Annotated in this window: 43 protein-coding genes; 17 read left to right on the plus strand and 26 right to left on the minus strand. The window is 65.4% G+C overall.

The window, feature by feature from the left end:
* The 5 genes from AB0L58_RS30085 to infC all read right to left on the minus strand — a co-directional run.
* On the minus strand, positions 1-1,632 hold a 1,632-nt coding region (locus AB0L58_RS30085; RefSeq protein ID WP_364391733.1), incomplete at its 3' end, for a hypothetical protein.
* A 1,081-nt stretch (positions 1,633-2,713) separates the two neighbouring features.
* The gene (locus tag AB0L58_RS30090; RefSeq protein WP_364391736.1) at positions 2,714-3,511 is read right to left on the minus strand and encodes an RNA methyltransferase; all 798 of its coding nucleotides are present in this window, start codon (positions 3,509-3,511) and stop codon (positions 2,714-2,716) included.
* Positions 3,512-3,548: 37 nt separating this feature from the next.
* Positions 3,549-3,929 carry a 50S ribosomal protein L20 gene (gene rplT / locus AB0L58_RS30095; RefSeq protein WP_040689024.1) on the minus strand — a complete coding sequence of 127 codons (381 nt, stop codon included), beginning with the start codon at positions 3,927-3,929 and terminating at the stop codon, positions 3,549-3,551.
* Positions 3,930-4,057: 128 nt separating this feature from the next.
* Positions 4,058-4,252 carry a 50S ribosomal protein L35 gene (gene rpmI, locus AB0L58_RS30100; protein WP_328411703.1) on the minus strand — a complete coding sequence of 65 codons (195 nt, stop codon included), beginning with the start codon at positions 4,250-4,252 and terminating at the stop codon, positions 4,058-4,060.
* Positions 4,253-4,312: 60 nt separating this feature from the next.
* Positions 4,313-4,999 carry a translation initiation factor IF-3 gene (infC, locus tag AB0L58_RS30105; RefSeq protein WP_364391936.1) on the minus strand — a complete coding sequence of 229 codons (687 nt, stop codon included), beginning with the start codon at positions 4,997-4,999 and terminating at the stop codon, positions 4,313-4,315.
* A 334-nt stretch (positions 5,000-5,333) separates the two neighbouring features.
* Between infC and AB0L58_RS30110 the strand changes: the two genes are divergently transcribed.
* From AB0L58_RS30110 to AB0L58_RS30125, 4 genes are all read left to right on the plus strand, one after another.
* A complete protein-coding gene (locus AB0L58_RS30110; RefSeq protein WP_364391740.1) occupies positions 5,334-5,687 on the plus strand; it encodes a DUF1844 domain-containing protein in 354 nt (117 codons plus the stop codon).
* A 66-nt stretch (positions 5,688-5,753) separates the two neighbouring features.
* Positions 5,754-6,374: a TetR family transcriptional regulator gene (locus tag AB0L58_RS30115; RefSeq protein WP_364391742.1), complete on the plus strand. Its 621-nt coding sequence runs from the start codon at positions 5,754-5,756 to the stop codon at positions 6,372-6,374.
* Positions 6,375-6,420: 46 nt separating this feature from the next.
* Positions 6,421-7,962, plus strand: coding sequence for an FAD-dependent monooxygenase (locus tag AB0L58_RS30120; protein ID WP_364391744.1), 1,542 nt, complete (start codon positions 6,421-6,423; stop codon positions 7,960-7,962).
* Between the two features lie 229 nt (positions 7,963-8,191).
* Entirely contained in the window at positions 8,192-8,899 is a 708-nt protein-coding gene (locus AB0L58_RS30125; RefSeq protein WP_364391746.1) for an alpha/beta hydrolase, read from the plus strand.
* Between the two features lie 35 nt (positions 8,900-8,934).
* Here the strand turns inward: AB0L58_RS30125 and AB0L58_RS30130 are convergent, their stop codons facing one another.
* The 4 genes from AB0L58_RS30130 to AB0L58_RS30145 form a co-directional block, all read right to left on the minus strand.
* Entirely contained in the window at positions 8,935-9,213 is a 279-nt protein-coding gene (locus tag AB0L58_RS30130) for a hypothetical protein (protein WP_364391748.1), read from the minus strand.
* 208 nt (positions 9,214-9,421) lie between these two features.
* On the minus strand, positions 9,422-12,457 hold the full coding sequence (gene uvrA / locus AB0L58_RS30135; protein WP_364391750.1) for an excinuclease ABC subunit UvrA: 3,036 nt from the start codon (positions 12,455-12,457) through the stop codon (positions 9,422-9,424).
* A gap of 116 nt (positions 12,458-12,573) precedes the next feature.
* Positions 12,574-14,673 carry a glycogen debranching N-terminal domain-containing protein gene (locus tag AB0L58_RS30140; RefSeq protein ID WP_364391752.1) on the minus strand — a complete coding sequence of 700 codons (2,100 nt, stop codon included), beginning with the start codon at positions 14,671-14,673 and terminating at the stop codon, positions 12,574-12,576.
* Positions 14,670-14,870, minus strand: a complete 201-nt coding sequence (locus AB0L58_RS30145; protein WP_364391754.1) for a hypothetical protein — start codon at positions 14,868-14,870, stop codon at positions 14,670-14,672. The genes AB0L58_RS30140 and AB0L58_RS30145 overlap by 4 nt, the downstream gene beginning before the upstream one ends.
* A gap of 689 nt (positions 14,871-15,559) precedes the next feature.
* Between AB0L58_RS30145 and AB0L58_RS30150 the strand changes: the two genes are divergently transcribed.
* The gene (locus tag AB0L58_RS30150) at positions 15,560-16,192 is read left to right on the plus strand and encodes a response regulator transcription factor (protein WP_364391756.1); all 633 of its coding nucleotides are present in this window, start codon (positions 15,560-15,562) and stop codon (positions 16,190-16,192) included.
* Here AB0L58_RS30150 and AB0L58_RS30155 read toward each other — a convergent pair.
* Entirely contained in the window at positions 16,189-16,977 is a 789-nt protein-coding gene (locus AB0L58_RS30155) for a sigma 54 modulation/S30EA ribosomal C-terminal domain-containing protein (RefSeq protein WP_364391758.1), read from the minus strand. The two genes, AB0L58_RS30150 and AB0L58_RS30155, sit on opposite strands and share 4 nt — an antisense overlap.
* Before the next feature lie 138 nt (positions 16,978-17,115).
* Between AB0L58_RS30155 and AB0L58_RS30160 the strand changes: the two genes are divergently transcribed.
* Positions 17,116-18,855, plus strand: coding sequence for a GAF domain-containing sensor histidine kinase (locus AB0L58_RS30160; RefSeq protein ID WP_364391760.1), 1,740 nt, complete (start codon positions 17,116-17,118; stop codon positions 18,853-18,855).
* 12 nt (positions 18,856-18,867) lie between these two features.
* Here the strand turns inward: AB0L58_RS30160 and AB0L58_RS30165 are convergent, their stop codons facing one another.
* A complete protein-coding gene (locus AB0L58_RS30165; RefSeq protein WP_364391763.1) occupies positions 18,868-20,058 on the minus strand; it encodes a beta-ketoacyl synthase N-terminal-like domain-containing protein in 1,191 nt (396 codons plus the stop codon).
* A gap of 214 nt (positions 20,059-20,272) precedes the next feature.
* Here AB0L58_RS30165 and AB0L58_RS30170 point away from each other — a divergent pair, with 214 nt between their 5' ends.
* From AB0L58_RS30170 to AB0L58_RS30180, 3 genes are all read left to right on the plus strand, one after another.
* On the plus strand, positions 20,273-21,604 hold the full coding sequence (locus AB0L58_RS30170) for a diguanylate cyclase (protein ID WP_364391765.1): 1,332 nt from the start codon (positions 20,273-20,275) through the stop codon (positions 21,602-21,604).
* A 9-nt stretch (positions 21,605-21,613) separates the two neighbouring features.
* Positions 21,614-21,952 (plus strand): antibiotic biosynthesis monooxygenase, encoded by a 339-nt coding sequence (locus tag AB0L58_RS30175; RefSeq protein WP_364391768.1) that lies wholly within the window; start codon positions 21,614-21,616, stop codon positions 21,950-21,952.
* A 147-nt stretch (positions 21,953-22,099) separates the two neighbouring features.
* Complete coding sequence (locus AB0L58_RS30180; RefSeq protein ID WP_364391938.1) at positions 22,100-24,469, plus strand: ATP-binding domain-containing protein; 2,370 nt, start codon at positions 22,100-22,102, stop codon at positions 24,467-24,469.
* Positions 24,470-24,529: 60 nt separating this feature from the next.
* Here the strand turns inward: AB0L58_RS30180 and AB0L58_RS30185 are convergent, their stop codons facing one another.
* The 3 genes from AB0L58_RS30185 to AB0L58_RS30195 form a co-directional block, all read right to left on the minus strand.
* The gene (locus AB0L58_RS30185) at positions 24,530-24,982 is read right to left on the minus strand and encodes a universal stress protein (protein WP_364391770.1); all 453 of its coding nucleotides are present in this window, start codon (positions 24,980-24,982) and stop codon (positions 24,530-24,532) included.
* A 466-nt stretch (positions 24,983-25,448) separates the two neighbouring features.
* On the minus strand, positions 25,449-25,865 hold the full coding sequence (locus AB0L58_RS30190) for a DoxX family protein (RefSeq protein ID WP_364391772.1): 417 nt from the start codon (positions 25,863-25,865) through the stop codon (positions 25,449-25,451).
* A gap of 118 nt (positions 25,866-25,983) precedes the next feature.
* Complete coding sequence (locus AB0L58_RS30195; protein WP_364391774.1) at positions 25,984-26,847, minus strand: AraC family transcriptional regulator; 864 nt, start codon at positions 26,845-26,847, stop codon at positions 25,984-25,986.
* Between the two features lie 53 nt (positions 26,848-26,900).
* On the opposite strand from AB0L58_RS30195, the gene AB0L58_RS30200 reads away from it, so the two are divergent.
* Positions 26,901-27,380, plus strand: coding sequence for a VOC family protein (locus AB0L58_RS30200; RefSeq protein ID WP_364391776.1), 480 nt, complete (start codon positions 26,901-26,903; stop codon positions 27,378-27,380).
* Between the two features lie 38 nt (positions 27,381-27,418).
* Here AB0L58_RS30200 and uvrB read toward each other — a convergent pair whose 3' ends face one another.
* A complete protein-coding gene (uvrB, locus tag AB0L58_RS30205; protein ID WP_364391778.1) occupies positions 27,419-29,602 on the minus strand; it encodes an excinuclease ABC subunit UvrB in 2,184 nt (727 codons plus the stop codon).
* A 435-nt stretch (positions 29,603-30,037) separates the two neighbouring features.
* On the opposite strand from uvrB, the gene AB0L58_RS30210 reads away from it, so the two are divergent.
* Positions 30,038-30,682: a hypothetical protein gene (locus AB0L58_RS30210; RefSeq protein ID WP_364391780.1), complete on the plus strand. Its 645-nt coding sequence runs from the start codon at positions 30,038-30,040 to the stop codon at positions 30,680-30,682.
* 76 nt (positions 30,683-30,758) lie between these two features.
* Positions 30,759-31,283, plus strand: a complete 525-nt coding sequence (locus tag AB0L58_RS30215) for a DUF402 domain-containing protein (RefSeq protein ID WP_364391783.1) — start codon at positions 30,759-30,761, stop codon at positions 31,281-31,283.
* Positions 31,284-31,292: 9 nt separating this feature from the next.
* Here AB0L58_RS30215 and coaE read toward each other — a convergent pair whose 3' ends face one another.
* Complete coding sequence (gene coaE / locus AB0L58_RS30220; protein ID WP_364391788.1) at positions 31,293-32,504, minus strand: dephospho-CoA kinase; 1,212 nt, start codon at positions 32,502-32,504, stop codon at positions 31,293-31,295.
* A 296-nt stretch (positions 32,505-32,800) separates the two neighbouring features.
* Between coaE and AB0L58_RS30225 the strand changes: the two genes are divergently transcribed.
* Positions 32,801-33,013, plus strand: coding sequence for a hypothetical protein (locus tag AB0L58_RS30225; RefSeq protein WP_364391953.1), 213 nt, complete (start codon positions 32,801-32,803; stop codon positions 33,011-33,013).
* 181 nt (positions 33,014-33,194) lie between these two features.
* Positions 33,195-35,435 (plus strand): MMPL family transporter, encoded by a 2,241-nt coding sequence (locus AB0L58_RS30230; protein WP_364391790.1) that lies wholly within the window; start codon positions 33,195-33,197, stop codon positions 35,433-35,435.
* Here the strand turns inward: AB0L58_RS30230 and AB0L58_RS30235 are convergent.
* The 4 genes from AB0L58_RS30235 to rpsA all read right to left on the minus strand — a co-directional run bounded on the left by AB0L58_RS30235 (position 35,422) and on the right by rpsA (position 40,888).
* A complete protein-coding gene (locus AB0L58_RS30235) occupies positions 35,422-36,054 on the minus strand; it encodes a TetR/AcrR family transcriptional regulator (protein ID WP_364391792.1) in 633 nt (210 codons plus the stop codon). The genes AB0L58_RS30230 and AB0L58_RS30235 overlap by 14 nt on opposite strands.
* A 91-nt stretch (positions 36,055-36,145) precedes the next feature.
* Complete coding sequence (locus tag AB0L58_RS30240) at positions 36,146-37,690, minus strand: alkaline phosphatase family protein (RefSeq protein ID WP_364391794.1); 1,545 nt, start codon at positions 37,688-37,690, stop codon at positions 36,146-36,148.
* Positions 37,691-37,852: 162 nt separating this feature from the next.
* On the minus strand, positions 37,853-39,283 hold the full coding sequence (locus AB0L58_RS30245; RefSeq protein ID WP_364391797.1) for an SPFH domain-containing protein: 1,431 nt from the start codon (positions 39,281-39,283) through the stop codon (positions 37,853-37,855).
* Positions 39,284-39,418: 135 nt separating this feature from the next.
* Positions 39,419-40,888 carry a 30S ribosomal protein S1 gene (gene rpsA, locus AB0L58_RS30250; protein ID WP_040689126.1) on the minus strand — a complete coding sequence of 490 codons (1,470 nt, stop codon included), beginning with the start codon at positions 40,886-40,888 and terminating at the stop codon, positions 39,419-39,421.
* A 289-nt stretch (positions 40,889-41,177) separates the two neighbouring features.
* On the opposite strand from rpsA, the gene AB0L58_RS30255 reads away from it, so the two are divergent.
* The gene (locus tag AB0L58_RS30255; RefSeq protein ID WP_364391800.1) at positions 41,178-42,026 is read left to right on the plus strand and encodes a class I SAM-dependent methyltransferase; all 849 of its coding nucleotides are present in this window, start codon (positions 41,178-41,180) and stop codon (positions 42,024-42,026) included.
* 5 nt (positions 42,027-42,031) lie between these two features.
* On the opposite strand, the gene AB0L58_RS30260 is transcribed toward AB0L58_RS30255, so the two are convergent.
* Positions 42,032-42,613, minus strand: a complete 582-nt coding sequence (locus AB0L58_RS30260; RefSeq protein WP_364391803.1) for a hypothetical protein — start codon at positions 42,611-42,613, stop codon at positions 42,032-42,034.
* 69 nt (positions 42,614-42,682) lie between these two features.
* Positions 42,683-43,270 carry a TetR family transcriptional regulator gene (locus tag AB0L58_RS30265; protein ID WP_364391805.1) on the minus strand — a complete coding sequence of 196 codons (588 nt, stop codon included), beginning with the start codon at positions 43,268-43,270 and terminating at the stop codon, positions 42,683-42,685.
* A gap of 43 nt (positions 43,271-43,313) precedes the next feature.
* Here AB0L58_RS30265 and AB0L58_RS30270 point away from each other — a divergent pair, with 43 nt between their 5' ends.
* A complete protein-coding gene (locus tag AB0L58_RS30270; RefSeq protein ID WP_364391808.1) occupies positions 43,314-44,210 on the plus strand; it encodes an SDR family NAD(P)-dependent oxidoreductase in 897 nt (298 codons plus the stop codon).
* A gap of 85 nt (positions 44,211-44,295) precedes the next feature.
* On the opposite strand, the gene AB0L58_RS30275 is transcribed toward AB0L58_RS30270, so the two are convergent.
* The 3 genes from AB0L58_RS30275 to AB0L58_RS30285 form a co-directional block, all read right to left on the minus strand.
* Complete coding sequence (locus tag AB0L58_RS30275) at positions 44,296-44,466, minus strand: toxin-antitoxin system HicB family antitoxin (RefSeq protein ID WP_364391810.1); 171 nt, start codon at positions 44,464-44,466, stop codon at positions 44,296-44,298.
* An 8-nt stretch (positions 44,467-44,474) separates the two neighbouring features.
* A complete protein-coding gene (locus tag AB0L58_RS30280; RefSeq protein WP_364391812.1) occupies positions 44,475-45,359 on the minus strand; it encodes an SPFH domain-containing protein in 885 nt (294 codons plus the stop codon).
* An 83-nt stretch (positions 45,360-45,442) separates the two neighbouring features.
* Positions 45,443-46,807, minus strand: a complete 1,365-nt coding sequence (locus AB0L58_RS30285; protein WP_364391814.1) for an FAD-binding oxidoreductase — start codon at positions 46,805-46,807, stop codon at positions 45,443-45,445.
* A 71-nt stretch (positions 46,808-46,878) separates the two neighbouring features.
* On the opposite strand from AB0L58_RS30285, the gene AB0L58_RS30290 reads away from it, so the two are divergent.
* Positions 46,879-47,772, plus strand: a complete 894-nt coding sequence (locus AB0L58_RS30290; RefSeq protein WP_364391817.1) for a LysR family transcriptional regulator — start codon at positions 46,879-46,881, stop codon at positions 47,770-47,772.
* Positions 47,773-47,774: 2 nt separating this feature from the next.
* On the opposite strand, the gene AB0L58_RS30295 is transcribed toward AB0L58_RS30290, so the two are convergent.
* Positions 47,775-48,527 (minus strand): amino acid ABC transporter ATP-binding protein, encoded by a 753-nt coding sequence (locus AB0L58_RS30295; protein ID WP_364391940.1) that lies wholly within the window; start codon positions 48,525-48,527, stop codon positions 47,775-47,777.
* Positions 48,528-48,766: the final 239 nt, after the last annotated feature.

The raw sequence follows: 48,766 nt of genomic DNA on the forward strand, positions 1-48,766 counted from the left end.
CACAGCGCCGTACCCGTCGGACTCGTAGTGGCCGACATCGACAGTCTGCGAGCCGCCGAACAGACCCGTCTCGCTGTTCACATGCAGGCTGTCATCCTCGATATGGGTGCGCCCCACGGTCTCCGAGGCCGAACCGAACGGAGTACTCACAACATTCACAGCGCCGTACCCGTCGGACTCGTAGTGGCCGACATCGACAGTCTGCGAGCCGCCGAACAGACCCGTCTCGCTGTTCACATGCAGGCTGTCATCCCCGGTATGGGTGCGCTCCACGGTCTCCGAGGCCGAGCCGAAGGGGGTGCTCACAACATTCACGGCGTGGTATCCGTCGGACTCGTGGTGGCCGATATCGACAGTCTCGGAGCCGCCGAACAGGCCGGTCTGCTGCGAGATGTGCACGTTGTCCGACTCGGCGTGCGACTGGTCGACGGCCTCGAAGCCGGAGGCGAACGGCGTGTCGACCTCGTGGGTGATCTGTTGGTCGTCGGACTCGCCGTGGGACGCGTCGACGTTCTGGTAGCCGGTACCGAACCAGCCGGTGCCACGATCGACGTGCAGGCTGTCGTCCTCGGTGTGGGTGCGCCCCACGGTCTCCGAGGCCGAACCGAACGGAGTACTCACAACATTCACAGCGTGGTATCCGTCGGACTCGTGATGGCCGGCATCGACCGTCTCGGAGCCACCGAACAGGCCGCGCTCCTCGGCGACGTGCACGGTATCGGAGTCGGCGTGGAAGGCATCCAACGACTGGTGCGCCGAGCCGAACAGTCCGGTGACCGAGTGGCTGCTTTCCTGGGCATCGGTCTCCCGGTGCGAATCTTCGACAGTCTGCGAGCTGCCGAACCAGCCGCTTCCGGTCGCGATGTGGCGGCTGTCGTCCTCGGTGCGCGTGGTCTCGGAGTCGGAGAAGTCGGAGCCGAACGGGGTCACCGATCCGGCCAGATCAACACTGTCGGCTGCTACGTGGGTCTGCTCGTCGGATTCGAAGGCGCTGCCGAACGGGGTGACGACGCCGGATTCCACGGCGCTGTGGTCCGCGACGTGGCCGCTGCGGTCGGCAGCGAATTCGGTGCCGAACGGGGTGACGGCGTCGGCGACTGCCACGCTGTGGTCGCCGACATGGGCGTGCTCGTCGGTGTCGAAGGCGTTTCCTAAGGGAGTCGAAACCGCATCGACGTGGGAATCCATGTCGTAGGTGTGGGTCTGCTCGGAGGCGTCGAACTCGGTGCCGAACGGGAGCGGGTGATCGGCGACGTCGATGCTCTCGCCGTACACCTGGGTGTGCTCAGCCGCGCCGAACGCCGTGCCGACCGGGGTAGACCCGTCGACGACGTAGCCGCCATGATCGGCCAGGTGGGTGCGCTCGTCGGCCTCGAACGGCGTCGGTGCGCCGGCCGCGGCGGCGTCCTGCTCGACCCCGTGCACATCCTCCGTGCCCACGAAACCGCCGCCGACCGGTGCGAACGCGGCACCGACGGCGAGGCTGGCCTGGTCGTGGAGCTCCGCGGCGGCCTCGGCGCCGGTCTGGGCAGGCGTGTCGACAGGTGAGTAGTCGGGGGTCGGGCGATCATTCGCTGGTCCGTTGCCGATACCGAAGACCGTCTCTTCGCCGAGGTTGGTGCCGAACGCCATGAGGTAATTGCCTTTTCTGATCTTTATTACCGCTGTTGCCTGAGCCGACCCGATCGTCGGTCCAGCCAGCGAATTTACAGAATTCGAGCTGATGGCCCGGTTCGAGCACGCTGTGAATCAGCCGTGAATTCACTCCCAGCACACAGGAGACGCCCAGATTTACCTTGGAGGTACCCAGCCGGAGGATCGGCGCCACGCGCCGCATCCCTCCCAGGGGACGCGGCTGCAACTTTTCAAGGCAATCAGTGGGCGATCGAGCGAGGCCGCCGAATGCACCGGCAGTGGACGCTACTGGCGCGACCGCACGCCTGGGTGCCGCCCCGGATTGACTCATCGTTGTGCCGCATCCATGCCGGTCGCGACGCCAATCGTTGCGCCAGGGATCGTCCGGTCAGCCCCGCTCGGACGGTTGTGGCCTCCCCGGTCGGACTAGCAGGATCCCGCTGATGCGCGGAAACAAGCGCATGGAAATTCAACGACCCAGCGGAACTGCTGATCCTCGAGAACATTTCAAACGTGTGCTTTTCGGACATTAAGTATGGCAATACCCGCAGCTTTGTCGAGAAACCGACTCGGTCGTAATCCACCCGCGAATGAGTTGCCTGGCGAAGGCCACAGCAAACCAGCCGCGCAACCTCGGGAACAACGAATATCCTTCTATCCACTGATATTTCGACTACAACCACTTGGCAAATATCACACTACGGATCGACGACATCGAGCAATCGCATGCCGCGCTCCGTCCGGATAGCTGACGAGGATCCCGCCAGCACGCGGACAACCGGGCCCGCCCCCGCCGATGGAGCGACTCTGACCATCTGCACTGGCGTCGTCACCCGCCGTTTCGGCAAGAGGAAGAGCATCGGCGGAACGCCGGTAAGTGATTCGGCTGCGGTGCAATCTCGCTCCGGGGTAGACCGAGCGTCATTGCGGTGAGGTGACCCAGCCGAACGCACCACGGATCTCGGGCACGACCCAGGACGCGAGCCGTTCGGGCAGGTCCGGCGGCCGACGATGACGGCACGGCGCTGAGTGCGGACTCACCCGGCCCAGGCGTTCCGATCCGGAGTTCGTGCCCGGCCTATCTCGCGTGCTGGACACGCGCGCTGGCATACAGGCAGATCGCAGCCGCCGCGGCCAAATTCAGACTCTCGGCACGGCCGTGAATCGGAATGCGCACGCGATGATCCGCACGGGCGGCGACGGCGGGATCCAGACCATGCGCCTCATTGCCGAACAGCCAGGCCACCGGACCGGCCAGCAATTCGTCGGCCTCGTCCAGATCGACCTCGCCCCTGGCGGCAGTGGCGAGCACCGTAATGCCCGCTGCCGCTACGGCATCGAGCACCTCGCCGATATCGTGGTGCCGCGCGATCGGCACATGAAACAGGCTGCCCGCACTAGCACGCACGCATTTGCCATTGTGCGGATCGACCGTATCCCCCGCCAGCACAACACCGTTGGCGCCCACCGCGTCGGCGACTCGAATGACGGTGCCCGCATTGCCGGGTTCGGCAATCTCCACCGGGACGGCCAGCAGCGTCGGCCGCTCGGCCAGTATGTCCGCCAACGGCACATCGATCTGGTCGCACACCGCGACAAGCCCCGGCGCGGTGACGGTTTCACCGAGATGTTCGGCGGCGCGCTCGCTCACCAGTGTGGTGCGCACGCCCGCGGCAGCGGCACCGGCGATCAACTGGTGCTCCCGCGCGGCGGCGTGCATCGAATAGAACAGCTCCCGCACCCGCCCCGTATCCAACGCCGCCGCAACCGAATTCGCGCCCTCGGCGAGGAACAGCCCGGTCTTGCGGCGGGCAACGGAACGATGGAGCTTGACAGCGGAAACGACCCGCGGATTGCGCTCGGAGAGCGCGTCCACGGGTCGTTCCGAATGCTGTGTCGTCACGCAGACCGGATCAGGCGGCCGGGGCGTTGACGTCCTGCGGGAGGGCGGCCTTCGCCACGGCGACCAGACCGGCGAACGCCTCGGCGTCGGAGACGGCGAGCTCGGCGAGGATCTTGCGGTCCACCTCGACACCGGCGGCCTTCAGACCCTGGATGAAGCGGTTGTAGGTGATGTCGTTCAGGCGCGCCGCGGCGTTGATACGGGCGATCCAGAGCTTGCGGAAGTCACCCTTGCGCGCCCGGCGGTCCCGGTAGGCGTAGGTGAGCGAGTGCAGCTGCTGTTCCTTGGCCTTGCGGTACAGCCGCGAGCGCTGGCCACGGTAGCCCTTGGAGGCCTCGAGAACGGAACGACGCTTCTTCTGAGCGTTGACGGCCCTTTTGACGCGTGCCATGGGTCAGTCCTTTTTAGATATAGGAGGCGCATGCGTAGCGCCCCGAAATTGGTCGGTGGTCGGCGTCCGGAGTCCCGGTCGCGCGGATGCTTGCCTGTCGAGCGACCTATCGGGGGTCGCTTGCGGTCTCAGAGACCGAGCAGGCGCTTGACGCGAGGGACGTCAACAGACGCGACGGACTCCGTGCCGTCCAGACGACGAGTCCGGCGCGTGGACTTGTGCTCGAGCAGGTGGCGACGGTTCGCCTGCTGACGCAGCAGCTTGCCACGGCCCGAAACCTTGAATCGCTTCGAGGCGCCGCTGTGGCTCTTCATCTTCGGCATGGATTCCTCTATCTGTCTCGTACCGGTGGTCCTCGCGGACCACCGGTTTTCTGATCGGTATTACTGCGGGTCGGCCGGCGCGGCCTGTCCGGCGGCCGGTGCGCCCGCGGCCGGTGCGGGAGCGGCAGGCGCTTCGGTGGCGGCGGGACGCGGTGCCCGCGAATCCTCCTGCGCCTTCACCCGCGTCTTCGCACCCTTATGCGGTGCGAGGACCATGGTCATATTGCGACCGTCTTGCTTGGCGGAGGTCTCGACGAAACCCAATTCGGCGACGTCGGAGGCCAGACGCTGCAGCAGTCGGAAGCCCAATTCGGGACGCGACTGCTCACGACCGCGGAACATGATAGTTACCTTGACCTTCGAACCGGCTTCGAGGAAGCGAACAACGTTGCGCTTCTTGGTCTCGTAGTCGTGGTCGTCGATCTTGGGACGGAGCTTCTGCTCCTTGATCACGGTCTGCACCTGGTTCTTGCGAGACTCGCGCGCCTTCTGCGCCGTCTCGTACTTGAACTTGCCGTAGTCCATGATCTTGCAGACCGGTGGACGGGCATCCGGCGCGACCTCGACCAAGTCGAGGTCTGCCTCGAGGGCGACGCGTAGTGCATCTTCAACACGCACGATCCCAACCTGTTCACCACCCGGTCCGATGAGTCGGACCTCGGGAACACGGATGCGATCGTTGATGCGGGTCTCAGTGCTGATGGGGCCTCCTAGGTCAAGCGGTGTCGTCAGACGACCGCACGCAATAACGGCAACCCCTTTTCAACACAAAGGCCCCGGTGCGGTATTCCGCCACGGGGCCCGAGTCGACCGGCCTTCGACCACGAGCATGCTCGTGCCGACCTTGTTCGACGATCCCCTGAGAGATCCCCGCACAAGAAACCCGCCCCGGAGGGCGGGGGACCGGACCGTTTAACCAGTACGATCACTCGTCGGCAACGGTGGGAGTCGGGCTCCACTTATCAGCCCCGAGCAAGCCCGGGGCGGTCGTCAGCGGAAAGTCTAACATTCCCACTCGCTATCGCCGAATCGCCCCGCCCCGGCGACCACACCCGGCCACCACGATGCCATCCTCGTTCCTATGAGTGACGAGGCAGTATCCGACGCGACCGACGTCCGCGAGTTGGCCGATATCCCGGCGGTCGAGATCATCAGCCGCGCCGCGATGATGCTGATGAGCGCGGCGGCGGAGAAGCTCGGACTCGCCGACGAGGACCCGGACAACAGTCCGCGGCGCGATCTGGACGAGGCGCGTCGCCTGATTACCGCGCTCGCCGGACTGGTCACCTCGTCGATCGAGTACTTCGGCCCGCATGCCGGCCCCTACCGCGACGGTCTGAAGTCGCTGCAGCTCGCCTTCCGCGAGGCCTCGGCACATCCGGACGAGCCGGGCAACGGTCCGGGCGAGAAGTACACCGGGCCGGTGTACGCCTAGTAGGTCGACAATTTTGCCCATCGGGAAATATTGCCCGCTAGGCAAGTTTGGTCGTACTCTGGTGTCATGCCAGATGAGCAAGTCCTCGGTCTTCGGGAACGCAAGAAACTCGACACCCGTAAGGCACTCAGCGATGCGACGCTCGAGCTGGCATTCGAACACGGACTCGCCAATATCACCAGAGAGGACATCGCGGCGCGCGCGGGCGTGTCGGTCCGGACGTTCAACAACTACTTCACCGGTAAGCACGAAGCGCTGGCCTACCGGCAGACCGAGCGGATCCAGCGCAGTCTGATCGCACTGCGGAACCGGCCCGCCGATGAGCCGCTCTGGACCGCGATCACAGCGGCGATCCTGGAACCACTCGAGGCCGACGGCGCCGGAGACCACCCGCCGACCTCACACCAACTGGCGGTTATTCGCGAATTACTCGAGGCACCCGAGACCCGAACCGCGGTGTCCAAGGCGGTATCCGACGACTGGATCGAGGCGATCGCGGCACGCACCGGAACCGACGCGGCCCGCGATCTCTATCCACGCCTCGTCGTCGGTGTGATCGGCGCGATCTACCAGGCCGCTACTGCGACCTATGTCTACGCGGATCCGCCGATGCTACTCACCACACTGCTACGACAAGCCATCGACGAGGTTGCCGCGGGACTGCCCGCGCCTTCCGTCGTCGGCTGACTCACCGCCTACCCACTTATCACAGGCAACAAGAGGTGTATTCGTCATGCCCGAAAACTTTTTCGAGGTAGTCATTTCCGGCGCCGGGCCGAACGGGCTCATGCTCGCGTGCGAACTCGCACTCGCCGGCGTGCGTCCAATCGTGCTCGAGAAACTGAGCGAGCCAAGCGCCGAGCCGAAGGCAAACGGCCTTGTCGGCCAGGTGATTCGGCTGCTGGATATGCGCGGCCTGTACCACGAATTCGGCGGTGCGCCGGGCGCTCCTCGGCCCATGCCCGGCTATCTGTTCAGCGGAATGCCGGTGTCATTCGCCGAAGTCGCGAACAATCCGATGTACGCGCTGGTCATCCCCCAGCCGAAACTGGTTCGCCTGTTGGCGAAAAGGGCACGCGAACTCGGAATCGAAATCCTTTGGGGCCATGAGCTGACCGATCTGGTCCAGCAAGACGGGAACGTGACCGTCACAGTGACGAGTCCCGACCGCGAGTACGACCTGACCACCACATATTTGGTCGCGGCCGATGGCGGCAAGAGCTTCGTCCGTAAACACACCGGAATCGAATTCCCCGGCAGCACTAACGCATCGAAGTTGGTCCGGATGGCGCATGTGAGCCTGCCGGAGGAAATGCGCACCGGCGACGGCGGCGTCCTGATTCCCGGTCTCGGGCGACTTCCGTTCGGACACAACCGACTCGAACGGGGCATGTTCATCTTCGCAGAGCTCGAACGCGGCCGCCCGTTGGTCGCGACCATGGAGTTCGACGGCGATCCCGTACCGGAGGACACTCCGATGACGCTCGACGAGATGCGGGCGAGTCTGCGGCGGGTGCTCGGCGTCGACCTGCCGATCGCACCACCGCCCGGATCCGGACCGCACGCCCTGCGCCGGACCGAAGGCCAGAACACTCGACTTGCCGAACGCTATCGCGACGGAAACGTCTTCCTGCTCGGCGATTCCGCCCACGTGCACTCCGCGATGGGCGGGCCCGGCCTCAACCTTGGGTTGCAGGACGCGGCCAATCTCGGCTGGAAGCTCGCCGCGCGGGTGAACGGTTGGGCACCCGAGGAACTGCTGGACACCTATCACTCCGAGCGACACCCGGTCGGCGAGCGCGTGATGATGCAATCGCTGTCCCAGCTCGCACTGATGGCGCCGGGTCCGGAGGTCACCGCACTGCGCGAGTTCATGGGCGAACTACTCAGAGCACCTGAAACCGCGGGACATATCGCGCATCTACTCGCCGGATCCGATATCCGCTACGATATCGGCGATCCGCATCCGCTGTCCGGGCGCATGGTCCCGGACCTGATCCTCGAAACCTCGGACGGCCGAACGCGTGTCGCCGATCTGCTGCACTCGGCGCGAGCTGTATTGATCCAATTGACCGGGGACGGTGGGTTCGCCGATATCGCGGGCGATTGGCACGACCGCGTCGACACCGTGATCGCGACCTGTCCGGACGCGCCCGCTGACGCGCTACTGATCCGACCGGACGGATATGTGGCATGGGCAGGCGAAGTCGGTACCGACCATGACCGGCTCCGGAACGCATTGATGCGGTGGTTCGGTCCAGCTCGAAGCCGCTAGGCACCGCGATGTGGCCCGCACGATCGCTGAGATGCGACCCGAGTGGGCCGCAAGCGACGCGGGACAATGCCGGCCGCGCTGCCCGTCGATATCACCGGACAATCTCACTCGACCCGAAGTAGTTCATCTTGTGAACAACGAAACGCTTTGTGCGCCTGTTCATCTCGGTGAGACAGACATATTGCTGCGGATTTGCGTTCCGCCAGGTTCGCCATGCGATGCTCACTGAATGGCACGGATACTTCTGATTCCCGGATTCTGGCTCGGCGCGTGGGCGTGGGACGACGTCGCGGCCGATCTGCGCGCCCGGGGTGACGATGTGTTGGCGCTGACCCTGCCCGGACTCGATCCGGCCGATGACGACCGGCTGGACGCGACGCTGGAAATGCAGGCGCAGGCCATCCTCGACGAGATCGCCTCGGACGAAGCGGTGGTGGTCGTCGCGCACTCCGGCGGCGCGGCGGCCGCCTATCTCGCCACCGATATCGCACCGGAACGCTTCACCCGCGGCATTTATGTCGACGCGGCCCCGCTACCCAATGGCTTCATCCTCAATTCCGCATTGGATGTGACCGTTCGCGAACTCGCACTGCCGGATTGGGATCAGTTGGAAGCCGACGGCAATAGCCTCACCGGACTGGATGAGATATCCCTGGCCCGATTCCGCGAGCGTGCCGTCTCCGAGCCCACCGGAGTCGCCGCCGCTCCCCTGCGGTTGAGCGATTCCCCGGCGCGCCTTGCCATCCCGACGACGGTGATCTGCAACAGCATTACCGCATGCCTGGTCAAACAACTCCGTGACGCTGGTCAGGAACCGATGTTCGCCGAGCTGGCCAAGATCGACGCCGAGTATATCGATCTGCCAACCGGCCATTGGCCGATGTGGTCGAGATGCAAGGAACTTGCCGCGCTGATCCACACCGTAGCGAACCGCTGAAGCACACGACAGCCGAAAGTGACTGGCGCGGTGCGTCACTCGACTCGATCGGACGCGCAACTGTGACCTCGCAGTGGCCCGGCGGCACCGGCTACCGCGCAGAAGCGTCCGGCGCGGGAGACTTTGTCGTTGGTCGCGGACATCGCGGCCGAGGTCGGATCCCCTTCGCCGACACTGCGCAGGCGGCTCGGCGCACCGCCCGGATTGTCGTACAGCCCCATACCCGCACCCAAGAGGATCGGCGCGATGTGCAGGTCGATCTCGTCGACAAGTCCCAGTCCGAGCAGCTGACGGCCGATGGTCGGCGCGAACACTTCGAGGAGATCTGATTGTATTTCGCAATCGCCATAGTACGGTAGGTACTCCGATAGCAGATTGCAACCGGATCAGGGGCGAGGGACACCAAGCGAAATGGCACGCGATCGAACGGTTTGCCCGGCAGTGCCAGGCACGACGCGGCGCACCCCTTGTCCGCGCGTGACTCCGAGGGGTTGGAGCGCGACAACGGGTGCGCCGACGAGATCAGCGCAGGGCGGCGGCCTTGCGTGATGCGCGCTTCGCGGCAGCGGCATTCGGTGCCGGAATCTTGGTCGCCGTCGCCTTGGTGGCCGAGGAATTGTTCGTCGCCTTCGTGGCGGCCTTCTTGGCCGGGGCCTTCTTCGCCGCCGCCTTCTTGGCCGGGGCCTTGGGCGCGGTCGCGGCGGGCAGTGCCAGAACTTCCTTCAAGAACTGGCCGGTGTAGCTGGGCGCCACTTCGGCAATGTCTTCCGGGGTCCCCTCGGCGACCACCGAGCCGCCGCCGGAGCCGCCCTCGGGACCCATATCGATCACCCAGTCGGAGGTCTTGATGACATCCAGATTGTGCTCGATGACGATGACGGTATTGCCCTTGTCCACCAGGCCATTGATGACCAGCAGCAGCTTGCGGATGTCCTCGAAGTGCAGGCCGGTGGTCGGCTCGTCCAGGATGTAGACGGTGCGTCCGGTGGAGCGCTTCTGCAGTTCGGCCGCCAATTTGACGCGCTGTGCCTCGCCGCCGGAGAGCGTCGGCGCGCTCTGGCCGAGGCGCACATAGCCCAGGCCGACGTCGACCAGAGTCTTGAGATAGCGGTGGATCGAGGTGACCGGTTCGAAGAAGCCCGCGGCCTCCTCGATCGACATATCGAGCACCTCGGCAATGGTCTTGCCCTTGTAGTGCACCTCGAGGGTCTCCCGGTTGTACCGGGCACCGTGGCAGACCTCGCACGGGACATACACATCCGGCAGGAAGTTCATCTCGATCTTCAAGGTGCCATCACCCGAGCATGCTTCGCAGCGGCCGCCCTTGACATTGAACGAGAACCGGCCGGGCTGATAGCCGCGCACCTTCGCCTCGGTGGTGGCCGCGAACAGGGTCCGGATCTTGTCGAATACGCCGGTATAGGTGGCCGGATTCGAGCGTGGCGTCCGGCCGATCGGCGACTGATCCACCTGTACCAGCTTGTCCAGATGATCGAGGCCGTTGATTCGGGTGTGTCGGCCCGGCACCTGCCGCGCACCGTTCAACTTGTTCGCGAGCACGGTCGCCAGAATGTCGTTGACCAGCGTGGACTTACCGGATCCGGAAACACCGGTGACCGCGGTGAGCACGCCGAGCGGGAAGCTGACGTCGATATCGCGCAGGTTGTGTTCGTTCGCACCGACCACGGTGAGCTGGCGCTTCTTGCTGACCGGCCGCCGCACCATCGGCACCTCGATGCGCTCGCGGCCCGAAAGGTACGCACCGGTCAGCGATTTCGGGTCGGTGAGCAGTTCGAGATACGGACCGCTGTGCACGACTTCACCGCCGTGCTCACCGGCCAGCGGACCGATATCGACCACCCAGTCCGAGGCCCGGATCGTGTCCTCGTCGTGTTCGACCACGATCAGCGTATTGCCGAGATTCCGCAGCCGGGTGAGGGTTTCGATGAGCCGCCGATTGTCCCGCTGGTGCAGACCGATCGACGGTTCGTCGAGCACATACAGCACCCCGACGAGCCCGGACCCGATCTGGGTCGCGAGCCGGATGCGCTGCGCCTCACCACCGGACAGCGTCGCCGCGGCCCGCGACAGGCTCAGATACTCCAGTCCGACATCCAACAGGAAGCCGAGCCGCGCCTGCACCTCCTTGAGTACCTGCCCGGCAATGGCGGTCTCGCGCTCCCCCAACGTCAAGGCGTTCAGGAATGCCGAGCAATCACCGATCGACAATTCGCTCACATCGGCGATGGACTTCTGCTCACCACCCGAGGCGATGGTGACGGCCAGAATCTCCGGACGCAACCGAGCACCGTTGCACACCGGGCACGGCACATCGCGCATGTACCCGTCGTAATGCTCCTTCATCTGCTCGGATTCGGTGCTCTCCATGCGCCGCTGCAGGAACGGCATCACGCCCTCGAAATCGGCGTAGTACGAACGCTTCCGGCCGTACCGGTTGGTGTAGGAGACGTGCACCTGATCCGAACTGCCCTCCAGCACCGCCTTGCGTGCCTTCAGCGGCAGGTCCTGCCACGGCGTATCCATGGAGAATCCGATGGATTCGGCCAGTCCCGACAGCAGCCGGGTGAAGTATTCGGCGGTCTGTCCGCGCGACCACGGTGCGATCGCGCCCTCGGCCAGGCTCAATTCGGGATCGGGCACCACCAGATCCGGATCGACCTCCTTGCGGATACCGAGACCGGTGCAGTCCGGGCACGCACCATAGGGCGAGTTGAACGAGAACGAGCGCGGTTCGAGATCCTCGATATCGAGGGGGTGACCGTTGGGGCAGGCCAGCCGTTCGGAGAAGCGCCGCTCCCGATCGTGGGCGTGCTCGTCGCGGTCGACGAAGTCGAGTACCACGATGCCGTCGGCCAATCGCAGCGCGGTCTCGATCGAATCGGTAAGGCGCTGTTTGGAACTCGGCTTCACCTGGAGCCGGTCCACCACGACCTCGACGTCGTGCTTCTCCTGCTTCTTCAGCTTCGGCGGATCGGTGAGCGGATACACCACGCCGTCGACCCGGACACGCGAATAGCCCTGGGAGTTCAACTGGTCGAACAGGTCGACGAATTCACCCTTGCGGGTGCGCACCACCGGCGCGAGCACCTGGAATTTGATGCCCTCCTGCATCGCGAGCACCTGATCCACGATCTGCTGCGGAGTCTGTTTGGCGATCAGTTCACCGCAGACCGGGCAGTGCGGCGTACCGGCACGCGCGTACAGCAGACGCAGGTAGTCGTAGACCTCGGTGATGGTGCCGACCGTCGACCGGGGGTTGCGATTGGTCGACTTCTGATCGATCGACACCGCGGGCGAAAGTCCCTCGATGAAGTCGACGTCCGGCTTGTCCATCTGCCCGAGGAACTGACGCGCATACGCCGACAGCGATTCGACGTAGCGGCGCTGCCCTTCGGCGAAGATCGTGTCGAAGGCGAGGCTGGACTTGCCCGAACCGGATAGTCCGGTGAACACGATGAGACTGTCGCGGGGCAGATCGAGGTCGATGCTCTTGAGATTGTGCTCCCGAGCTCCGCGCACAGTGAGGCGTTCCGCCACCAGGTGGTCCCTTCTCGATCGTGTCGGTCCAACAGACGTGATACCCCCAGCGCCATGCTAGGCCGACCCACCGACAAGTTTCCTCGCGCGCCGGATTCCCCGGTCATCGGTCCAGGTCAGGAGTCGGATCGACGCAACTTTCCAGCCAATCCGCTGAGCTGCCAACCCGCGCTGTCCACGGTGACGGTGAGCACATCCGACCCGACCCGGACCCCGCTCACCCGCAACGGCAGGTACCGGTCGGGCACCGCGGGCGCGACCGACGCCGACCCCGTGCCCGGCTCCAACCGCAACATACTCCGCATGAAAAGCAGCGGCGCCGCCGACGCCCACGCCTGCGGTGAGCACGAGGTCGGATAGGGCACCGGCGCGTCGAATTCCGCGCGGTCGAAACCGCTGAACAGCTCGGGCAGCCGATAGCCGAAGCGAGTCGACGCGTCGAGCACCCCATCGATCACGCGGTTGGCATGTTCGGTGTAGCCGTAGCGCATCAGCCCGGCGGCGCAGATCGCGTTGTCGTGCGGCCACACCGAGCCGTTGTGGTAGCTGACCGGGTTGTATGCGCCCATGCTGGTGGCCAGCGTGCGGATACCCCACCCGCTGAACATCTCCGGCGACAACAGGTGATCCGCGACCGAGCCCGCCTTGTCCTCATCGATGATCCCGGTCCACAGGCAGTGCCCGATATTCGAGGTCAGCGCGTCGATCGGGCGCTTGTCCCCAGCCAAACCGATGGCGTACCAACCGTGCTCGGGCAACCAGAACGCCTTGTTGAACGCGGCCTTCAATGCGGCCGCCTTGGCACGGAACCGATCCGCGGTCGGTTGATCGCCCACATCGGCCGCGAGCGCCGCCCGCGCCACATACGCGGCGTACACATATCCCTGCACCTCGGCCAGCGCGATCGGGGCCTCGGGCAACCGGCCGTCGGCGAAGTTCACACCGTCCCAGGAGTCCTTCCACCCCTGATTCGCCAAGCCGTGGTCGGCCGCGCGCTGATACTCGACGAATCCGTCGCCGTCCGCATCACCGAAGTGCTCGATCCACTCCAGCGCCCGATCCGCGTGCGGCAGCAGTTCGTCCCTGGTGTCGGCATCAAGTCCCCACCGATGCAGCTCTCCGAGCAACATCACGAACAACGGTGTGGCATCGGCGGTTCCGTAGTACACGGTGTCACCGCCGAGCAGCAGTGTCGCCGCCCGCCCGAACCGCACCTCGTGCGGGATCCGCCCCGGCTGCTCCTCGGTCGCGGCGCGAACCTCGGTGCCCTGCAGGCCCGCCAGACTCTGCAGCGTGCCGACGGCCAGTCGCCGGTCCAGCGGCAACACCATCCACGAGGTGAGCAGCGAGTCCCGCCCGAACAGCGCCATGAACCACGGCGCACCCGCGGCCACCACCGCACGCTCCGGATGACCCGGGTCGAAGATACGCAGTGCGCCGAGATCGACAACGGCGCGCCGCAATACCGCGGCGAGCGTCTGATCCTCGGTGTGCACCGACGGCGAATTCTCGTACCATTCACGCATCCGCAGCGCGGGCGCACTGTGCGATACGGGATTTCCACACGGATGCCGCGGCGTCACCACCGATCCGAGTGTCGGCTGGTACTGAATGCATACCGACCATTCCCCACGCCCGGGCAGATCGACCTGCCACCGCAATTCGCGATCGACCGCGGTCGCCCCGGCGGCCGTCACCGTCACCGCCAGCGGCAGATCGGTCCGGCTGATCTCGACCGAGCCCGCCGTCGACTTGCTCTTGGTAACCACCACACCGTCGCCGATCCGCCCCTCCTTCACCTCGAACAGATCGGCGAAATCGGCATCGAGCTCCAGCACGACCGCACAGCTGATCGGCGCGCCGGAGAGATTGCGCACGGTCACGTCCTCGCGCATGCCGTCGCCGACATGCCGCGCGACGGTCACCAGTGCCGTGCTGTCGGCGCGTCCGGGCCGCGGCGGCGTCCTGGCCAGCAGCGTCGCACTGTAGGGCTCGGTGTGCTGGACGGTGAGCGGTTGCGGCGCCAGCCCGTCGATGGTGAGCCGCCACCGCGATAGCACCCTGGTATCGCGCACGAACAATCCCTCGGCCCGATTCGGGCTGATGGCACCGCCGTCCTCGCTGATGCAGAAGGTCGAGCCCTCGACCAGGGTCACCCCGGCGACCGCTCGTGGCGCAGCCCCAGGATCGGCGCCGTCACCCCAGGGGCTCGTCAAGCGACCGGCATGGGCACCAGGGCCCGGCTCGTCCGCGCATCGGTCAGGATGTGTCGATACCGCCGTTCGCGGGCCCCCCGCAGCGGGTCGAACCGGCGCTGCGCGGTCCCCGTATCGGCATGCCACAACGGCGCTACCGGAGCCGCCAGTGGCTCCGCACGCGGTTCGGGGTCATCGGGTCCCATCAGTGGACGCACTCGATCAGTGTAGTGGCGCCACTGCTGCGGTTCGTGGATCTCGGTAATCATCACCGGCTTTCGATGCGCCGGGCGGGCCACTCGGACCGCTCGGTGCACCCGCTACTGCGCGTTCATCCAGCCGGCGAAGACCCGATAGCCACCACCGCCCGCCCCGAACCCGCCTGCGGCACGATCGGACCGATCGTTATGGACACGTCCACTCCTCTTCGGGTCCGGGCACCGGAGCGATAACGGGGATCTCCCGAATGGCCCGCCCATGTGCGAACCGCCATTGCACGCCGCATTCACGGCACCGGAACAGCGCATCCCGATGGTCGACGAAGGTGCCGATGGCCGGCGAGCCGCAGTCGGGACAGCTCTGCGGCGGACCGAAAATATTCCCGAAATCGAGTGTCGCCGAATATGTCATTGTTCGAGATAACTGTGCATGGGGCCCTCCAAGGCCGCGCTGCCAAAAAACCTCTTTGAATGACTTCGGCCTCAGCATACCCGGAACCTCGATTCGCACAATGCCATTCGAGCGGTCGGTTTTTCTCGGCGTTTCGATAGCGCTCGCCGGTAAATTCGAGTAGGTATTACTCGAAATTATCGTTCCGATATACCGGTGCGCCCCGCCGAGGGCTACCTTGTCGGTAGGACCAAACGCCGGGGACGAACGAGTTCCCCTGCACCGCACAGGAGGTCGCGTGATCACAGTGTTCCTCGTCGACGACCACGAGATCGTCCGACGCGGCCTCGTCGACCTGCTGGAGAGCGATCCGGAACTCACCGTTATCGGCCAGGCCGGCGACGTCGCCGACGCCATGGCCGGCATCCACGCGCTGCGACCCGATGTCGCTGTACTGGACGTCCGACTACCCGACGGGAACGGCATCGAACTATGCCGCGACCTGCTCGCCGAAATCGACGATCTGAATTGCCTCATCCTGACGTCCTACACCGATGAACACGCCATGTTGGACGCTATTTTGGCGGGCGCGAGCGGCTATGTCGTCAAGAACATCAAGGGCATGGAATTGGCCGCGGCGATCAAAGAGGTCGGCGCGGGCCATTCGCTCCTGGATAATCGCGCGGCGGCCGCACTCAAGGCCCGGCTACGTTCCAACACCGAAAACGACGGACCGCTGGCCGGCCTCACCGAACAGGAACGCCGACTGCTCGCACTGCTCGGCGAGGGATTGACCAATCGACAAATCGCGGGCCGAATGTTCCTGGCCGAGAAGACCGTCAAGAATTACGTTTCCCGGCTGCTGGCCAAACTCGGTATGGAACGGCGCACCCAGGCCGCGGTGCTGGCCTCCAAACTGCGCGAGGGCTAGCGGATTTCCGCCGGAACGACGATGGAGAGATCACCATCGTAGCGGCGGTACACCAGTCGGCCGCGTCCACTGTCGGCATCGGTGAAGAACAGGAACGGCAGCCCCTTGCGGCACAACCGGGCCGCCGCCGCCTCCTCGATGAGGGTCGGTGCCGGATACGAATCCATCAGCAGAGGTAGGGAATTCACCGTGAGCGGCCGGTCCGCCGGAGCCGGCGGCGCCAGCGTCGTGCGCTGCCTGGCCAGCCGGACGCCGACCGGATCCACCCAACTCACCAGGGCATCCTCACCGGTTTCGGTATCGCTGAACAGATACGAGTCGTAGTCCATCGCATCCATTACCGCCATCGCCTCGGCTGGCGTACCGGTCAGCAGCGCGCAGTGCTTCCTCCGCACGATCGGGCGCGGCTCGGTAACCCTGGCCAGGGGCGGACGCGCCGGATCGGGCCACTCGCGGGACTGTTTGGTCGCCAGCCGGGCGATCTGACGGTCCAGCCGTTCCACGGCGAAGGTCACCGCGAAGCCGCGCGGACCGGTGACCTGCACCCGGGTCGGGGTGTCGTGTATACGAATGTTGGCCTGCACCAACGTAGGTTCGTCCGAATCCACCGGCGCGGTCACCCGCACCCGCGCCGCCGCGTCGAGGTGGTGCCGGCGCAGTACGCGGCCGATCCCCCGCACCGCCCTGGTCACATCAGCGGGCGGCACCGCACCCCGGGTGGTCACGGCCAGTTCGGGATCGGCGGCGGTGGCCCACAGCTCCGAGGAACGCAACGGCGAATTCATAGGACATCCCTACTTTCTATTCCCGGTGTGCGACCATGCCATCACCGCTACGCCAGCGCGAACAGGGCCGAAAGTCCTCGATCGACCAACTAGACTGGCGTGGGCGCTATTACGCGCCTGCCAGAACAGGATGCCGTCATGACCGAAGAGTTGGGCAGCGGCCTCTATTCGGTACGCGACACGCTGTCGCAACTTCGGCTCCGGGAGCTGTTGTCGGAGGTCAAGGAACGCGTCGAGCTGATCATCGATTCGCGCGACCGGATGGACGGCTTGGTCGAGGCGATGCTGACCGTCACCTCCGGCCTCGACCTCGACGAAACGCTGCGCGCCATCGTCCACACCGCCACCAGCCTGGTCGATGCCCGCTATGGTGCGCTGGCGGTGCGCGGGCACGAGCAGCAGGTCACCCAGTTCCTCGACGAGGGCATGGACGACATCGTCCGGCAGCGCATCGGCCGACTGCCCGCCGGACACGGCGTACTCGGTGAGGTATTCACCCAACCCAAACCCCTTCGCCTCGACGAGCTCTCGAAACACCCTGCGTCCGTTGGCTTTCCGGAACACCACCCGCCGATGCACACCTTCCTCGGCGTCCCGGTACGCATCCGCGACGAGGTCTTCGGCAGTCTCTATCTGACCGAGAAGGCCAATGGTCAGCCGTTCACCGAGGACGACGATGTGCTCGTCCAGGCGCTGGCGGCCGCGGCCGGTATCGCGGTCGACAACGCCAGGCTCTACGAATCGGCGCGCACCAGACAGGCCTGGATCGAGGCCACCCGCGATATCGCCACGGAATTCCTCGCGGGCACCGAACCCGATCGGGTGCTCGCCCATGTCGTCGACCACGCGCGCACCCTGACCGGCTCGCATCAATCGTTTCTCGCCAGCACCCCGGTACCGCAACTCGAACTCACCGCGGTCTCCGAACTCGTCATCACGCAATGGTCCGGTCCGGGTAGCGGATTCGACGGACTGACCGTCGACGCCGATGGCACCGCACTCGGCGAAGCCTTCACCCGCCGCACACCGCTGCGCTTCGACAATGCCGCACTGATCGACCTCGGCGTACCACTGCGCGATGTCGGGCCCGCGCTGATCCTGCCGCTGTGCACCCCCGACGCCACCCTGGGCACGCTGGTCACGGTGCGTCCCATCGGATCACCGCCCTACACCGACGAACTCGTCGAGTTGACCAACGCCTTCACCGACCAGGCCGCGCTGGCCATGCAACTGGCCGAAACCCAGCGCAGGATGCGCGAACTCGATATCCTCGCCGACCGCGACCGCATCGCCCGCGACCTGCACGACCACGTGATCCAGCGCCTGTTCGCCATCGGACTCACCTTGCAGAGCGCGGTGCCGCGCGCCGATGTACCCGAAGTGCGTCAACACCTTTCGACGGTCATCAATGATCTGCAGGAGGTGGTCCAGGAGATCCGCACCTCCATCTTCGATCTACACGGCGGCAATGGCGGCAGTATCGAATTGCAGCAACGGATCGAGGATGCGGTGCGCCAGCAGACCACCGATGCGCCGCTGCGGGCCACCGTGCAGGTGACCGGACCGCTATCGGTGCTGGAGGCCGAGCTGGCCGATCACGCGGAGGCAGTGGTGCGCGAGGCGGTGAGCAATGCGGTGCGGCATTCCGGCGCGGCGACGGTCTCGGTAGAGATCAGTGTGGCCGATGATCTGACCATCGTGGTCACCGATGACGGCTGGGGCATTCCGAATCACGTGATCCGCAGCGGGTTGCGGAATTTGGAGCAGCGGGCCGAGAAATCGGACGGGCAGTTCACCATCGGGCCCGCGGTGGCGGGTGTGCACGAAACCGAGGACATGCCGGGCACAAAGTTGTCCTGGTCGGTGCCGTTGCCATAAGTCGGCGCGGATTCAGTCGACGGGACCGAGCACCACCATCGAATTGTGACCGCCCATACCGAGCGACAACTTGGCCGTGATCCCACCCTCGAAGGGCGTCGGACCATCCAACAGTCGCTCGTAGGCGGGCGCCACGATCGGTGCGGCGGGCACAATGCCGCGGTCGTATGCCAGCGCCGCGGCGGCCACCTCCACCCCTGCCGCCGCGCCCTGGCAGTGCCCGACCAGCGGCTTCACCGAATAGACGTGCGGCCGGTCGTCGAACATCCGCGCGAGCAGATCCCGCTCGGCCACATCGCACTGCCGGGTGCCGGTGCCGTGTGCGTTGAAATACCGCACGTCCGCGGGGGCGATGGCGGCGGCGGCGAGCGCGTGGCGCGCACAGTTGAAGATCTGGTTGTGCCCGGGATCGACCGAAACCACGTGATAAGCGTCATTGGTCATACCGCCGCCGAGCACTGCGGCATAGGGCCGCTCAACCGAGCGCGTGAGCACGAAGGCGACCGATGCCTCACCCATGCTGAACCCGCGGCTGCCCTGCTGAAAGGGGCGGCAGGCAGCCAGCGGTTCGGCATCGCCGACCGCCGCGCCGAGCCGGACGAAGTGCTCGAGCATCTCGGGGGTGGCCGACATATCGGTGGCGACGCAGATCACGTCGTCGGCGACACCACAGTCCAGCCATAGCTTGGCGGTGATCAGCGCGACATTCGCCGAACTGCACGCCGCCGAGACATTCATCGACGGCCCGTGGAAGCCGAACTCCTGCTGTAGTACCGAGATCGGTGTCGAGGGCAATAGTCGCATGTAGTCGCGAGAGCGCCGGTGCCCGGCATCGACCACATAGAAGTCGCGCCAGTTGGCGACGTCGCCGAGCACGATCGCGTGCAACACGCCGACGGTGCGGCCCGGTCGCCAACCGCGCGCGGACGCGTCCGCGATCGCCTCGCGGGCCGACTCCTGTATGGCGCGTCCGTAGATGCTGGTGCTCACCATGGGATCGCCGCCATCGGGAATCATCGAAACCCAGGCGTACTCATCGCGGCCGAAGCCGTAGCCTGGTTGTAGCGAGGCCGCGGATTTCCCGCTCAGCAGCCCCTGCCAGAGCGGCTCCCGACCCCAGCCGTACCCGCTGACCGCACCGATCCCGGCGATCGTCATATGATCTTGATGGTGCTTTTCATCGTTCGGGTTCGCCCCCGACATGGCATCGCTCCTTCACCGGGTCCCGGGGCCGAAGCGACGTTCGGCTCGAGCATGTTCACAGCTCCGGGTTCTGCAATGATCACCAGATAGCGCCCGACGACGTGCCCGGACTGTGAGCGGAGCAATAGCGTCGACGATGTGATCTTGTACACGTCGATACCAGAATAATCCCATGTTCCAATGGCCATGATTGGGTCGACGATCGGGGGTTCGAGTGGATGAGGACAAGGCAGTCGACGCCGAGCAGCTGGCTCAGCGCTACCGGTCCCTGGTCGAACACACTCCGGACGGGATCGTCGTGCACGAGCGCGGCACCGTCGTCTACGCCAACCCGGCCACCGCGCGCATGCTGGGCGCCGCGAGCACCGATCAGCTGATCGGCCAGCCGCTGACCCGATTCGTCCATCCCGCTTCCGTGTCCGGCATGCGGGACCGCATCAGCCAGCTGACCACCGCGGGCGCCGCCTCCGATCCCACCGAAATGGAGCTGATCCGGGTCGACGGCGAGATCGTCCCGGTCGAGACGGTTTCGGTGCTCACCCCATGGCATGACCATCTCGCCTATCAGGTCGTCATCCACGACCTCACCGCGCAGCGCGCCGCCGAGGCCGCGCAGCGCCGGGCCGAACAGCACTTCACCACGGTGGTCTCGCAATTGGAGGAGGGTGTGGTGGTGATCGACCGGAACGGCCGCATCGAATCGGCCAATCCCACGGCCGTGCGGATCTTCGGTACCGACGAGCGCAGCGGCGAACTCATCGGCGCCACCATCGACGAACTGCCGCTGATCCTGCTCGACGCCAATGCCCAGCCGCTACCGACGAGTCGGCATCCGATCGCGCGCACCCTGGCGACGGGCGAAACGATCAGCGGTTACATCTTCGGCGTCGACCGCCACGACGGCCAGCGCCGCTGGCTCTCGGGCAGTTCGCGGCTGCTCAATCCGGGCGATCCGGACTCACCCGCGGTGTCGTCCTTTGCCGATATCACCGAATTCCGGGCCAGTCGACGGCAATTGGAGTTCCAGGCCACGCACGACTCGCTGACCGGACTTGCCAACCGCTCGCTGATCCTGTCCCAGCTCGCCAATGCGCTGGCCGCCAGCGAGGACCTGCCGGTCTCGACGGTGCTGTTCATCGATCTGGACGGTTTCAAGGCGATCAATGACACCCTCGGCCACGCGATCGGCGATACCGTCCTGCAGATCGTGGCCCAGCGGTTGCAGCGCGCGCTGCGCGGCACCGACCTGGTCGGCCGGCTCGGCGGCGACGAATTCCTGGTGCTGCTGTCCGGCCGGACCCGCCGCGTCGATCTCGACTCCCTGATCCTGCGGCTGCGCTCGACCATGGCCGAGCCGATCATCGCGCGGGGGCACCGGATCGAGGTGAACGCTTCGATCGGCGTGACCGAACTCGCAGAGAGCGATCACCGCACGCCCGAAGCGGTGCTGCACGACGCCGACCTGGCGATGTACCGCGCCAAGCCGACCGGACGCCGGGAAGGCACCGGCCTGGGCCGCAGACCGAATAACACGCACGCTTCCTGAAGGTTTCGCATGATCATCGAACACGCGCTGTTGCCCGTCCGCCCCGCCGAAGCGGCGGCCTTCGAGGCGGCGTTCGCCGAGGCCAGGCCGATCATCGAGAGTATGCCGGGCTTCCGATCGCTATCGCTGTCGCGGTGTGTGGAGGCGCCCGATACCTATTTGCTGTTGGTGGGATGGGAACAGTTGAGCGACCATGTGGATGGCTTCCGCGGGTCCGCCGGATATCAGCGCTGGAAGCAACTGCTGCACCACTTCTACGAACCGTTTCCCCTCGTCCAACATTTCACGCCGGTCCTGGCCACGGACCCGCTACCTGCGGTTACAGCGAGCCCGCCGAACCAGCAGTAAACTCGACAACTCTGTTTTCAATGGCGTTCGCGTGCACCGTGCCCTGCGTGTGCACCGGCTCATCGCGGTGACAAGGAGTTCAGTTTGCCCGACCGCCTCACTCAGGATCGTGCCGCGCACGACGGCACCCCCGAGCGGAACCGCGAGATCGACCAGGAGCAGGCCTACCTGTCCGTGCTCTATGAACGACTCGACGATATGCGCGAATACGCCACGAATCGGCTGCGCACCGTGCTGCTGGAAACCGGTGGCACCCCGCAGGCCCGAACCGAACGCGAATCCTTCAGCCAGCTCTACTCCGAGGATCTGGCCAAATACGACGCAGCCGAACACGGCCTGTGTTTCGGCCGCATCGATCTCGACGGCAGTGCCGTTTCGAGCGACCTGCAAGCAGTCGCTAGCGGCGCCGTTTCGAGCGACCTGCAAGCAGTCGCTAGCGGCCAGGAAGGCGAATGCCGCTATATCGGTAGGCTCGGCATCCTCGACGAAAAGGACGATTACGAGACGCTGCTGCTGGATTGGCGCGCGCCCCTGGCCCGTCCGTTCTATCTCGCGACGACCGCCGCACCGGATGGGGTGATCCGGCGTCGACATATCCGGTCGCGCAATCGGCGGGTCACCGCTATCAACGACGAATACCTGGACCTCGGCGCCGCCCAGACCGCTGGTGTGACCGATGGTGCGGGCGGGGTCGGCAGCGAGAGCGCATTGCTCTCGGCGCTCAATGCCGCGCGCACCGGCCATATGAACGACATCGTCGAGACCATTCAGAGCGAGCAGGACGCGATCATTCGCTCCGAGCACAAGAGCGTGCTGGTGGTGCAGGGCGGGCCGGGCACCGGCAAGACCGCCGTCGCACTGCACCGCGCGGCCTACCTGCTCTACACCTACCGTCAGCAGCTGGCCAAGAGCGGCGTGCTGATCATCGGTCCGAACGCCACCTTCCTCGATTACATCGGCCAAGTGTTGCCCTCGCTCGGTGAGACCGGCGTGCTGCTGTCCACCATCGGCGATCTGTATCCGGGCGTGAAGGCCACCCGCGCGGATTCGCTGCGCGCCGGCGAGGTCAAGGGCTCACTGGCCATGCTGGAGGTGCTCAAGCAAGCGGTGCGCGACCGCCAGGAGGTGCCGTCCGAGCCGATCCGGCTCACCTTCGACGGCTACCCGGTCACACTCGATCGCAAGCTCGCCACCAAGGCGCGCGGCCGGGCCCGTTCTTCGCGACGCCCGCACAATCTGGCCCGGCCGATCTTCGCCTCCGCGGTCATCGACGCACTCACCGACCAACTGGCCCAGACCATGGGCGCGGATCTGTCCGGCGGCCACCGGGGGATGGCAGGAGGCGCAGCCGACGGAGCGGGTAAGGAAAGTCTGCTCAGCCGAACCGATCTCGCCGAGATTCGGGACGAAATGCGCGCCGATCCGGCGATCCAGGCGGCGATCGGCAAACTCTGGCCGATCTTGTCGCCGCAGGAGGTGCTCGCGGATCTGCTGGCCGATCCGAAGCGACTCGACCGGGCCGCGAGCAGTCTGGCTCCGGCCGACCGAGCCGAACTCGCGCGCTCGGACAACGGCGAATTCAGCGCGCCGGACGCACCGCTGCTCGACGAACTCGCCGAACTGCTCGGCATCGACGACACCGAGGAACGCGAACGCGCCCGCCGCCGCTGGCGGGCGCAATTGGCCGAGGCCCAGGACGCACTCGACATCCTGACCGGTTCGGCACCACAGGATCTCGAGGACGACCTCGATCCGGAGATTCTGATGGCCTACGACCTGATCGACGCCAGCCAGCTGGCCGAACGTCAGGATGTGCGCAATCGGCAGACCACCGCGGAACGCGCCGCAGGTGACCGCAATTGGACCTATGGCCACGTGATCGTCGATGAGGCACAAGAACTTTCGGAGATGGCCTGGCGAATGGTGATGCGCCGCATTCCGAATCGGTGGGTCACGGTGGTCGGCGATGTCGCGCAGACCGGCGATCCGGCCGGCGCCTCGTCCTGGCAACGGATGCTGGAACCCTATGTGGCACAACGGTGGAAGCTCACCGAGTTGACCGTGAACTACCGCACCCCCGCGGAGATCATGGCGGTCGCGGCCGATGTGCTCGCCGAGATCGATGCGGATGCGGCGGTGCCGCGGTCGGTGCGGGAGACCGGCGTGCGCCCGCGCGCCCACGCCGTCGATGCGAGCGAATTGCGCAGTGCAGTAGCACAATTGGTAGCGGCGGAGACCGGCCCCGGTACCACTGCGGTGATCACACCGCATGAGCTGGTCGCGGACTTCGCCGAGTTGGTGGGCGAATCCGTCCGGGTGCTGACGGTGCACGAGGTCAAGGGCCTGGAATTCGACGCGGTCTATCTGGTGGAACCACAGGGCATCCTCGACGAATCGCCCCGCGGGTTGAACGATCTGTACGTGGCGCTGACCCGAGCAACCCAGCGACTCGGGGTGGTGCACACCGGCGAGCTGCCATCGGTGCTGCGGACCGGATCGACGGGCGCACTGGATTGACGAGAACGACGACAGCCGCGCATCCCCTGGGATGCGCGGCTGTCGTTTCGGTTCTACCGCTTACCTGACGGTGTGCACGATCAGCACATCCGAACGGGACTTGCGTGCCACATCCGAAGGCACCGACCCCAGCAACCGACCGGCCAGGGTGTTCAGGCCGCGATTACCGACGACCAGCAGATCGGCCTCGACCTCCTTGACGAGCGCGAGCAACGATTCGACCGGCTCGCCGACGATCGCGCGCTCAACGATCTCTTCGGCGCCCGCCGCCACCGCCCGGTCCCTGGCAGTGCGCAGGATCTCGTTGGTGGGCGCGGAGCCGCGAACCTGGTATGCCTCGTCCTTGAGCACATCGGTGGCGGCGGCCACATCCCGATCGTCGGTCGGGTAGTACGCGCAGGCCACGACCAGGGTCGCACCGGCCGCCGCGGCCAGCGCAGCGGCCTTGTCGACGGCGACGTACGACGAGTCCGAGCCATCGGTACCGACGACAATGGTCCGGTAGGCGGTCATCTTTCCTCCAACTTGTGGTGTCGGGTTGCCTGCGCCGGTGCCACGTGGAGTCGTGGCACCCGCGCGGCGACTGGGGTCGACCATAGCGGCAAATCGGCCGGAAATAGCAGAAATCGCAACACATCACACTGCTGGTGTTCCGGCTTTACCGACACAGATTCATCCGGTGAATGCCGCAGGGCCTTTGCGACCTGGGCGGATCTAATTTCCGGGTCCGCGACTTGTGATCCATCACAATCGGCGCGAACGTTCTTGTCCCCCTGGGATATTCATCACATTTACCCGACCGCGACCGCTATACGACGGCAACGTCGGTTCGACCGGGACCGGAAAATCCTACCCGGCCGGGCCGACGCCATCCACCCGGTTCCGCAGTTACCGTGATGGGGCCAGGGCGATCCGGAAATGCCGACCACGCCTATACGGCGCACAATATCGGGCCGATCGGCACAAAATACGGTCGTATCTACAGGCCGGTGAAAAGCGGTCCGGTGATGGTCGATCCGAGTTCGTCGACATGCGCGAAGAAGGCGAACAACATCAGCGAGGCACCGGCGAGCGCGAGATCCTTGTTGAAATGGATCATCTCGCCCTGCTTGGCCTGCGGATCGGTCTCCCGCCAGAACTGGTGCATCAGGAATGCCGTCGGCAACAGCATGATCACCAGCAGCAGCGCGCCGAGATCGGCCCACACGCCGAGCAGCACACTGAGGCCACCGACCGCGAGCACGACACCCGCCGCCAGCACCGCGACTCTCGGCTGCGGCAGGCCGCGGCTGTGTGCATAAGCGGTCATCTCGTCGGTCTGCGTGAAATGCCCTAACGCGGAACTGAGGAACAACACCGAGAATAGAATCCGCCCGATCAACACCAAGACATCCATGGCTCATCCGCCTCTCCGCGTATTCAGGCCATACCAGTAAGTGACACTCGAGTTGGATACAGGTCCTGCGTCGAGTGCGCCTCACCTTTTGGGCGTACCCGACGAGTTACCCATGTACTCACGAAATCAGATGACCTTTCTGGGAGCGTAGCGAATTCTTGGCGTATTCCAGTGGAGCCATTCCGACCTCCGCGGTGAACTCGCGCGAGAAATGTGCCTGATCGAAATAACCCAACTCGGTGGCCAGCGCGGCCAGATCTTCGATGCGCCCGCGCGCGAGTAGATCGGCGCCGTCTTGGAGCCGGTATCGGCGCAGCACCCATTTCGGTCCGGCACCGACATACCACCGGAACATCCGCTGCAATGTACGGATCGGGATATCGAACCGATCGGTGACCTGATCGACCCGGGTCAGTTCCTGGTCCTGTTCCATAGCGGCGACGATGCGCAGCACCAATCGATAGTTGGGATCCGCCGCGGCCTGTCGGCCGATCAGGAAATCCTCGACTATGGTGCGGCGCTTGATATCCGAGGATTCGGCCAATACGCGGTCGGTCAGGCCGACGGCCTCCGGCAGCACGTCCGTGAGCGGCACGGCGGTGTCCCGGAACGCACCGACATCCAGTCCGGTGAACGCGCCGAATCCACCGGCGCGAAAGCGGGCGCCGAAAGTCTCCCCCACACCGCTGAGCTCCCGGACGAACTTCGTCGTGCAAACGCCGTTGACAAAACCGCCGGTGCGGGTTTCGGTGCGTTCGAAGGTGACGTTCACGCACGGGAACGGCAGCACCTCGGCGTAGTACGGCGGCCGACCGGTCAGATCCCAGCGCACCGACCAATACCACTCGACGAACCGCCCGACCTCCGGTCCGGCCGACAGCCGCGCCAACGACCGATGCCTGGCCTGCTCGTCGGGATGCAGGATGCCCTTCACATTGTCGGGCGTGGGCACCGGAACCGAACTGTCGGCTGCCCCGATCACGGCTGTCGCTTTCTTACAAGACCAGCTCGCCGCGCTCGACCAGGCTTATCGGCATGAGAGAAACAGCGAACACCGTGAACCCCATCGCCGACGGCTACCACTCCATCACCTGCTTCCTCGCGGTGCCCGACGGCAATAAGGCAATCGAGTTCTATACCAACGTCTTCGAGGCCGAGGTGATCAGCCGCAACGATCTCCCCGACGGCCAGCCCGCGCACGCCGAGCTGAAGATCGGCGACTCGACCCTGCAACTGGGCATGCCCATTCCGGACAACAATGTCCTGGCCCCCAATGGCGAATGGGTCCACACCTCGATCGTGCACTACTGCCCCGATGTCGACGCGGTCGTCGAGCGGGCCGTCGAGAACGGCGCCCGCAGTGCCGAGCAGCCGCAGACCTTTGTCACCGGCGATCGCTTCGGCGTGGTCATCGACCCCTTCGGCCACCGCTGGGCGGTACTGACCAAGGTCGAGAATGTCTCGCGCGACGAGGCCGAGCGCCGCGTCAACGAATGGCTGGCCACCCAGAGCTGAGCCATGCCGAGCCCGGCGGCGTCGAGAGACGCCGCCGCTCAACTCAACCCCGCGGCATCCATCCCGCGCAGTTCCTTCTTCAGATCCGCGATCTCGTCCCGCAGTCGACCGGCCAATTCGAACTGCAGCTCGCGGGCCGCATTCATCATCTGCGCGGTGAGTTCCTTGACCAGGTCGGCCAATTCGGCCCGCGGCATCGACTTGACGTCGCGTCCCTCGTACACCCCCGCGCTGACCGCCCGCCCCGGCTCGCCCTGGGCGCGGCGGCCACGGCTGGCATTGCGTCCGGAGCCGCCCACGGCGACCTCGCTGTCGTCGGCCTCCTGATACACCTGATCCAGAATGTCGGCGATCTTCTTGCGCAGCGGCTGCGGGTCGATGCCCATCGATTCGTTGTAGGCGATCTGCTTGGCCCGGCGGCGATCGGTCTCCTCGATGGCGTGTTGCATCGAGTCGGTGATCTTGTCCGCATACATATGCACTTCACCCGAGACATTGCGCGCCGCGCGGCCGATGGTCTGGATGAGGCTGGTACTGCTGCGCAGAAAGCCCTCCTTATCCGCGTCCAGGATCGCGACCAGTGACACCTCCGGCAGGTCGAGACCTTCGCGGAGCAGATTGATACCGACCAGCACGTCGAACTCGCCCAGTCGCAGCTGTCGCAGCAGCTCGACCCGGCGCAATGTATCGATCTCCGAATGCAGATACCGCACCCGGACGCCGAGTCCGAGCAGATAGTCGGTGAGGTCTTCGGCCATCTTCTTGGTCAGGGTGGTGACGAGCACCCGCTCGTCGCGCTCGGTGCGCAGCCGGATCTCGTGCAACAGATCATCGATCTGCCCCTTGGTCGGCTTGACGACCACCTGCGGATCGACCAGACCCGTCGGACGGATCACCTGCTCGACCACCTCACCACCGGCCTGGCCGAGTTCGTACGGCCCCGGGGTGGCCGAGAGATAGACCGCCTGCCCGATCCGTTCGGCGAACTCCTCCCAGGTGAGCGGTCGGTTGTCGATCGCCGACGGCAGCCGGAACCCGTACTCGACCAGATTGCGCTTACGCGACATATCACCCTCGTACATGCCACCGATCTGTGGAACGGTGACATGCGACTCGTCGATGACGAGCAGGAAATCCTCCGGGAAGTAATCCAGCAGCGTGGCGGGTGCGGACCCCGCCGCACGCCCGTCGATGTGGCGCGAGTAGTTCTCGATACCCGAGCAGAACCCGACCTGGCGGATCATCTCGAGGTCGTACTGGGTCCGCATGCGCAGCCGCTGGGCTTCCAACAGCTTGCCCTGGCGATCCAGTTCGGCCAGCCGCTCCTCGAGTTCGGCCTCGATATCGCGAACCGCCCGCTCCATCCGCTCCGGCCCAGCGACATAGTGTGTGGCCGGGAAGATCCGGACGGTATCGACCTGCCGCACCACATCACCGGTCAGCGGATGCAGGTAGTACAGCGCCTCGATCTCGTCGCCGAAGAATTCGATACGCACCGCGAGTTCCTCGTAGGACGGGATGATCTCGACGGTGTCACCGCGCACCCGGAACGAGCCGCGGGTGAAGGACATGTCGTTGCGGGTGTACTGCACGTCGACCAGCAGCCGCAGGAAGGCGTCGCGATCGATTTCGGTACCGACATCCAGCTGCACCGACCGATCCAGATACGACTGCGGCGTACCGAGACCGTAGATGCACGACACCGACGCGACCACCACGACATCGCGCCGCGAGAGCAGACTCGAGGTGGCCGAATGACGCAGCCGCTCGACGTCGTCGTTGATCGAGCTGTCCTTCTCGATATAGGTATCGGTCTGCGCGATATAGGCCTCGGGTTGGTAGTAGTCGTAGTACGAGACGAAATACTCGACGGCATTGTTGGGCAACATCTCTCGCAGCTCATTGGCCAGCTGCGCGGCGAGCGTCTTGTTCGGCGCCATCACCAGTGTCGGCCGCTGCAGCCGCTCGATCAGCCATGCGGTGGTGGCCGATTTACCGGTGCCGGTCGCGCCGAGCAACACCACGTCACGTTCGCCCGCCGTGATGCGGCGTTCCAGTTCGGCGATGGCCGCGGGCTGGTCGCCGGCCGGCCGATGTTCGCTGACGACCTGGAAGTGCCCATCGGCCCGCTCGATCTCCCCGACCGGCCGGAACTCCGAATGTGCCAGCGGGGTGCCCCGGTCCTCGTAGCCTTCCGCCGGGATTTCGGTTGCGAATGCCATGGTCACCAGCCTAGGCGCAGGCACCGACAGATTCTGCGGCCCGGCGGATCCGTCGCTGCTTTGCCTGTCACCGGGTCACGATCGGCGTACGCTTTTCGCGATATGACGCACCAGCCCCGCACCAGGGGCACATCCGCAATCGGTTACCTGTTCTATAGGACAGGTAAACGGACATTAATGTCCGTTGCCGCAACGTAATTCGTCAATTTCTCAGCATCGGCGAACCGGCCGCAGCAGGTGTAGCCTGGGTTGGTTGTCGGACTGAGGATGAGGCCATGAGCGAGCGTAGCGAGCGGTCCATGAACACAGCCGCGAGAGCGGTCATGTCGGAGCCGAGCGTCAGCGAGGTGGAGGCATGAGCGAGCGTAGCGAGCGGTCCATGAACACAGCCGCGAGAGCGGTCATGTCGGAGCCGAGCGTCAGCGAGGTGGAGGCATGAGCGCTCTGATTCCATTGCTTGCCGCCGCGCCCGCCGTGACCGGTATCGCCGGTTACGTCGCACGTGACCTCCGGGGGATCGCGCCCCTGATCCAGCCAACTACCACTGCCGCCGCACCGGGATCACCGATGACCACGACCCAACTGAGACCGAAGATCGAACATTTCAATATCGCCGAACTAACCATGACCGACCCCAAGGGTTTCGTGCGCCCGATCGACCGCGTACACGTCGAACCATGGGGTCTGTACGTCGCCCGCACCGTCAACGGTCCACGGATCCAATACATGGAGACCTGGCTGCTGCCCGAACTCTGGTTGCGCGTGACGATCGCGCACTACCAGCCCGGACATCACCGCGACCTCGACTATTGCCTGCACATCGGCGAGTACACCAGGATCGAGCCCAAGCGCTGGAAGTCCATGGACCAGTACCTCGAGATCGCGGTGCGCCACTCCCGCTCGGCCGAACTGCGCGGGGTGGATGATCTGCTGGCCGCCCATTCGGCCGGTCTGATCGATACCGCACACGCGCATCGCGCCCTGGACCGAGCGACAAAGGCGATGGAGGGCGTGGCCGCGCACGGACACGAGGTCGAGCCCTGGCTTGCCACCAAGGAGATCACCCTGACCTGGATGTAGCCCGATCCAGCGGAGAGTCTGCCCAACCGCTGCCGTACCACTCGACGGGACGGCAACGGCGGTAGATTCTGTTTGCATGACACAGGCACCATCAGTGGACGTGCACAGGCCCAAGGTCGAGTACTTCAATCTCGCGGACCTGACGAACACGGACCCGAAGGGCTTCGTCCGGCCGGTCGAGCGCTACTGGACCGAGCCGTGGGGTCTGTACATGGCGCGGACCTCGGATCATCCGCAGTTCCACTACATCGAGTCGTGGCTGCTCCCGGAACTCGGCATTCGGGTGACGATCTTCCACTACCACCCCGCGCACCGACGCGATCAGGACTACTATCTCGACCTCGGTCAATTCGCCCAGGTCGATCCCAAGAGGTGGAAGTCGGTGGACCACTACCTCGATATCGTGGTGCGCTCTGGGCGCGAAACCGAACTGCTCGATGTGGACGAGTTGCTCGCCGCGCACACCGCAGGTCTGATCACCCTCGCCGAGGCCAAGGCCGCCATCGAACACGCCTCCATCGCGATCGATGGCATCGCCGCCAACGACTACTCGCTGGACCGCTGGCTCGCCACCCTGGATATCACCCTGACCTGGCTGTAGTACCGCCGCTCAGTCTTCGACGCGGTCGCGCCAGGCCGCGGCGCGTGTGTAGGCGGCGTCGAACCATGGTTCCTTCACATCCAGATACGCCAGCGTCGCCGCCTCGCCGGTCAGCCCGGCCGCCTTGGCCGCACCCTCGCGCTTGACCTCCAGATACTCCGCGCGTGCCGATGCATCGGCACGGAGCCAGTCCCGGAAGAGCAGTGCGAACTCCTGTCCGGGCGAACCCGCCACCCGGATATGCACATTCGCCAACCGCCCCGGATCGGCACTCTGGTGAAACCGCTTGGCCCACAGTGCCGTATCGCTGCCATTCGGATCCGCCGCCGTCGGCTTCGGATTGTCGCCGGTGACATCCGGACGCACCGGAAAACCCGCCGCCCCCAAGGCATCTCGCAGCCCATCGGCGGCTGTCAGATTCGCGACGGTGATCTGCACATCGATCACATCCTTGGCGGGCAGTCCCGGCACCGCGGTCGAGCCGATGTGGTCGATTCGCGATGCCGCCGGGCCACACGCCACCCACAGCCGGGCAATGAGCCTTTGCGCCTGTGTCGCCCACTCCGGATCGGCGGGTACGATGCACAACTCCTTGCGCCGCGCCGGTGTCGCGGCGCGCAGGTTCTCCTCGAATGGCACCAACCGTTGCGACCACAACTGCCGAACAATCGGATCAATGGCGCCCGGCTCGCCGCTGTTGTCCAACAACACATCCGCGACCGCGTGGCGTTGTTCATCGGTGGCCTGCGCCGAAATACGCGCCCGAGCATCCGATTCGGAAACGCCACGGAATTCCACCAATCGGCGTATCCGAGTTTCCGCGGGCACATCGACGATCAATACAAGATTCATCAGCGGGGCGAGACCGTTTTCCACCAGAAGTGGAATATCTTGAACAAGAATCGCATCCGACGGCGCGGCCGAAATCAATTCCGCGGTTCGTTTACCGACCAATGGATGGACAATGGAATTCAGCGTCGCGCGGGCGTCGTCGCTTCCGAATGCCTTGGCCGCCAGCGCCGGCCGGTCCAGACCGCCGTCGGCGGCGAGGATGTCGGGGCCGAACGCCGCCACCAACGCCGCAAGACCTTCGGTACCCGGCTCGACGACCTCCCTGGCGATCACATCGGAGTCGATGATCACCGCACCTAGATCGGCGAGAATCCGCGCCACCGTCGACTTGCCCGCTCCCATGCCTCCGGTGAGGCCGATCCGCAACATTCGACCAGTCTCGCATCCGCGATGTCGCGGCGAACCCAACCCCCTGCACGCACAGCTCACCCAATCGGCTCGAATACCCACTCGCGGCGCACATTCCACCATCTGAAACACCATTTGCCCGATCCGTGACTGGGCCGAGACCATCTCGCAACATTTCCGGTCGATTCCCGCACCGGGACCACAACTTTCCGACACGCCGAGGCAATTACTTCCGCAAAATACTGTGCCCATGACTTTCGTTCGACTAATCTTCGCCGTGGCGATCCAGGCCAGTACCCGCAAGCAAAGGAACACCATTGGGCACCAAAATCAACCGGGCGGGTCGCCACCGCCTGGGCAAGGTGGGGGGCATGCATTGCATCAAGCACCCCGCCGTCGCGGCCGCGCTCGCGGAGCACCGCCGCTCATGGTTCACCGCTTTGATCAGCCCCGCCCGGCACAGCTTCGCGGCCATGCGAAAACGATCCGCTGCCGCGACTGCGTACTGGGCGCCTGCGACCGCCAGCTGATCTCAGCCGCCCATCTGGCATAGACCTCCGGTGACCCAGCCCCACCAGGGACTGGGTCATTTCGTGCTGCCGTCAGCACCCACACCTTCCTGACAGTCACTTGCACTTCCTGTGCGGCGCTTCTTAGGATGGCGGAAAATATCTGAGAGTGACTCTCAGGTTGCATCCTTGTGGAGGGGCAATGACGCAGCTGACCGCAACGGGGACGGAGCTGTCCGCGTCCACGGGCACCGGAAAGCTCCGCGCTATCGGCCGCTGGGGCGTGCTGATGGCCCGCCATCGCCACATTGTGCTCGGCGCCTGGCTGCTTTTCGCCGTCGCGTGCGGATCGGCCTACCCGGCACTACACGACCGTCTCAGCACACCCGACTATTCGGTCCCCGGATCCGAATCGGTGACCGTCGATCACCTTGTCGCCGAACACTTCGCACGGTTCGGTATCGAACAGGACCTCATGGTCTTCCATTCCGCGCAGCGCACCGTGGATACGCCGGAAATTCGCACGGTCATCGATCGGGTGCTGGGCACCACCCGTGCCACCGCGGGCGTGGCCGGTGCGATCGGCCCGTTCGAAGGCAATGCCGCGGCCCAGATCTCGGCCGACCGGCACACCGCCTTCGGCATTGTCGGCATCAATGGCGAAACACCGGAGCGCGTCGCGATCGCCCAGCAGCTGAAGTCCGAATTGTCTGCCGCGTCGGATTCCAGCGTCTCGGTCATGATCACCGGGTTTGCGCCCGCACAGGCCGATCTCATCGAGATCGAGACCGCCGATATGCAACGCGCCGAGGCCATCGGGCTGCCCGTGGCGACCGCGGTGCTGGTACTCGCCCTCGGTGCGGTGGTCGCGGCCACCCTGCCCATTACGGTCACCGCGGCGGGCATCGCGGCGGCCGTGGGCGCGCTCTTCGGCCTGACTACCTTCCTCACCTTCGATTCACTGGCGCTCTCGGTGGCCACCATGATCGCCACCGGCACCGCGATCGACTACGCGATGTTCATCGTGAGCCGGTTCAACGAGGAGCTGACCCGGTGCGGTGTGCGCGATCGGCGGTCGACACCGGCCATCGCGGCGGCCGTCGGTACCGCCATCGATACGACCGGGCGCACCGTTCTGGCCTCGGGATTCATCGTGATGATCTCGCTGTGCGCGCTGTCGGCAGTCGGGCTGCCGATGCTGAACGGCGTCGCGATCGGTGTGGTGGTCGCCGTCATCGCCACGCTCATCGCGGCCTTCACACTGTTGCCCGCGCTACTGGCGATGCTGGGTCCGGCGGTGAATCGCGGTGCGCTGCCGGTCCGGCTGCGACCCGCCGAGGTGCGGTCCGCGGCGGCATCGAGCGCTTGGGCGCGGTGGGCGCATACCGTCATGGGACGCCCCGCGCTCTTCGGCGCGATCGGGGTCGGCCTGTTACTGGCCGCGGCGGCCCCGATCACCGGCATCCGGTACGGCGTCGATATGGGCCTCACGTCGCTGGCGGATCGGCCGACCGGGCAGGCGACCGAACTCATCGAGGACAATTTCGGTCCAGGGCTGCTCGCACCGATCGAGGTGGTAACCACCGGTCCGGATAGCGGGCGGCTCGGTGCCGAAACCCGTTCCGATGCGGATCGATTCATCGCCGAACTGTCCCGTGACCCGCGCATCGCCACGGTGCTGCCGCAGCAGGCCGACGGCCGGATGCTGGCCATCGTGGTGTCCAAGGCCGCCTTCGATTCGACCGCCGCCTCCGACCTGGTCTCGGATATCCGTTCTCGCGCAACGGCTCTCGATGGCATCGAAGTTCGAGCCGGTGGCACTTCGGCGGCGTTCACCGATGTGTCGCATCGGATTACCGCCCGATTCCCGTGGGTGATCACGCTCGTATTGACCGTTTCGCTGGCATTCCTGATCGTGGCCTTCCGCAGTATCGTGTTGGCACTCAAGGCAATACTGCTCAACCTACTTGCCACGGGGGCCGCGCTCGGCCTGACCGTCGCCGTATTCCAGTACGGCATAGGCGAATCCGCGTTGGGCTTCCAAAGCACCGGATTCCTCCAGGTATATCTGCCGATGCTGGTATTCGCCGTATTATTCGGGCTATCCATGGATTACGAAGTATTCCTGATCCGGCGAATGAAGGAACGCTGGGACGAAACCGGCGACAATACCGCCGCGGTCGCGGATGGACTACAACGCACCGCCCGGCCGATCACCGCGGCGGCCGCCATTATGGTCGCGGTTTTCGCGAGCTTCCTGACCGCGAATGTATTGGAGCTGAAGCAGATCGGGTTCGCCCTCGCCGTGGCCATCACCATCGACGCACTGTTGGTTCGGCTAGTGCTGGTGCCCGCATTCATGCAGTTGTTCGGCCGGTGGAACTGGTGGCTGCCGCGCATCGGCGGGCAGGCGGCGGAAGCGGTCGCGACTACCGGAACATGACCTCGATCGAATCGATGACCGAGCCGATCGCCTTCGTATAGATATCCTTCAGCGGTTCGGTGAATTCCCCGGCGGCCCAATGGTCCAGGGCCGCAACACATCCCCACACGCCGAAGGCGGCGGCAACTCCCAGCGTCAGGTCATCGGTATCGCGGCCGATCCGTTCGGCGAACAGCACCCGGAATTGGTCGGCCATATCCCGCATCTGCCTGGTCTGCCCGTCCTTGATCTCCGGGATCGTCGCCACATACCGTAGCCGCCTGCGGATCCGCCGCTCCGATTCGTTGGTCAGCAGCGATTCGATCAGCCCCGGGACGATCAACCGCGCGATGCGGATGAGTTCGACGGGTTCGACGGTATCGCCGCCACCCGCCGTCCGCAGCACATCCAGCACCCGCGGATCGGCCTCGTCATAGAGGACGAGCATCTCCTTGGTACCGAAGTACCGGTACACCGAACTAGGCGATACCCCAGCCGCCGCCGCGACCCGCTCGACCGTCACATTGCGATATCCGTGCTCATCGAACAGATCCAGCGCGACCTGCTGGATGCGGCTCATCGCCTCGATTTTCCTGCGTTCCCAGGCGGTCGCGGGGAACTCCACGGCGGAATCGGACATCAGGGCAAGAATACCCGCGGCCTAATCGGGCGCTGCCGGACCTCGTCCGTCATCAGTCCTTTGCGCTTGGGAGCGCAGGTGAGGCCACCGCTTACCCCCGCACGATGCCACTCGGCCGGCGCCGCGAGCCGGGCTGCTGGGTCGGCATCTGGTTCGGCGGAACCGGATACGGCACACCCGAGGTCGCGGTACCCAGTGCGACATTCGGGCCGCACTGGGCGATCGCGGCATCCATCTTCGGCTTCGGATCACTGAGCACCGGCTTGGCCGCATCAGGAGTCGAACCGAAATCAAAGGCCGAGGTCATATCGCCGGTGACGCTGCGGCGCCAGCGCGTCAGATTCGGCACCTCGACGCCGAAGCGGGTCTCCAGCAGCCGCAGCTGTGATGTGTGATCGAAGGTCTCCGAGGCGACCAGCCCGCCGCGGCTGTACGGCGAAATCACCAGACCGGGCACGCGATACCCCAAACCGATCGGACCCGCGATACCCTTCGACGCCTTGATCCCATCCAACGGCACGGTGACGTATTCGCCCGGCGTGCCCGCCGGTGCGGTCGGCGGGGTGACGTGGTCGAAGAAGCCACCGTTCTCGTCGTAGCTGATGATCAGCGCGGTCTTCTCCCACACCTTCGGATTGGAGGTGAGGATATCGAGCAGTTGCACGATGCCGTACGCACCGAAGGCCGCGGGCAGCGCGGGATGTTCGCAGTTGATCAGCGACGGAATCACCCACGACACGGCGGGCAGCGTGTCATTGGCGACATCGGCTTGAAAGTCGTTGGGATACACCGGCGCCAGACCGCGCCGAGCCAATTCGGAATTCGGATCCGCGGATTGGGTGAAGCAGCCGAGCATGCCGTCCAAGATCACCGAGGACAACGGACCGACATCGCGGTTGTTGTAGATCTTCCAGCTGACGCCCGCCTCGGACAGGTTCTCCGGGAAGGTTCGCCAGCTGTAGACGTGTTGCGGGATCAGTGTGGGCGTCTCCAGCAGCGGCCCGCCCGCCATGCCGTCCGGGTCGATGGTGGCGCTGATCCAGTACAGCCGGTTCGGGTCCGTGGGACCGAGGACCGAGCAGTGGTAGTTGTCGCAGATAGTGAACGCATCGGCGAGTTCGTGGTGGATCGGAATGTCCTCGGGCAGGTAGTAGCCCATGGCCGCGGGTGCGTTGGCCGGGCCGACACTGGCGATGGACATCGGCATCCACTGGTCGTTGGCGCCGCCGTTCCAGGCCTGGTGCATACCGCCCCAGCTGTGGTCCGGATCATTGATGCACTCGCCGTCGAGGGTTGCACCCCGGGTGGTGTCGAGCCGGAACGGATTCACGAAGCCGTCCGGGGTCGGACCGACACCGGGCGACCACCCGTACTGCTGCCAGGCTTTGGATGCCTCGCCGAAGCCCCGCACGCCGGACATGGTGCCGAAATAGTGGTCGAAGGAACGGTTTTCCTGCATGAGCAGCACGAAATGCTCGATATCGCCGAGGCCACCGGTGCCGGCCGGATCGGCGGCGTAGGCGCGTTCGATGATCGGATCGGCCCAGGACGCCAATGCGCCCACCGCTCCGGCCGCGGCGGCTTTCGCCAGGAACCGCCTACGGTTGAGACCGCTGAACGGACTCGCTGCGCACATGCGTACTGTTCTCCCTCGTCCGAGCTGATTCGTCCGGCTCGATCTTGCCAGTGGGCTACCGACTCGCCTGCACCCTATCGCCGAGTCGAGCACACATTCCGACAAAATTGGTCGATTGTCCAATTTATTGCTATCGAAGGTTCACCTGAGCCGAACGCGGAGCTACTCGTCGAGCTCGGACCGACCCTCGCGCACCGGCCGTGCCGCCGACCACGCCTCGAGCACCCGCGTCAACTGCCCGATCAGCGCGGACAACCCGGACAGATCCCCGCCGAGTTGGTACGTCGTCAGCTCACCGGGCGTCGGCAACTGCGCGACGATCTGCGGCAGCGAATCGACCAGTTGCGCCTGCGTGGCGGCCGCCGAGCGGTGATTCGTATTGTCGATCCGAATCCGATCCCGTTCCAGATCGAGCAGGGCGTCATCATGTGCGGCCCGCGCGCGCCGGGCCGCGACCGCGATCTCACCGTCGAGTTCCAACTCCCGCAATTCCAGCTTCCTGCGCAGGTTTTCGGCCTGTTCGGCATGTTGCTCACGCGCCAACCGCAGGGCGTGCAGTGCGGTCTCCTTGGCGAGATCGGCTACCGTGCGCTGATCGTCGTGCTCACGGGTGGTGCGCCGCAGCTGTTCCGCGGTCTCCCGATCGAACCGCGCGGCCTCGTTGCGCGCCCGCAATTCGGCCAATTCCCGCTCGTTCTCGATCCTGCGTTCCTCGGCGACCCGATTCGCCTCGGTTTCGCGGGCCGAAAGTACTTCCTGCGCAGCGAGCTCCGCGAGGCGAGCGATCTGGTTCTGTTCGCTGCGGTAGGGTTTCTGCAGATTCTCCCACAGCGTCGAGGAGCTGACGACCGCCTCCTTGATCTGCACCGTGACGATGCGCAAACCGAGCCCACGATCACTGTCCGCCTTGGCATTTCGATCGGCACTGCCCTCGGCGACCGCCCGCAGCCGTGCGGTCAGCTCCTCGATGATCGGCTGCTTATCGCTGAGCACATCGCGCACCCCCATCGTGGAGACCTTGTCCTTGATGGCCGCCTCGGCCTGCTCGCGTAGCTGAATATTGACCAGCCGCATGGGATCCTCGGCATCGGAGAAGTCCAACTTGCGATAGGCGGTGGCGAAATCCTCGATGATCCACTGCACATAGCCCTGCACCAGCACGCCCTGCAGTTCACTGCAGATGCAGTAGGCATTGATGAGAATCGTCTGCATCGCACCCGGCACAACGAGATACGAATCCGTGGCGGGGTTGAAGCGGAAGGACACCCCGAGACCGATGTGCAGCGGTTCGCCGCGACCGCGGCGGGTGTGCACGACGAAGGCATTGGGCGGCACCAAAACCGTTTGCCAGCGCCAGAATCCGGTGACCCGGACCTCCACCGGGCCGGGTCCACTGCCCTGCGCTGACGATCCGACTCGATCGGCTCGCTTGGCGATCGCGCCGCGCGGCGCCGGACCGCCCGGCGCCACCGGTGCCCCGGCGAACGCCTGCGCGGGCGCGGCGGGTTTGCGGCTGCGCAGGTCACCCTCCAGCGCCGCCTGCTGCGCCACCACTTGGTCGAGATAGTCGTTCTTGCCCGGATTGCTCCCCATGTCCGGGCACACTACCGGCGAATCCGGTGAACTACCCGGCGAATTCAGTTGACGCACAACCAAGTCGCTCGCATGGCGAGCGACACGAAGGCCCCGGTCCAAACGGACCGGGGCCTTCGTTAATGCTCTACCGAATCAGGCGTTGCCCGAGAGCTTCTCGCGCAGGGCCGCGAGCTGGGCGTCGCTGGCGAGCGAACCGCCGGCGGGCTCGGCCTGGCCGGAGGAGGCCTGCGAACCGCTCTCGGAGGAGTAGTTGCCCGACGCGCCGCCACCGTTGGCGGCCTCGGCCGCGGCGTCGGCCGCCATCTTCTCCATCTGCGCGGTGTGCATCTTGTGGCGACGCTCCGCCTCGGCGTAGCGGCCTTCCCACTCTTCGCGCTGCTTGTCGAAGCCCTCGAGCCACTCGTTGGTGTCCGGGTCGAAGCCCTCGGGGAAGATGTAGTTGCCCTGGTCGTCGTAGCTGTCGGCCATGCCGTACTTCGACGGGTCGAACTCGGCGTGGTAGTCCTCGTTCGCCTGCTTCAGCGACAACGAGATCCGGCGACGCTCCAGGTCGATGTCGATGACCTTGACCATCGCGTCGTCGCCGACCGCGACAACCTGGTCCGGGACCTCCACGTGGCGCTCGGCCAGCTCGGAGATGTGCACCAGGCCCTCGATGCCCTCTTCGACGCGCACGAACGCACCGAACGGCACCAGCTTGGTGACCTTGCCCGGCACGATCTGGCCGATCGCGTGGGTGCGGGCGAACTGACGCCACGGGTCTTCCTGGGTCGCCTTGAGCGACAGCGAAACCCGCTCGCGGTCCAGATCGACGTCGAGGACCTCGACGGTGACCTCGTTGCCGACCTCGACAACCTCGGACGGGTGGTCGATGTGCTTCCAGGACAGCTCGGAGACGTGCACCAGACCGTCGACGCCGCCGAGATCGACGAACGCGCCGAAGTTGACGATCGAGGAGACCACACCCTTGCGGACCTGGCCCTTCTGCAGCTGGTGCAGGAACTCGCTGCGGACCTCGGACTGGGTCTGCTCGAGCCAGGCGCGGCGGGACAGCACCACATTGTTGCGGTTCTTGTCCAGCTCGATGATCTTGGCCTCGATCTCCTTGCCGACGTACGGCTGGAGGTCACGGACCCGGCGCATCTCGACCAGGGAGGCCGGGAGGAAGCCGCGCAGACCGATGTCGAGGATCAGACCGCCCTTGACGACCTCGATGACGGTGCCCTTGACGGCCTCGTCCTTCTCCTTGAGCTCCTCGATGGTGCCCCACGCCCGCTCGTACTGCGCCCGCTTCTTCGACAGGATCAGGCGGCCTTCCTTGTCCTCCTTGGTGAGAACAAGAGCCTCGACCTCATCGCCCACGGAAACGACCTCGTTGGGGTCGACATCGTGCTTGATGGAGAGTTCGCGAGAGGGGATGACGCCTTCGGTCTTGTAACCGATGTCGAGCAGGACCTCGTCGCGATCGACCTTGACGATGGTTCCTTCGACGATGTCGCCGTCGTTGAAGTACTTGATCGTGGCGTCGATGGCGGCGAGGAAGTCCTCGGCGGAGCCGATATCGTTGACGGCTACCTGCGGCGAGGTGACGGTGGTGGGCATGTGTCGGTTTGCTCCGGACGGATTGTGGTCGGTTGCGGACATTGGAACTTTCGGTACGCTGCGATCTCACCGCGATGACGCGACGTGACGGACATAATGAACGTACCGCACGCAAACGCTTGTGAAACTCAGCACGGGTCTCCTGTTACATCAGTACAGTTGCCGTCGCAGACTGTTACTGCAATGACACCGGTACGGCAGTACCCAAGACACTCAGGCGTTCAGCGTACGCGACCTTGGTCCAGCCGGGCAAACCGGTCCCGACGCCACGCCGGGATAGTCTTGCGGCGTGTCGGAAGATCGCCATGCGCAGGCAAACGCACTGCTCGGGACCACCGCGACCGCGCGGACCAGAATCGGCTCGGCCGCCAGTCAACGGGCCAGCCGCTGCTGGTGGGATGCCGATGCCGACGCGTATCACCAAACCCACGCCGACTTTCTCGGCGTCGATTCCCCCGAGGGCGAGTTCATCTGGTGCCCGGAGGGCTTGCACGAGGGCGATATGCATTTCCTCGGCGAGGTCGCGGGTAAGCGGATCCTGGAGATCGGATGCGGATCCGCACCGTGTTCGCGCTGGTTGGCCGGACAGGGGGCGCAGCCGATCGGGCTCGATCTGTCCATGGGGATGCTGGCACGCGGACTCGCGGCCATGACGCGCGGCGGCCCACAGGTGCCATTGGTGCAGGCGGGCGCGGAGGCGTTGCCGTTCGCCGATGCGTCCTTCGATCTGGCGTGTTCGGCCTTCGGCGCCGTCCCGTTCGTCGCGGATTCCGAACTGGTGATGCGCGAGGTTGCCCGAGTGTTGCGACCGGGCGGTCGCTGGGTGTTCTCGGTGAACCATCCGATGCGCTGGATATTTCCCGACGACCCCGGGCCCGCCGGTTTGACCGCCTCGATCCCCTATTTCGACCGCACACCCTATGTAGAAGTCGACAGCGATGGCTCGCCGACCTACGTCGAACATCACCGCACCATCGGCGATCGGGTGCGCGAGATCGTTGCGGCCGGCTTGCTGCTCGATGACATCGTCGAACCGGACTGGCCGGAATGGCTGGAGCGGGAGTGGGGTCAGTGGAGTCCGCTGCGCGGTGAGTTGTTCCCCGGCACCGCCATCTTCGTCACCCACAAACCGACATAACCGCGTCAGAACCCCGGCAGGGCCGCGAAGTTCGGATCGAGACGGGCGGCGGGGCAGGTGTATGCGACCCAACGGCGCGCGCGTGCGAGCGGATGATCCGGAAAGCGCTCGTCCCAGCGCAGGTCATCGGCCGCGTTATAGGGCAGCGCGCCTTGCAGACCGGGCGCGTACGGATGCGGCGGGTACATATTGTCGAAGCCGATCTCCAGTGCGAGTACCGCCTCACGAATTCCGGTGGTGCCGGTCTCCGGGCAGAGAATCTGCAGTACTGCACTGCAATTCGCCTTCGGCACGGTGAGCGAGGCGGCGAAGACCAGACCGGTCGGCTGATCCGGCAGCCGCATCTTCTGCAGCCGCAGCAGTGCGGGTTGCGAATCGATTCCGACGACGAAGGCCTCGATGAGACAACCACTTTCGGCATGGATCTCGGCTAGCCTGCGGCGCAGCGTAACCAGGTCCATCAGCGGCGCGGGTAAATCGGGTATCAGATCGAAGTAACTCAACTGCACGATGTCGCCCGTGGCGGGATCCCGCCACGCATTGCTGTCGAGCTGCTGCAATCCGCTGGTGTCGAACGAGATTGGCACCCGATCACGCTACCCGGCGGTGCGCTCAGGCAAGCACGGACGCGTTCGGCACCTTATGCCGTGGCGGAATCAGATACCGGCCGAACGGAATTCGTCGAGTAGTGCGGCACGTGCGGTGCCGATGTGCGAGCCGAGGTCACCGCCGGTGTGCAACCAGATCTCGTAGCCCGCGAAGAAGCAGGCCATGCCGACCTTCGCCCACAGCAGCGGCCGCACATCGGTGCCCGCCGCTACTCCCATCCGGCCCGCGAGGTGTTCGGCGACAAGGGATTCCACCGCATTTCGCTTGGCAAGCTCGCGGGCCTGCAGGGCCGGGTTGCCCGCGATCAGCGCATCGCGGGCGCGCGCGTCGGCGAGACGGTCGGCAAAGCGATCGACCAGCGGGCCGATGACCGCCGCCATCGTCGCCTCCGGGGATTCGTCGGCTGGGCGGTCGGACAGCAGCCGGGCCAACTCCGCGCGATGCTCGTCGTCCTCGGCGAACAGCAACTCGTCCTTGCTCGCGTAGTAGCGGTGCAGGGTGCGCGTCCCGACATCGGCCTCGGCGGCGATATCCGCGACGGTCACGGCGTCGTACCCGCGCTCGACGAACAACCGCAGCGCGGCATCGGCGATCGCCCGCCTGGTCCGCTCCTTCTTCCGATCCCGCAACGACACCCGAGCATTGTCGCACAGCGCGCCATATGGCACACTCTGCCATATGACAACAAGTGACAGAACTGTTGTGATCACCGGCGGCACCAGTGGACTCGGCCGGGAATGCGCCAAAGCGCTCGCCGCCGATCCGCGGTGGACAGTCGTCGTGACCGGACGCGATGCCGATCGGGCCAAGACGGCGGCCGCCGCCATCGGCGCGCGGGCAGCAACGCTCGATCTCGGTGCACTGACCTCCGTCACCCATTTCACCGAAGAATTCCGCACGAGCGGACTACCGCCGCTGCACGCGCTGGTATGCAATGCCGGACTGCAGTTCACCCACCGCAGCTACACCGAGGACGGCGTGGAGGCCACCTTCGGCGTCAACCATCTCGGCCACGTCGCCCTCGTCCAAGCGCTGCTCGACGACCTGATCACGCCCGCGCGCATCGTCTTCGTCACCTCGGGCACACATGATCCGGATCAGTTGACCGGCATGCCCGATCCGCTGGATACCAATGTCCGCGCGCTCGCCTACCCGCCCGAGCCGACCGAGTCCGCGCAGCGGGACGGCCGTCGCCGCTACAGCACGTCCAAGTTGGCGAATCTGCAGACCACCTACGAATTGGCTCGGCAGTTCGCGGCGCGCGGCATCACAGTCAATGCCTTCGATCCGGGATTGATGCCGGGCACCGAACTCGCCAGGGATGCCGGGTCAGCGGCACAACTGTTGTGGCGCACGGTCGCTCGCGGTCTGGTGCTATTGCCCGGTGTGAATACACCGCGCCGATCCGGCGAGGATCTCGCATGGCTGGTGACCGATCCGTTACTTGCCGAGACAACCGGCCAGCACTTCGTCGGCCGCACTGCGAAACCGTCGTCGAAGGCGTCCTATGACCGCCGCGCGCAACATGCGCTGTACGCCGACAGTCTCGAACTCCTCGGCGAACTCGCGCGCTGACACATCGTCGGATGCGAATACCGACGATGCCGAACACCCGTGGGCATTCGGCATCGTTGCGGTAGAGCCTATTTCGCTATTCCGGCTACTCCTCGGCCGGTTTCGCCTTCGGGTTGCGACCCGCTTGTTTCAACGCGAGGCGCAGTGCGTACTCGATCTGGGCATTGATACTGCGCAGATCGTCGGCGGCCCACTGGGCAATGGCCTCGTGTATCGCCGGGTCCAGGCGTAGCAGGATCTTCTTGCGCTCGGCCATGAGGCGACTCAGGAGTAGAGCGAGCCGGTGTTGACGACGGGTTGGGTGGCACGGTCGCCGCAGAGGACGACCAGCAGGTTGGAGACCATGGCGGCCTTGCGTTCCTCGTCGAGTTCGACGACGCCCTGTTCGGCGAGCCGGTCCAACGCCAGGCGAACCATACCGACCGCGCCCTCGACGATGCGGGTGCGCGCGGCGACCACCTGAGCCGCCTGCTGCCGCACGAGCATGGCCTGGGCGATCTCCGGCGCGTAAGCGAGGTGGGCGATCCTGGCCTCGATGACCTCGATGCCCGCCAGATCGGTCCGGTCCCGCAGTTCGACGGTCAATTCCTCGGCCACCTCGGCGCCGTCGCGCAGACTGGTCGTGTTCTGGTCGTGCGCGTCGTACGGGTGGGTCGTGGCCAGATGCCGCACGGCCGCCTCGGACTGGGTCTCCACGTACTCCTCGTAGTCGTCGACCGAGAAGGCGGCCTTGAAACTGTCGACCACCCGGTAGACCACGACGGCGGCGATCTCCACCGGATTGCCGTCGGCATCGTTGACCTTGAGCTTCTGGGTCTCGAAGTTGCGCACCTTCAGCGAAATGCTGCGGCGATCGGTGAGCGGTACCACGGAGTAGAAGCCGGGTTCGCTCAGCGAGCCGATGTAGCGGCCGAAGAATTGAACGACCTTGGCCTCGTTGGGATTCACCACGGTGAGCCCGGTGGCCAGCAGCAGTAGCACGACCACGACAACGGTCGCGATGATCGCGCCGACCAAGGCGGGCACGTTGTCGTTGTGCGCGGCCGTGGCGTATCCGGCGATGGCACCGCCACCGATCAGGAGCGTGAGGACAAACCACGACACCAGCACGAGAAAGCCGTTGACGTGGACCGCCGAACGAAACTTCATGACATCCTCCGAGTATCAAAGTGATATCACTAAGATAGCACCGAACCACCTCGGGTGATAGCCGCTCGGGGCGGTCGCGGCGATCAGTTCGCGGGTGCGATATTGCGGTTGAAGCGGAACATATTGCGCGGGTCGTGCTTGGCCTTCAGTGCGGCCAGCCGGGCGTAGGTGTCCGGCGCGAAACCACCTCGGGTCTGCGCCTCGTCGGCGGCGGCACCCGCCCCGTAGAGGAAGTTCAGGCTGTGGCCGACGGTCCACGGCGCAAGTGCCGCGCGCACCACCGCATGGTCCTCGGGTGCGGCGGCACCGGCATCGGGTCCGGGCATCGTGATGACGCGAACGATGTACTCGGCATCCCGGTTGTCCACGGCAATCCCCGCGGGACCACGCGCGCCGAGCGCACCGCCGAGGTGGCGGATATCCACCACCGCTCGAATCGGTGATTCGGGTCCGGTGGCAGTCAGCAAGGCCGACAACGTATCTCCCGTGAGCTCACCGAGCAGCGCATTGGTGGCGGCGTAGGCATGCGGGTGGTCGGGATCGCTGTGGATGGTGTGCGATTCGGTGTACGGCATGGTCCGCAGGTCGTCCTTCAAGCGATCCCCGATTGCGCGCAGCGGCGCGACCAGGCGCTCGCCGTCCTCCGCGGATCCGTTGTAGGCGATCCGGATCGATGCGACATAGCGCCCGCGCAGTGGTTCCGGAATCTGTGGAATGGGCGGGAAGGTCATCACGGTGACCGTCGACGTCAGCTCGTCGGGCAGCGTTGCGGTCCAGTCCTTCCAGGCCGCCAGGGCCGGCTCGACCAGTGGGGTGTCGAAGACCAGCTGACCACCGTAGACACTGGCGACCGGCACGAGTTCCAGTTCCAGCGCGGTCACCACGCCGAAGTTGCCGCCGCTGCCGAGCACCGCGCCGAAGAGTTCGTCGCCCGGAGTCAGCGTGCGAACCCGACCGTCGGCCGTGACGATCTCGATGACGCGCACATGTTCGGCGGCATAGCCGAATTGCCGTGCCAGCAGGCCCAATCCGCCGCCGAGGCTGTAGCCGACGACCCCTACCGACGGCGATGATCCGTTCAGCGGCGCCAGCCCGTAGGGTGCGGCCGCCGCGACCAGTGCGCCCGCTCGCACTCCCGCACCGACGCGGGCGGTGCGGGTCTGCGCGTCGATCCGAATATCGGTCATCCGGCGGGTGCTGATCAGCACACCGCCGTGCGCGGCGACCGAAAGTCCGTGCCCGGTGGCCTGGACCGCAACCGGAAGTCCGTGGCGCGCCGCATATTCCACCGCGCTGCGCACATCCTCGGCGTGCGCCGCGCCGACGACCAGCGCGGGGCGGTGGTGGTATGCGGCCTGGAAACCGGATATCTCCTCGTCATATCCGGTGTCGCCAGGCTCGAAGACCGGGCCGGTGAAGGTGTCGATGATCTGTGCGGTGTTTCCCATGCAATAGACGATGCCGCCCACCGCGTCAGAAGTACAACAGATAGTTCTTCTCGTACCTATAATCAGCAGTTATGGAATTGCGCCAACTCCGCTACTTCGTGACGGTGGTCGATGAGGCCAACTTCACCCGCGCCGCCGCCCGATTGCACCTGGCCCAGCCCGGACTCAGCGCGCAGATCCGCCAGCTCGAACGCGAACTGGGACAACAGCTTCTGGATCGCGGCGGCCGCTCGGTGACCCTGACCGAGGTGGGCGCGGCGGTGCTACCGCATGCCAGGGCCGCGTTGGCGGCGAGCGAGGCAATAACCGCGACGGTGGACGAATTCACCGGACTGCTGCGCGGACACGTCCGCGTCGGATGCGTGTCCGGCGCCGCAGCCGAGGAATTCGATATCGCCTCGGTGCTCGCGGATTTTCACGACGACCACCCACAGGTCGGCATCAGCCTGACCGAGGACACCTCCGAACGGATGCTCGCGGCGGTGCAGCGCGGTGAACTGGATATCGCCCTGGTCGGGCTGACCGGCGCGCAGATCGGTGCCGATATCGGCATCGATGTCGTGCTCGATACGCCGGTGGTTGCGGCGGTCGCGCCGGGCGGTGCACAGCGTGCGGCGATCACGCTCGCGCAGTTGCGCGAGCACCCACTGATCTGTCTACCGCGCGGCACCGGGATCCGAGGCGTCTTCGATCGCGCCTGTGCCGCAGCGGGATTCGAACCCGGAATCGCCTTCGAGGCCGCCGCTCCCCCGCTACTGCTCCGGCTCGCCGCCCGCGGCCTCGGCATCGCGGTGGTGCCCGCGCTGACGACCGAGGAAGCCGCGGCATTCGGCGTGCGGGCGCTGCCGATCACCGAACCGGAGCTGCGCGGACAACTCGCGCTGGCGTGGCGGCGCGATCGCCCTAGCAGTCCGGCCGCGAAAATCCTACTCGGACAACTCCGTATCGGCTTGGGTGGCCACTGAATTCAGAGCAGCCGCGACAGGAACGCCTTGGTGCGTTCATGTTTCGGGTCGGCGAGCACCTCGCGTGGATTACCCGCTTCCACGACCACACCGCCGTCCATGAACACCAGCTGGTCGGCAACCTCACGGGCGAAACCCATTTCATGGGTGACCACCACCATCGTCATACCGTCGGCGGCGAGTTCGCGCATGACCCCGAGCACTTCGCCGACCAACTCCGGATCCAATGCCGAGGTGGGCTCGTCGAAGAGCATCAGCTTGGGATCCATGGCCAGCGCGCGGGCGATCGCGACGCGCTGCTGCTGGCCGCCGGAGAGCTGGGCGGGATAGGCATTCGCCTTGTCCCCCATGCCGACCCGGTCCAGCAACTCGTGCGCACGCGACACGGCGTCCGCCTTGCGGATGCCTTTCACCTGGATGGGCGCCTCGACAATGTTCTCCAGCGCCGTCCGATGCGGGAACAGGTTGAAGTGCTGGAACACCATGCCGATATCGCGGCGCTGCTTGGCCGCATCGCGCGGATGCAATTCGTAGAGTTTGCCGCCCTTTTCGCGGTAGCCGATGAGATCGCCGTCGACGTAGAGCCGACCCGCATTCACCTGCTCGAGGTGGTTGATACAGCGCAGGAAGGTCGACTTGCCCGAACCCGACGGCCCGATCAGACACAGCACATCCCCGCGTCCGACCTCGAGCGAAATACCCTTGAGCACCTGCAGCGCACCGAAGTTCTTGCACACCCGATCCGCGCGGATCATCGGCTGCGCGGCGTTCGGCTCTACCTTGTCAGTCGTCGCGCTCATGCCTGCACCTCGCTGGCGCTCGGCTCCAGCATGACCGCGAAGGCGGCTGTGTCTATTGTTCGCTCGCTACGCTCACTCATGCCTGCACCTCGCTGGCACTCGGCTCCAGCATGACCGCGAAGGCGCTGTGTCTATTGTTCGCTCGCTACGCTCACTCATGCCTGCACCTCGCTGGCACTCGGCTCCAGCATGAC

The organism is Nocardia sp. NPDC052112 (assembly GCF_040680135.1).
Classification (GTDB): domain Bacteria; phylum Actinomycetota; class Actinomycetes; order Mycobacteriales; family Mycobacteriaceae; genus Nocardia.

Coding starts and splice junctions, on each gene's coding strand:
- AB0L58_RS30110 (WP_364391740.1), top strand. CDS start 5,334: ATGAGTGACGAGGCAGTATCCGACGCGACCGACGTCCGCGAGTTGGCC.
- AB0L58_RS30235 (WP_364391792.1), bottom strand. CDS start 36,054: ATGTCCGATTCCGCCGTGGAGTTCCCCGCGACCGCCTGGGAACGCAGG.
- AB0L58_RS30285 (WP_364391814.1), bottom strand. CDS start 46,807: ATGGGAAACACCGCACAGATCATCGACACCTTCACCGGCCCGGTCTTC.
- AB0L58_RS30275 (WP_364391810.1), bottom strand. CDS start 44,466: ATGGCCGAGCGCAAGAAGATCCTGCTACGCCTGGACCCGGCGATACAC.
- AB0L58_RS30240 (WP_364391794.1), bottom strand. CDS start 37,690: ATGTGCGCAGCGAGTCCGTTCAGCGGTCTCAACCGTAGGCGGTTCCTG.
- AB0L58_RS30185 (WP_364391770.1), bottom strand. CDS start 24,982: ATGACCGCCTACCGGACCATTGTCGTCGGTACCGATGGCTCGGACTCG.
- AB0L58_RS30120 (WP_364391744.1), top strand. CDS start 6,421: ATGCCCGAAAACTTTTTCGAGGTAGTCATTTCCGGCGCCGGGCCGAAC.
- coaE (WP_364391788.1), bottom strand. CDS start 32,504: ATGTTGCGGATCGGCCTCACCGGAGGCATGGGAGCGGGCAAGTCGACG.
- AB0L58_RS30200 (WP_364391776.1), top strand. CDS start 26,901: ATGAGAGAAACAGCGAACACCGTGAACCCCATCGCCGACGGCTACCAC.
- rpsA (WP_040689126.1), bottom strand. CDS start 40,888: ATGCCCACCACCGTCACCTCGCCGCAGGTAGCCGTCAACGATATCGGC.
- AB0L58_RS30230 (WP_364391790.1), top strand. CDS start 33,195: ATGACGCAGCTGACCGCAACGGGGACGGAGCTGTCCGCGTCCACGGGC.
- AB0L58_RS30210 (WP_364391780.1), top strand. CDS start 30,038: ATGAGCGCTCTGATTCCATTGCTTGCCGCCGCGCCCGCCGTGACCGGT.
- uvrB (WP_364391778.1), bottom strand. CDS start 29,602: ATGGCATTCGCAACCGAAATCCCGGCGGAAGGCTACGAGGACCGGGGC.
- rpmI (WP_328411703.1), bottom strand. CDS start 4,252: ATGCCGAAGATGAAGAGCCACAGCGGCGCCTCGAAGCGATTCAAGGTT.
- AB0L58_RS30280 (WP_364391812.1), bottom strand. CDS start 45,359: ATGAAGTTTCGTTCGGCGGTCCACGTCAACGGCTTTCTCGTGCTGGTG.
- AB0L58_RS30215 (WP_364391783.1), top strand. CDS start 30,759: ATGACACAGGCACCATCAGTGGACGTGCACAGGCCCAAGGTCGAGTAC.
- AB0L58_RS30290 (WP_364391817.1), top strand. CDS start 46,879: ATGGAATTGCGCCAACTCCGCTACTTCGTGACGGTGGTCGATGAGGCC.
- AB0L58_RS30245 (WP_364391797.1), bottom strand. CDS start 39,283: ATGGGGAGCAATCCGGGCAAGAACGACTATCTCGACCAAGTGGTGGCG.
- AB0L58_RS30175 (WP_364391768.1), top strand. CDS start 21,614: ATGATCATCGAACACGCGCTGTTGCCCGTCCGCCCCGCCGAAGCGGCG.
- AB0L58_RS30270 (WP_364391808.1), top strand. CDS start 43,314: ATGACAACAAGTGACAGAACTGTTGTGATCACCGGCGGCACCAGTGGA.
- AB0L58_RS30115 (WP_364391742.1), top strand. CDS start 5,754: ATGCCAGATGAGCAAGTCCTCGGTCTTCGGGAACGCAAGAAACTCGAC.
- rplT (WP_040689024.1), bottom strand. CDS start 3,929: ATGGCACGCGTCAAAAGGGCCGTCAACGCTCAGAAGAAGCGTCGTTCC.
- AB0L58_RS30165 (WP_364391763.1), bottom strand. CDS start 20,058: ATGTCGGGGGCGAACCCGAACGATGAAAAGCACCATCAAGATCATATG.
- AB0L58_RS30190 (WP_364391772.1), bottom strand. CDS start 25,865: ATGGATGTCTTGGTGTTGATCGGGCGGATTCTATTCTCGGTGTTGTTC.
- AB0L58_RS30155 (WP_364391758.1), bottom strand. CDS start 16,977: ATGAATTCGCCGTTGCGTTCCTCGGAGCTGTGGGCCACCGCCGCCGAT.
- AB0L58_RS30295 (WP_364391940.1), bottom strand. CDS start 48,527: ATGATCCGCGCGGATCGGGTGTGCAAGAACTTCGGTGCGCTGCAGGTG.
- AB0L58_RS30125 (WP_364391746.1), top strand. CDS start 8,192: ATGGCACGGATACTTCTGATTCCCGGATTCTGGCTCGGCGCGTGGGCG.
- AB0L58_RS30160 (WP_364391760.1), top strand. CDS start 17,116: ATGACCGAAGAGTTGGGCAGCGGCCTCTATTCGGTACGCGACACGCTG.